At 30.3% G+C, this 57,671-nt stretch carries 55 protein-coding genes and 2 rRNA genes (1 of these 57 running past the window's edge); 33 read left to right on the top strand and 24 right to left on the bottom strand.

What is annotated here, in order from left to right; translation table 11 throughout:
- The 8 genes from EYW44_RS03545 to EYW44_RS03580 all read left to right on the top strand — a co-directional run.
- Window positions 1-218: ribosomal RNA gene (locus EYW44_RS03545) — 23S ribosomal RNA — on the top strand; the annotation flags it as partial.
- A 156-nt stretch (window positions 219-374) separates the two neighbouring features.
- A 5S ribosomal RNA gene (rrf, locus tag EYW44_RS03550) occupies window positions 375-483 on the top strand.
- Between the two features lie 140 nt (window positions 484-623).
- The gene (gene mce / locus EYW44_RS03555) at window positions 624-1,025 is read left to right on the top strand and encodes a methylmalonyl-CoA epimerase (protein WP_132722294.1); all 402 of its coding nucleotides are present in this window, start codon (window positions 624-626) and stop codon (window positions 1,023-1,025) included.
- Between the two features lie 248 nt (window positions 1,026-1,273).
- A complete protein-coding gene (locus EYW44_RS03560; RefSeq protein ID WP_132722295.1) occupies window positions 1,274-4,960 on the top strand; it encodes a T9SS type A sorting domain-containing protein in 3,687 nt (1,228 codons plus the stop codon).
- A gap of 337 nt (window positions 4,961-5,297) precedes the next feature.
- Window positions 5,298-6,365 (top strand): WD40/YVTN/BNR-like repeat-containing protein, encoded by a 1,068-nt coding sequence (locus EYW44_RS03565; protein ID WP_132722296.1) that lies wholly within the window; start codon window positions 5,298-5,300, stop codon window positions 6,363-6,365.
- A 39-nt stretch (window positions 6,366-6,404) separates the two neighbouring features.
- Window positions 6,405-8,387 (top strand): hypothetical protein, encoded by a 1,983-nt coding sequence (locus EYW44_RS03570; RefSeq protein WP_132722297.1) that lies wholly within the window; start codon window positions 6,405-6,407, stop codon window positions 8,385-8,387.
- 231 nt (window positions 8,388-8,618) lie between these two features.
- Window positions 8,619-8,855: a T9SS type A sorting domain-containing protein gene (locus tag EYW44_RS03575; RefSeq protein WP_256369368.1), complete on the top strand. Its 237-nt coding sequence runs from the start codon at window positions 8,619-8,621 to the stop codon at window positions 8,853-8,855.
- Between the two features lie 81 nt (window positions 8,856-8,936).
- On the top strand, window positions 8,937-9,371 hold the full coding sequence (locus EYW44_RS03580) for a hypothetical protein (RefSeq protein WP_132722299.1): 435 nt from the start codon (window positions 8,937-8,939) through the stop codon (window positions 9,369-9,371).
- 1 nt (window position 9,372) lies between these two features.
- Here the strand turns inward: EYW44_RS03580 and EYW44_RS03585 are convergent, their stop codons facing one another.
- Window positions 9,373-9,900, bottom strand: a complete 528-nt coding sequence (locus EYW44_RS03585) for a CvpA family protein (RefSeq protein WP_132722300.1) — start codon at window positions 9,898-9,900, stop codon at window positions 9,373-9,375.
- Between the two features lie 92 nt (window positions 9,901-9,992).
- Between EYW44_RS03585 and EYW44_RS03590 the strand changes: the two genes are divergently transcribed.
- Both EYW44_RS03590 and EYW44_RS03595 read left to right on the top strand, forming a co-directional pair.
- Window positions 9,993-10,349 carry a hypothetical protein gene (locus tag EYW44_RS03590; protein ID WP_132722301.1) on the top strand — a complete coding sequence of 119 codons (357 nt, stop codon included), beginning with the start codon at window positions 9,993-9,995 and terminating at the stop codon, window positions 10,347-10,349.
- Window positions 10,350-10,352: 3 nt separating this feature from the next.
- Entirely contained in the window at window positions 10,353-10,976 is a 624-nt protein-coding gene (locus EYW44_RS03595) for an NADase-type glycan-binding domain-containing protein (RefSeq protein ID WP_132722302.1), read from the top strand.
- Between the two features lie 13 nt (window positions 10,977-10,989).
- Here the strand turns inward: EYW44_RS03595 and EYW44_RS03600 are convergent, their stop codons facing one another.
- Window positions 10,990-11,784, bottom strand: coding sequence for an SDR family oxidoreductase (locus EYW44_RS03600; protein WP_132722303.1), 795 nt, complete (start codon window positions 11,782-11,784; stop codon window positions 10,990-10,992).
- Window positions 11,785-11,905: 121 nt separating this feature from the next.
- On the opposite strand from EYW44_RS03600, the gene EYW44_RS03605 reads away from it, so the two are divergent.
- Window positions 11,906-13,294, top strand: coding sequence for a TlpA family protein disulfide reductase (locus EYW44_RS03605; protein WP_132722304.1), 1,389 nt, complete (start codon window positions 11,906-11,908; stop codon window positions 13,292-13,294).
- Window positions 13,295-13,297: 3 nt separating this feature from the next.
- Window positions 13,298-13,798 carry a TlpA family protein disulfide reductase gene (locus EYW44_RS03610; protein WP_132722305.1) on the top strand — a complete coding sequence of 167 codons (501 nt, stop codon included), beginning with the start codon at window positions 13,298-13,300 and terminating at the stop codon, window positions 13,796-13,798.
- Window positions 13,799-13,847: 49 nt separating this feature from the next.
- On the opposite strand, the gene EYW44_RS03615 is transcribed toward EYW44_RS03610, so the two are convergent.
- The 7 genes from EYW44_RS03615 to EYW44_RS03645 all read right to left on the bottom strand — a co-directional run bounded on the left by EYW44_RS03615 (window position 13,848) and on the right by EYW44_RS03645 (window position 21,731).
- The gene (locus tag EYW44_RS03615) at window positions 13,848-15,008 is read right to left on the bottom strand and encodes an iron-containing alcohol dehydrogenase (protein WP_132722306.1); all 1,161 of its coding nucleotides are present in this window, start codon (window positions 15,006-15,008) and stop codon (window positions 13,848-13,850) included.
- A 150-nt stretch (window positions 15,009-15,158) separates the two neighbouring features.
- Window positions 15,159-15,518 (bottom strand): YraN family protein, encoded by a 360-nt coding sequence (locus EYW44_RS03620; RefSeq protein WP_132722307.1) that lies wholly within the window; start codon window positions 15,516-15,518, stop codon window positions 15,159-15,161.
- Window positions 15,519-15,602: 84 nt separating this feature from the next.
- Window positions 15,603-16,598 carry a hypothetical protein gene (locus EYW44_RS03625; RefSeq protein WP_132722308.1) on the bottom strand — a complete coding sequence of 332 codons (996 nt, stop codon included), beginning with the start codon at window positions 16,596-16,598 and terminating at the stop codon, window positions 15,603-15,605.
- The gene (locus tag EYW44_RS03630) at window positions 16,591-17,511 is read right to left on the bottom strand and encodes a S66 peptidase family protein (protein ID WP_132722309.1); all 921 of its coding nucleotides are present in this window, start codon (window positions 17,509-17,511) and stop codon (window positions 16,591-16,593) included. Before EYW44_RS03630 ends, EYW44_RS03625 begins: the two co-directional genes overlap by 8 nt.
- Before the next feature lie 32 nt (window positions 17,512-17,543).
- Window positions 17,544-19,724, bottom strand: coding sequence for a PepSY domain-containing protein (locus EYW44_RS03635; RefSeq protein WP_132722310.1), 2,181 nt, complete (start codon window positions 19,722-19,724; stop codon window positions 17,544-17,546).
- A 20-nt stretch (window positions 19,725-19,744) separates the two neighbouring features.
- On the bottom strand, window positions 19,745-20,230 hold the full coding sequence (locus EYW44_RS03640) for a DUF2271 domain-containing protein (protein ID WP_132722311.1): 486 nt from the start codon (window positions 20,228-20,230) through the stop codon (window positions 19,745-19,747).
- 7 nt (window positions 20,231-20,237) lie between these two features.
- Window positions 20,238-21,731, bottom strand: a complete 1,494-nt coding sequence (locus EYW44_RS03645) for an ankyrin repeat domain-containing protein (RefSeq protein WP_132722312.1) — start codon at window positions 21,729-21,731, stop codon at window positions 20,238-20,240.
- Window positions 21,732-21,934: 203 nt separating this feature from the next.
- Between EYW44_RS03645 and metG the strand changes: the two genes are divergently transcribed.
- Complete coding sequence (gene metG, locus EYW44_RS03650) at window positions 21,935-23,995, top strand: methionine--tRNA ligase (RefSeq protein WP_132722313.1); 2,061 nt, start codon at window positions 21,935-21,937, stop codon at window positions 23,993-23,995.
- Between the two features lie 411 nt (window positions 23,996-24,406).
- Complete coding sequence (locus EYW44_RS03655) at window positions 24,407-25,858, top strand: hypothetical protein (protein ID WP_132722314.1); 1,452 nt, start codon at window positions 24,407-24,409, stop codon at window positions 25,856-25,858.
- 95 nt (window positions 25,859-25,953) lie between these two features.
- On the opposite strand, the gene EYW44_RS03660 is transcribed toward EYW44_RS03655, so the two are convergent.
- Window positions 25,954-27,930 (bottom strand): T9SS type A sorting domain-containing protein, encoded by a 1,977-nt coding sequence (locus EYW44_RS03660; RefSeq protein WP_132722315.1) that lies wholly within the window; start codon window positions 27,928-27,930, stop codon window positions 25,954-25,956.
- A 148-nt stretch (window positions 27,931-28,078) separates the two neighbouring features.
- Here EYW44_RS03660 and EYW44_RS03665 point away from each other — a divergent pair, with 148 nt between their 5' ends.
- The 9 genes from EYW44_RS03665 (at window position 28,079) to EYW44_RS03705 (ending at window position 36,482) form a co-directional block, all read left to right on the top strand.
- Entirely contained in the window at window positions 28,079-28,981 is a 903-nt protein-coding gene (locus EYW44_RS03665; RefSeq protein WP_132722316.1) for a histone deacetylase family protein, read from the top strand.
- Window positions 28,982-29,422: 441 nt separating this feature from the next.
- Window positions 29,423-30,064: a hypothetical protein gene (locus EYW44_RS03670; RefSeq protein ID WP_132722317.1), complete on the top strand. Its 642-nt coding sequence runs from the start codon at window positions 29,423-29,425 to the stop codon at window positions 30,062-30,064.
- A gap of 203 nt (window positions 30,065-30,267) precedes the next feature.
- Window positions 30,268-30,882: a hypothetical protein gene (locus EYW44_RS03675; protein ID WP_132722318.1), complete on the top strand. Its 615-nt coding sequence runs from the start codon at window positions 30,268-30,270 to the stop codon at window positions 30,880-30,882.
- 591 nt (window positions 30,883-31,473) lie between these two features.
- Window positions 31,474-32,229 (top strand): sensor histidine kinase, encoded by a 756-nt coding sequence (locus EYW44_RS03680; protein WP_132722319.1) that lies wholly within the window; start codon window positions 31,474-31,476, stop codon window positions 32,227-32,229.
- 44 nt (window positions 32,230-32,273) lie between these two features.
- The gene (locus tag EYW44_RS03685; protein WP_132722320.1) at window positions 32,274-32,915 is read left to right on the top strand and encodes a response regulator transcription factor; all 642 of its coding nucleotides are present in this window, start codon (window positions 32,274-32,276) and stop codon (window positions 32,913-32,915) included.
- Window positions 32,916-33,155: 240 nt separating this feature from the next.
- The gene (locus EYW44_RS03690; RefSeq protein WP_132722321.1) at window positions 33,156-34,175 is read left to right on the top strand and encodes an XdhC family protein; all 1,020 of its coding nucleotides are present in this window, start codon (window positions 33,156-33,158) and stop codon (window positions 34,173-34,175) included.
- Window positions 34,176-34,178: 3 nt separating this feature from the next.
- Entirely contained in the window at window positions 34,179-34,751 is a 573-nt protein-coding gene (locus EYW44_RS03695; RefSeq protein WP_132722322.1) for a nucleotidyltransferase family protein, read from the top strand.
- A gap of 90 nt (window positions 34,752-34,841) precedes the next feature.
- A complete protein-coding gene (gene rbfA / locus EYW44_RS03700) occupies window positions 34,842-35,237 on the top strand; it encodes a 30S ribosome-binding factor RbfA (RefSeq protein WP_132722323.1) in 396 nt (131 codons plus the stop codon).
- A gap of 39 nt (window positions 35,238-35,276) precedes the next feature.
- Window positions 35,277-36,482 carry an ABC transporter permease gene (locus EYW44_RS03705; RefSeq protein WP_132722324.1) on the top strand — a complete coding sequence of 402 codons (1,206 nt, stop codon included), beginning with the start codon at window positions 35,277-35,279 and terminating at the stop codon, window positions 36,480-36,482.
- A gap of 988 nt (window positions 36,483-37,470) precedes the next feature.
- Here EYW44_RS03705 and dusB read toward each other — a convergent pair.
- The gene (dusB, locus tag EYW44_RS03710) at window positions 37,471-38,469 is read right to left on the bottom strand and encodes a tRNA dihydrouridine synthase DusB (RefSeq protein WP_132722325.1); all 999 of its coding nucleotides are present in this window, start codon (window positions 38,467-38,469) and stop codon (window positions 37,471-37,473) included.
- Window positions 38,470-38,645: 176 nt separating this feature from the next.
- Between dusB and EYW44_RS03715 the strand changes: the two genes are divergently transcribed.
- The 6 genes from EYW44_RS03715 (at window position 38,646) to EYW44_RS03740 (ending at window position 42,929) form a co-directional block, all read left to right on the top strand.
- Window positions 38,646-38,921, top strand: a complete 276-nt coding sequence (locus tag EYW44_RS03715; RefSeq protein ID WP_132722326.1) for an EF-hand domain-containing protein — start codon at window positions 38,646-38,648, stop codon at window positions 38,919-38,921.
- A complete protein-coding gene (locus EYW44_RS03720; protein ID WP_132722327.1) occupies window positions 38,922-39,665 on the top strand; it encodes a prolipoprotein diacylglyceryl transferase in 744 nt (247 codons plus the stop codon).
- Window positions 39,655-41,049 (top strand): radical SAM protein, encoded by a 1,395-nt coding sequence (locus EYW44_RS03725; RefSeq protein WP_132722328.1) that lies wholly within the window; start codon window positions 39,655-39,657, stop codon window positions 41,047-41,049. The genes EYW44_RS03720 and EYW44_RS03725 overlap by 11 nt, the downstream gene beginning before the upstream one ends.
- Complete coding sequence (locus tag EYW44_RS03730) at window positions 41,049-41,240, top strand: hypothetical protein (RefSeq protein ID WP_132722329.1); 192 nt, start codon at window positions 41,049-41,051, stop codon at window positions 41,238-41,240. The genes EYW44_RS03725 and EYW44_RS03730 overlap by 1 nt, the downstream gene beginning before the upstream one ends.
- 367 nt (window positions 41,241-41,607) lie before the next feature.
- Window positions 41,608-41,934: a hypothetical protein gene (locus EYW44_RS03735; protein WP_132722330.1), complete on the top strand. Its 327-nt coding sequence runs from the start codon at window positions 41,608-41,610 to the stop codon at window positions 41,932-41,934.
- 17 nt (window positions 41,935-41,951) lie between these two features.
- A complete protein-coding gene (locus tag EYW44_RS03740; RefSeq protein ID WP_132722331.1) occupies window positions 41,952-42,929 on the top strand; it encodes a Gfo/Idh/MocA family protein in 978 nt (325 codons plus the stop codon).
- Window positions 42,930-42,999: 70 nt separating this feature from the next.
- On the opposite strand, the gene EYW44_RS03745 is transcribed toward EYW44_RS03740, so the two are convergent.
- The 4 genes from EYW44_RS03745 to EYW44_RS03760 are packed head-to-tail and all read right to left on the bottom strand — an operon-like array spanning window position 43,000 to window position 45,163.
- Window positions 43,000-43,869, bottom strand: a complete 870-nt coding sequence (locus EYW44_RS03745) for a DUF5777 family beta-barrel protein (protein WP_132722332.1) — start codon at window positions 43,867-43,869, stop codon at window positions 43,000-43,002.
- On the bottom strand, window positions 43,848-44,240 hold the full coding sequence (locus EYW44_RS03750) for a hypothetical protein (RefSeq protein WP_132722333.1): 393 nt from the start codon (window positions 44,238-44,240) through the stop codon (window positions 43,848-43,850). Before EYW44_RS03750 ends, EYW44_RS03745 begins: the two co-directional genes overlap by 22 nt.
- On the bottom strand, window positions 44,218-44,760 hold the full coding sequence (locus EYW44_RS03755; RefSeq protein WP_132722334.1) for a YceI family protein: 543 nt from the start codon (window positions 44,758-44,760) through the stop codon (window positions 44,218-44,220). The genes EYW44_RS03750 and EYW44_RS03755 overlap by 23 nt, the downstream gene beginning before the upstream one ends.
- A 16-nt stretch (window positions 44,761-44,776) precedes the next feature.
- Window positions 44,777-45,163, bottom strand: a complete 387-nt coding sequence (locus EYW44_RS03760; RefSeq protein ID WP_132722335.1) for a hypothetical protein — start codon at window positions 45,161-45,163, stop codon at window positions 44,777-44,779.
- A gap of 435 nt (window positions 45,164-45,598) precedes the next feature.
- On the opposite strand from EYW44_RS03760, the gene lepA reads away from it, so the two are divergent.
- Together lepA and EYW44_RS03770 are read left to right on the top strand one after the other, a co-directional pair.
- Window positions 45,599-47,395, top strand: coding sequence for a translation elongation factor 4 (gene lepA, locus EYW44_RS03765; RefSeq protein ID WP_132722336.1), 1,797 nt, complete (start codon window positions 45,599-45,601; stop codon window positions 47,393-47,395).
- 67 nt (window positions 47,396-47,462) lie between these two features.
- On the top strand, window positions 47,463-48,272 hold the full coding sequence (locus EYW44_RS03770) for a metallophosphoesterase (RefSeq protein WP_132722337.1): 810 nt from the start codon (window positions 47,463-47,465) through the stop codon (window positions 48,270-48,272).
- Between the two features lie 42 nt (window positions 48,273-48,314).
- Here the strand turns inward: EYW44_RS03770 and EYW44_RS03775 are convergent, their stop codons facing one another.
- Window positions 48,315-49,076, bottom strand: a complete 762-nt coding sequence (locus EYW44_RS03775) for a CPBP family intramembrane glutamic endopeptidase (RefSeq protein ID WP_243643600.1) — start codon at window positions 49,074-49,076, stop codon at window positions 48,315-48,317.
- Window positions 49,077-49,188: 112 nt separating this feature from the next.
- Here EYW44_RS03775 and EYW44_RS03780 point away from each other — a divergent pair, with 112 nt between their 5' ends.
- Window positions 49,189-49,899 carry a Bax inhibitor-1/YccA family protein gene (locus tag EYW44_RS03780; RefSeq protein WP_132722338.1) on the top strand — a complete coding sequence of 237 codons (711 nt, stop codon included), beginning with the start codon at window positions 49,189-49,191 and terminating at the stop codon, window positions 49,897-49,899.
- 59 nt (window positions 49,900-49,958) lie between these two features.
- Here the strand turns inward: EYW44_RS03780 and EYW44_RS03785 are convergent, their stop codons facing one another.
- The 8 genes from EYW44_RS03785 to EYW44_RS03820 all read right to left on the bottom strand — a co-directional run bounded on the left by EYW44_RS03785 (window position 49,959) and on the right by EYW44_RS03820 (window position 56,979).
- Window positions 49,959-50,804, bottom strand: coding sequence for a hypothetical protein (locus tag EYW44_RS03785; RefSeq protein WP_132722339.1), 846 nt, complete (start codon window positions 50,802-50,804; stop codon window positions 49,959-49,961).
- Window positions 50,805-50,874: 70 nt separating this feature from the next.
- A complete protein-coding gene (locus EYW44_RS03790) occupies window positions 50,875-52,533 on the bottom strand; it encodes an alkaline phosphatase D family protein (RefSeq protein WP_132722340.1) in 1,659 nt (552 codons plus the stop codon).
- A gap of 83 nt (window positions 52,534-52,616) precedes the next feature.
- Window positions 52,617-53,417 (bottom strand): TPM domain-containing protein, encoded by an 801-nt coding sequence (locus EYW44_RS03795; RefSeq protein WP_132722341.1) that lies wholly within the window; start codon window positions 53,415-53,417, stop codon window positions 52,617-52,619.
- Window positions 53,418-53,855, bottom strand: a complete 438-nt coding sequence (locus tag EYW44_RS03800; protein ID WP_132722342.1) for a TPM domain-containing protein — start codon at window positions 53,853-53,855, stop codon at window positions 53,418-53,420.
- Between the two features lie 2 nt (window positions 53,856-53,857).
- Window positions 53,858-54,442 (bottom strand): LemA family protein, encoded by a 585-nt coding sequence (locus EYW44_RS03805; protein ID WP_132722343.1) that lies wholly within the window; start codon window positions 54,440-54,442, stop codon window positions 53,858-53,860.
- A gap of 16 nt (window positions 54,443-54,458) precedes the next feature.
- Entirely contained in the window at window positions 54,459-54,791 is a 333-nt protein-coding gene (locus EYW44_RS03810; RefSeq protein ID WP_132722344.1) for a MerR family transcriptional regulator, read from the bottom strand.
- A 2-nt stretch (window positions 54,792-54,793) separates the two neighbouring features.
- The gene (locus tag EYW44_RS03815; RefSeq protein WP_132722345.1) at window positions 54,794-55,873 is read right to left on the bottom strand and encodes a CapA family protein; all 1,080 of its coding nucleotides are present in this window, start codon (window positions 55,871-55,873) and stop codon (window positions 54,794-54,796) included.
- Window positions 55,874-56,010: 137 nt separating this feature from the next.
- The gene (locus EYW44_RS03820) at window positions 56,011-56,979 is read right to left on the bottom strand and encodes a M23 family metallopeptidase (RefSeq protein WP_132722346.1); all 969 of its coding nucleotides are present in this window, start codon (window positions 56,977-56,979) and stop codon (window positions 56,011-56,013) included.
- A gap of 130 nt (window positions 56,980-57,109) precedes the next feature.
- Between EYW44_RS03820 and alaS the strand changes: the two genes are divergently transcribed.
- Window positions 57,110-57,671, top strand: the 5' portion of a protein-coding gene (gene alaS / locus EYW44_RS03825; RefSeq protein WP_132722347.1) for an alanine--tRNA ligase. Its footprint extends 2,054 nt past the window's final position; 562 of the gene's 2,616 nt are visible here — the first part of the coding sequence; the start codon lies at window positions 57,110-57,112; its stop codon lies beyond the right edge, outside the window.

Consider the following 57,671-nt stretch of genomic DNA (forward strand, 5'->3'; position numbering starts at 1 on the left):
AGTTGGACTGACCTCTAGTGTATCTGTTGTCTCGCCAGGGGCATTGCAGAGTAGCTACGTCGGGAAGGGATAAGCGCTGAAAGCATATAAGCGCGAAACCCACCACAAGATGAGATTTCTTCAAAGGGTCGTTGAAGATGACAACGTTGATAGGCTATAAGTGTAAGTGCAGTAATGTATGTAGCTGAGTAGTACTAATAACCCATAGGCTTATGTACGGATCTTCCCTCCCATGTGGAGGGAGGACAACTCTTTAAACAGATGTAAGCAATCTTGAAACAATATCAAATCATTTTACCAATTATGTTAAAATATTAGCAGCTAAGCTGCGCTATAGGCAAAAGGCATACAGCTAAAAGTCAATAGCAACAACTTAAGGTGATTATAGCAATGGGGCTCACCTCTTACCATTCCGAACAGAGAAGTTAAGCCCATTAGCGCCGATGGTACTGCCACTGGTGGGAGAGTAGGTCGTCGCCTTTCTTTATAACAAGACCGTTCAATACATATTGAACGGTTTTTTGTTTTTATAATAACTTCATTTTTTATAACTCACAACTTCGCAATAATACTTTATCAATAATTAATAGATAACATTTAGCTAAAACTGCTATTTTTACTCCATGGATAAAATAGAACACATAGGTATAGCAGTTAAAGATTTAGAGAAATCAAATAAGCTATTTGCTTCATTATTTGGAGTACCACATTATAAAATCGAAGAAGTAGCCAGTGAAGGCGTTAAAACTTCTTTTTTTAAAACAGGACCTAATAAAATAGAATTACTTGAATCTACTAAACCAGATAGCCCAATAGCAAAGTTTATTGAAAAAAAAGGTGAAGGAATTCATCATATTGCTTTTGCTGTGAAAGACATTGTTAGTGAAATTGAAAGATTAAAAGGAGAAGGTTTTACTATTCTTAATGAAGTACCCAAAAAAGGAGCAGACAATAAACTAGTAGCTTTTTTACATCCAAAAACTACAAATGGTGTTTTAATTGAATTATGTCAAGAAATTGAATAATTTTTTAACTAGATTACTAATCATTAGTTAAACTTTTTAAACTTATAATTCTTGAATTTTCCTTTTTTTATCGAAAAAATAAATTAAGTATTCGTTTTTTTTATAAACATATTTTATTGTTAGTATTCTAAGTAAATGATTAACAGATTGCTATAAGGGTTAGAAAAAATATAATTTTTATAGTGTTTTGCATTGAAAAATTCAATTTTTCACATTATTTTAGGTACTGAACAAAAACTTAATTACCGATGAATCGAAAATTACCTTTAAGTAAGAAATTTTCTTACGCTCTAATGGTATCTGCTTTTTGTTTCACTGCAAATGCTCAGCAGTTGAAAACGCAAGCAGATTTAAAACAGATGAAAAAGAGCCAGGTTTACAAGAATCAAAAAATGTTTGATAGTAAAACTGGAGCAACTGATTCAAAAACACCTATAGAGCGTCAAGCAGATAACGCTGTTGAAAGAGCGAAGTATGAATTTGAAAGATTAAGAGATCCTAAAACGAATCAAATTCCTTTAGGTATCAGAAAATCTGAAATGAATTTCTCTAGTAAAATTAAAGTTGAAAGCAATAGTCCTGAAATTACAACTCAATCAAAAGGAGCTAATTTTTGGAACTATTACAACTGGAGAAATAGAGGTCCATATAATGTTGGTGGTAGAACAAGGGCTTTAGCAATAGACAGAACTAATGAGAATGTAATATTAGCAGGAGGTGTTTCTGGAGGATTATGGAGATCTAGAAACGGAGGAGAAACTTGGAGAAAAGTTACAAGAAGCTTCCAGAGTCCAGGTATTACAACTATTGTACAGGATCCTAGAAAATATAGAGGATATATTTGGTATTATGCTTCTGGTGAGCGTCCTGGTAACTCTGCTAGTGCAGGAGGAGCTTTCTATCAAGGAAGTGGAGTATATAAATCACAAGATGGTGGTAGAACTTGGGAATTATTAAGAGCTACTGCTAATGAAAATGTAGGTACTTTTGAATCTGCTTTTGATTTAATTAACTCTATCGCAGTTAATCCTGCAAATGGTGATTTATATGTTGCTACATTTAACGGGTTATACAGATCTCAAGATGGAGGTCGTTCTTTTGAAGAAGTATTAGCAGGAGGATTTGATAATACAGTAGAAGTTAGTATTACTCCATCGGGAAGAATTTATGCTACTATTGATTCAGGAGGAGATCCTAATGCAGGTTTCTTTACATCTACAGACGGTGAAAACTGGACAAATATTACTCCAGAAAGTTTAGGAACAAACTATGGTAGAACTGTTATGGGAGTAGATCCAGCTAATGAAAACTTAGTTTATTTCTTATCTCAGTCAGCTGTAGGAGCTGGAGGAGCAGCTTTTTTACACAGATATAATAATGAAACTGCTGAAGGAGAAGAAGCTTGGGCTAATTTATCTGCTAACTTACCTGTTACAATAGGTGGTAGAGTAGGAAACTTCAATCCACAGGGAGGATATAATTTAGTAGTTAAAGTACATCCAGCAGACAGTAATATTGTTTTTGTAGGAGGTACTAATTTATACAGATCAACAGATGCTTTTGCAACACCAGTAGGACAAGAAAGTTGGGTTGCAGGATATTCTCCGTTAAATAATGTGAGTTTATACACGAATCAGCATCCAGATCAGCATGCATTAGTTTTTTATCCATCAAACCCTAACAGAGCTTTATCTGGTAATGATGGAGGTGTGTATGTAACTGAAGATATTACAGCAACAAATGATGGTGTTGAGCCAGTTCAATGGGAATCTTTAAATAATGGTTATTTAACTACACAACCTTATCATGTTGCATTTGATCCAAATGGAACTGATGATAATCTTGTAGCAGGATTTCAAGATAATGGAACTTGGTTTACTAATTCATCTGATCCTAAAGCTATTTGGGAAGAAGATTTTGGAGGTGATGGTGCTTACAGTGCAATTGCAGATAATGGAAGAACTCGTTATGTATCTTCACAAAGAGGAAATGTTTTCCGTTTTAATTTTGATGAGAATGGGGAGTTTGAAGCTTTTACAAGTGTAAGACCTGCAGGTCCTACGGATTTTTCTTTTATTAATCCATTTATCTTAGATCCTAATAATGATAACATCATGTATATGCCTATTGGAGGTAGAGTATGGAGAAATAGAAATTTAGATGAAATTCCTTTATTCTCTAATGCACCAGCTACTACTAACTGGTCAAATATTTCAACTTCTCAAACTCCAGATGGTTCTAATGTAACTGCTTTAGACGTATCAACTTATCCTGTTGCAAATAGATTATACTACGGAACAAACTCAGGAGTAGTTTTAAGAATGGATAATGCAAATGTAGATGATCAACAAGCTGTTGATATTACATCTGGAAAAGGTTTACCTACTGGATTTGTAAACGATATTAACGTAGATCCATCTAATGCAGATCGTGTAATTGTTACTTTTTCTAACTACGGTATTCCTAGTTTATTCTTTACTCAAGATGGTGGTGAAACTTGGACTGATATCAGTGGTAACTTAGAAGAAAATGCTGATGGTACAGGTAATGGACCTTCAGTAAGAAGTACAGCTTTCTTAGGAGCTCAAGGAAGAACAAGATGGTCTCGTTCTCAAAGAATTTATGCAGCTACAAGTACTGGTTTATATTCTACTAGATACTTAAACGGACAAAATACAGTTTGGAGAAAAGAGAATAGAGTTTTTGGACAGGCTGTAACTGATGAAGTTGTAACAAGAAAAGATGGTTTAGTAGCAGTAGCTTCTCATGGTAATGGATTATTTAGTGCTCGTTTCCCACTTTTCCGTAAGTTACCTCAATTAACTTTAAGTACAGCTTTCTTATTAGATGATATAAAAGTAGGTATCAGTAGTGAAGATACTGTAATAGATGTTACAGGTTTATTCGTAAGTTCTGGAAATGCTGAGATTAATATTGAATTAACAAATTCTAATCCTGAGTTAGTAACAGCTACTTTAGAGAATAATATTTTAACTTTATCTTATGCTCCTGAAGCTATTGGAACAGCAGCCATTGGTTTAGTAGCTACTTCTGGAAACCAACAAGTTTCTGAAGGTTTTACTGTTAACGTAGCTGAGTTAGCTATTTATGAACAACAAAATCCTGTTGTAAGCTCTAGTCCATCTCAAAATTTCTTAGATTTTGGAGCAGTAGCTCAATCAGCAGATGATTTTACAGTACCAGCTGGTAATACTTGGAATATTAACAGAATTACAGCATTAGGATCAGGTTCTGGAGATGCTCCAATATATAATAGTGCAACAGTTGTTATTTATGAGAATAATGAAGGGAATCCAGGAGAAGAAATCTACAATAGTGGAGATTTAGTACCTATTTCTGATGCAACAGATTCTAATGTAAACTTATTATTACCTGAAGCATTAACTTTAGAAAGTGGTGATTACTGGATTTCAGTTTATGTAAATTTAGCATTTAATGGAGGTGGACAATGGTTCTGGTCTTCTGAAGATAATTCAATAGGACAAGTAACTCAATTTAGAGATCCTGTAAATCTTTTTGGAACAGGAGCAACAGATTGGACTTCTACTGAAATTACTTTTGGAAGAGATCCAATAGATCAGTCTTTCCAAATTTTTGGAGATATTGTAGGAACTAACGTACAAGAGAATACACAAGAAGCTGCTTTAGTAACTTTAGAGTCAAATAGTGTTACTCCAATAGCATGGCCAAATCCATCTGTGGGATCATTTAATTTTGATTTAAAAATTATGAATACAGAAAAGCAGGTATCAATGCAAATTTTTGATATGTCTGGTAAAGTTGTTCATGAGGAATCAAATATCAATACAAATAATAACTATGTATGGAATGCTTCTCGCATGGCAACTGGTTTTTATTTTGTAAATGTAAAAGGAGATAAAACTACTAAGCGTTTCAAAATTTTAAAGAAATAATTTAAGATAAAAGCTTAGTTTTTAGATATATTATAAATCGAGATTGTTTTTAGCAATCTCGATTTTTTTTGTTTTTATAGATTTGTTATATTTTTAATGTTTTAACTATTGTATTGAGCTTTTAATAATAGTTGTAAGGATTACGTTGCATATAATTCTAATTTTAGCGCATTAATTAAAACCTTATTAATAAATGTATCTAAAAATACCCTTCGGGAAGCAATTTACTTGCTTCATGATGCTGTCTGCATTGTGTTTAACTTCAAATGCACAAAAACTACAAAAACAAGCAGATTTAAAAAAACTCAAAAAAAGCCAGGTTTACAAAAATCAAAAGATGTTTGATAGTAAAACTGGATCTACAAATGCTAAAACACCTATACAAAGGCAAGCTGACAATGCTATTGAAAGAGCAAAGTATGAATTTGAAAGATTAAAAAATCCAAACACTAATGAAATACCATTAGGTATAAGAGAATCAGAGGTTAAGTTCTCTACAGGAATTGAAATAAACAATGAATCTCTTATCTCATCAAGATCAAGTCAAAGATCATCATCAGGATTTTATTATAATTGGAGAAACAGAGGCCCATTTAATGTTGGTGGTAGAACACGAGCATTAGCAATTGACAGAAATAATGAAAATGTAATATTAGCAGGTGGAGTTTCTGGTGGATTATGGAGAACAGAAAATGGAGGTCAAACTTGGAGAAAAGTGACGAGAAATTTTCAAGATCCAAGTATTACTACCATTATTCAAGACCCAAGACCAAATAAAAGCTTTACTTGGTACTATGCTTCTGGTGAACGATTTGGTAGTGCTGGAGCTGGTGGTGCTTTATACCAAGGTAGTGGAGTTTATAAATCTCAAGACGGAGGACGTACTTGGGAATCTTTAAGAGCAACCACAAATGCCAATGTTGGAGGCTTTGAATCAGGTTTTGATTTGATTAATTCAATAGCCATAAATCCAACAAATGGAGATTTATATGTTGCAACTTTTGATGGTTTGTATAGATCACAAGATGGGGGTAATTCATTTGGACAAGTTTTCGATGGAGGATTCGATAATTTCACTGAGGTTAGTATTACATCAACAGGAGTAATTTATATGACTGTAAGTTCTCGTTTATCTGCTGGAGAAAATCCAGGTTTCTTTACTTCAACAGATGGAGAAAACTGGACAAATATAACTCCACAAGCCTTATTAAACTTAGCAGCTTCAGGTTATGGAAGAACCGTTATGGGAATTGATCCTTCTGATGAAGATATAGTGTATTTCTTAACTCAATTTGATTTTAATGATGTAGAACTCTCTATTTTGCATAGGTTTAATGCTAATCCTGAAGGGAATGAAGAGATTTGGACAGAGTTAACGGATAATTTACCAACAGATATTGGTTGAGATGTAGGAGACTTAAACCCACAAGGAGGATATAATTTATTGGAAAAAGTACACCCAACAGATAGCAATATTGTTTTTGTAGGAGGTACAAATTTATACAGATCAACAGATGCTTTTGCAACACAAGCTGGACAAGAAAGTTGGGTTGCTGGTTATTCTCCATTAAATGATATTTCATTATATACAGATCAACACCCAGATCAACATGCACTTGTTTTTTATCCATCAAACCCTAACAGAGCTTTATCAGGAAATGATGGAGGAGTTTTTATAACTGAGGATATTACAGCTACTAATGAAGAAATCGAACCAGTGGAATGGGACTCTTTAAATAATGGATACTTAACAACTCAGCCTTATCATGTTGCTTTTAATCCAGAGGGAACTGATGATAATTTAGTAGCAGGTTTTCAAGATAATGGTACATGGTTTACAAATTCTTCAGATCCTACAGCTGCTTGGGTAGAGGATTTTGGTGGAGATGGAGCATATAGTGCCATTACTGATAATGGTAGAACTCGTTATGTTTCTTCTCAAAGAGGAAATATTTTCAGGTTTAATTTTGATGAAAATGGAGGTTTTGAATCATTTACAGTAGTTAGACCAGAAGGACCAGGTAATAGAGATTTTTCATTTGTGAATCCTTTTATTTTAGATCCAATAAATGATAATATTATGTATATGCCTATTCAGGGAAGAATTTGGAGAAACAGAAATTTAGATGAAATTCCATTATTCTTAAGAGGTCGTGCTAGTGAAAATTGGACAAATATTGCAAGTTCACAAACTCCTGATAATTCTACCATTACTTCATTAGGTATTTCAAAATATCCAGTAGCTAATAGATTATATTATGGTACAAATTCGGGTATGGTGCTTAGAATGGATAATGCAAATATTGATAATCAAGAAATAGTAGATATAACAACAGGTAAAGGATTACCTAATGGTTTTGTAAATGATATAAATGTAGACCTGTCAAATGCAGATAGAGTAATTATAACTTTACCTAACTATGGAATACCTAGTTTGTTTTTTACAAATGATGGAGGAGAAACTTGGACAGATATTAGTGGTAATTTAGAAGAGAATAGAGACGGTACAGGAAATGGTCCATCAGTAAGAAGTACTGCTTTTTTTGGTCCTGAAGGAAGAAATAGATGGTCACGTTCTCAAAAGATTTATGAAGCAACTAGTACAGGTTTGTTTGTAACAAGTTATTTAAACGGTCAAAACACGGTTTGGAGAAAAGAAAACAATAGAATTGGAACAGCTGTTACTGATGAAGTTGTAACAAGAAACGATGGTTTAGTAGCAGTAGCTGCTCATGGAAATGGTTTGTTTAGTGCACGTTTTCCTGTAACTGGAGAATTTCCAGATGCTAGTTTAAGTACTAATTTTTTATTAGATGATATTGAGTTACCAGCGAATAGTGAGGATACTGTAATTGATGTAACTGATTTATTTGTTCATTCTAATAATGAAGCTATAGCTATTGAATTAACAAATTCTAATCCAGAATTGGTTACTGCTACTTTAGTAGAAAACACGCTAAGATTATCATATGCACAAGATAGTATGGGAAGTGCTTCTATAGCATTAATAGCAACTGCGGGTAATGAACAAGTTTCTGAAGGGTTTACGGTAACTATAGCTGAATTGCCAATTTATGCGCAATCTAATGCAGCTATTTCTAACGTACCATCACAAAATTTTACGGATTTTAATGGTATTGCTCAGTCTGCTGATGATTTTGTTGTGCCAGAAGGAAATTCATGGAATATCAATAGATTAGTAGCTTTTGGTATCGGTAGTTCTGATTTTTATAACAATGCAACTGTAGTTGTTTATAATGATAACGATGGAGTACCAGGAGAAGAAATATATAATAGCGGTGAGTTGGTACCTGTTTCTGATGTAGCAGATGCAAATTTAAATATAGAATTACCAGAAGCTTTATCTTTAGAAAGTGGTAATTATTGGGTTTCTGTATATGCTAATTTAGCTTTTAATGGAGGATGACAATGGTTTTGGAGCTCAGAAGCAAATACTGTAGGAGGTGTAACTCAGTTTAGAGATCAAGAAAATCTTTTTCGTATTGGAGCAGTTGATTGGACAGCGACTAATGTAGCATTAGGTAGAGCACCTATAGATCAGTCTTTCCAACTTTTTGGAGATATTGTTAATGATAATGGCGATGCCAATACAAACGAAGCAGCTCCACTAACAACTTTAGATACTAAATTTAATTCACTGGCATGGCCAAATCCATCAAATAACTCGTTTAACTTTGATTTAAGAATTATGAATTCTGAGAAAGAAGTATCTATGAAAATTTTTGATATGGCAGGAAAGATAGTTTACAAAGTTTCGGATATAGATACAAAAAACAATCATGTATGGGATGCTTCTCGTATGTCAACAGGTTTTTATTTTGTAAGTTTAGAAGGGAATAAAACAACGAAACGATTTAAAATTATAAAAAAATAAACAGTCTTTATTTTTTTAATGTAATATATTGTCGAGGTTATTTTGAGAAAAATAATCTCGACTTTTAAATTAATTAGACTCATGAAAATAAATTCAATTGTATTAGTAATATTGCTTGCTTTTTTTGCAGCTTGTAAAACAACAGTAGTCTCTCAAGAAAAAAAAATGAAAAGGAAAAAACCAAAATATGAAGATTTAGTTGGTAGAAGTGCTGTACAAAACAATATTTCGCCCAATACAATTCAAATGGAAGGAATTATTACCAAAAATATATCAGCTCAAACTATTTGTGAGAGAAAATATGAAAAAGTAATAGAGATACAAGTAACTAAAGTATTACAGTCTGGTGCAGGTATTACTAATTTTCCGCTAAGTAATAAAAAGTACTTTTTTGTAATTAATAAAGTTGCTAATGATAAAATGATTACAAAATCTAAGAAAGTATCTCTTACAGTAAAAGAAGGACTTTGTCAAAAAGGAGGTGAATCTGTGTATGAAATATTAAAAATAAATTAAATTATTCAGTTTTTTCTTCCTGCGGCTCAGTTACAGTTTTTGGTTCTTCATCTTTAATAATAGAAGGAAAAATCATTGGAGCTATTTTTTTAACAGGCTTGTATAAAATTGATTCGTTTAAGCTTTCTTGTTTTACAAAAGGAATTGTATCATTCATTTTTCCGAAGAAAATAAAAACAACACTTAAAATTAACCCTATTTTTAAAGCTCCAAAAACACCACCTAATATTTTATTTAAAATACCTAATGAAGCAAAATCTGCTATTTTAGTTAGTATTTTACCCATTAAAGCTATGGCTAGTATAATTACAACAAAAGTACCAGCAAAAGCAACCAAGCTAATGTACTTTTCATCCCAATCTAAACTATCTTTTAGCCAATCTCCTAAAAAATAAGAAAAATGAATTGCACCATAAACACCAGCAACTAAAGCTACAAGAGATGCAACTTCAACAAATAACCCTTTCATTAGTCCACGTACAAAACCAAATAGTAATAAAGCAGCAATAATAATATCAAAAGTATTCATTCGTTTTATTTTAATAATGTTTCGTACGATTGTACAATAAGTAACAAATATAAGTATCTCGTTTGTATCTTTGCGAATCAAATAAAAAACAGATGGAAAAAGTTACCAACCTAAAGGAAAAATGGACTTTTTTAGTAAACTCTTTATCAAAGGATTTTGCTGATGGAGATGAATTGAATTTAGATGGAATTATTTATTTAATAGGTGTACAAGAATTAGGGCAAGGGCAGCGCAAGTTTAAGAAAGATGAAAAAGTTAACTTAATGCACATAGCTATTTGTAAGTTATTAGAACCTTATGGGTATTATGAGTTTGATTTTTTTGATGAAGATGGATGGCCGCATTATAAATCACTAACAGAATTACCAAGTTTGAAGCCAGGTGAACAAACTGTATTAATGAAAGAGGCTATTGTTAATTATTTTGAAGCTATTGATTTTTTTAAATAGAAAATGAATAGCAAATGTTTTGTAATAATATTGTTGTTAACCTTCTTTGGCTTTAGTCAAAAAAAAGAAATAAAAGAAGTTTGGGCTGAATTGAAAACAGAATATCCGGCTTGGAGTAATGATTATTCTGCTGGAGAATATGAAAATATTTGTCCGAGTACAATTGTAGTAAAAGCAAGTTCTACACTTAAAGCAACAAAACAATTTAATTACAATCCAGAGAATTTAAAAACCTTTAGAAATAAAGAAATTATTACAGCATGGGTAGAAGGTGTAGAAGGAAATGGTATTGGAGAACAAATTACATGTAAAATAATAGATATGGTAGGATCAGGAGAACCATGGAAATTAAATTTTGAGTTTACTTTTGTAAATGGATATGCTAAGAATTCTAGAATTTGGAAACAGAATAATAGAGTACAAGCACTTAATGTGTACAGAAATTCAAAATTGATAAGTAAGGTGTATTTAAAAGACACACCAAAAGTTCAAAAGTTTAATTTAAGAAATAATCAAAGTAATTTAGCTGTAGGAGATATTCTTGAATTTGAAATTATAGCCGTTTATCGAGGGACTAAATATAATGATACAGCAATTAGTTTGTTAACACCTACTTGTTCTCCATAAATATGAATCAATACTAGGTAACGCTCAGTTTTCTAATCATTTTTGATAATAATTTGGGGTAAAACCGTTTAGCATATACTCCGAGCTTTTCTTTAGCTCCAGCAATGTAAACTTCTTCTTTCTCTTTCTCAATAGCTTTTACCATTAATTTGGCAAACTTATCAGGATGTATTCCTTTAGCAGTCGCATTATCCATTTTATTTTGAGGTGTTCCGTCTCCAGTTAGAGCGTTTTTAGAAACATTAGTAGTTACAAAACCAGGACAAACAATAGTTACTTTTATATTTTTATCAAAAACTTCTGCGCGCAAACTATCAAAAAAACCATGCAGGGCATGTTTAGAAGCAGCATAGGTAGAGCGTAGAGGTGTACCAATTTTTCCAACAATACTAGTTGTTACTACAAAAGTTCCTTTTTTATTTTCAATAAAGTGAGGTAATAAAGCTTTGGTTAAGGCTACAGTTCCTAAATAATTTATTTTCATAATGCGCTCGTCAACCTCAATACTAGTATCAGCTGCAAGCGAACGTTGACTAATTCCACCGTTGTTAACTAACACATCTACAGAGCCAAAGAGAGAAATAGCTTTTTCGACTATTTTGTTAAAGTTTTTATAGTTTTCTAGGTCTAATGGTAAAATTTTAATGTTTTTTTCATTAAAACAATTCTTTTTTACATCATTTAATAGCGATTCATTCCTTGAAGATAATATTAATTTTGTATTTTGGCTCGAAAGTAATATTGCTAGAGATTTTCCAATGCCGGAAGAAGCTCCAGTAATCCAAATAATCTTATTTTTGAGTTTCATTTTATAAAGATAATTTTAGTGTAATGTACTCAAATTAAATAAGAAATAATTATTTTGGTACGCTTATTGAATTACAGTTGACAGAAATTTTAATATTAATAAAATAAAATCCCTGATAACAATGAAAAATTTACTTGTTTTAATACTATTTGTTACTTCGATTGCAAATGCACAGTTTACAGTTAAGGGTACTATGACTCCGCCAGAGAAGAGTGATTGGGTACTATTATATAAGATAGAAGGCGCGAAGCAAAAATTTATTGCTAATTCAACTATTAAGTTTGAAGATGTTGATTTAGGTGGAAGTGTTCAAAAAGTTGGACGTTTTGAAATAGCTATGCCTACTGGAGCAAAAACAGGATCTTATAGAGTTTCATATAGAAACACTGGAGCTGGTTTTATAGACTTCTTTTTCAATCAAGAAAATGTTGAATTCTTATTCAATCCACAATATCCAGAAGAAACAATTGTTTTTACAAAATCTAGAGAAAACAAATTATATAGAGAATATACAGATGCATTAGGTTTAACTCAACGTGCTGTTGATTCTTTACAAGTTGACTATCTTAAATCAAAATCAAAGAGTACTAAAAAGGCTTATAAGAAAGCATTTAAAGCTCAAGAAGAAATGCAAGAGATTTACGAAGGTAAATCTGAAGGATTGTTAGTAAATACTTTTATCAAAGCATCTAAAGCAACAAATTCATCTTCAATTTTTGATAATACGCAAGAGTATTTAGAGCATGTTATTGGTAGCTTTTTTGATAACACAGATTTTACTAATAAGACATTATATAACTCATCTTTTATCGTTGATAAGATTACAAACTATGTGTTTTATTTAAACATTGCTGAGAGTCAAACATTACAACAAAAATTATACAAAGAGTCTGTATCTAAAATAATGGGTATAGTTAAGGAAGATAAAATTAGAAAAGAAGTTTTAGAGTACTTAATCACTCGTTTTACAAATCAGAGAAACTCTGAGTTAGTAGATATGCTTTTTGCAAATTATTATGCAAAATTACCAGCTTCACTTCAGGATGCTAAATTTAAAGAAGATAAGTTAGGTGAGTTATTAGCTTCTGTAGGTAGAGTTGCTCCAGATTTTTCTTGGAAAGAAGGAGATAAGAGCTTTACACTTTCTACTTTAAATGATGGTGAAAACTACTTAATGATCTTTTGGAGTACTCAATGTAGCCACTGTGTTCAAGAGATTCCTTCAGTATATGAATTCATGAAGAAGCACAATACAACTTCTGTAATTGCTTTTGCTATTGAAGATAACGACTTAGATTTTAACTCTTGGGCTAAAAATAAGTTATACAACTGGCATAATGTTTTAGGAACTCACCCAGAGTTTAGATTTAAAAACGAAACTGTACAGAAGTATAGAATTGAAGCTACACCAACTTATTTTATATTAGATAAGAACAAGAAAATTATAGCAGTACCTAATACTGTAGAAGATGTAAAAGAATTCTTCGAAGGTGGTTCAGCTGAAAAATAATTGATGAAATATTATATTTTAGGAATAGTACTTTTTATAACTACTTCTGTATTTTCTCAAGAAAATTTTAAAGTAGGAGATAATGTTCCTCAATTTAAATTATGGCTCACTAACGGTGAGAGATTAACTAAAAACGACATCCTGAATAAGGTTGTCGTTTTTAAGTTTTGGTTTACTTCTTGTTTGCCATGTTTGGTTGATATTCATTTATTGAATGATTTAGTTGATCATTATAAAAATAGAAATGATGTTCTTTTTGTAGCTCCTGCATTAGATAGAAAGGATATTATAAAAGAGTTTCATAAGAATACTTTATTTAAGTTTAAAACAGCTTATTCAACTATGGATGTAAGCGAGGTTTTTAATCCTTTACAAGTATATCCTTCTTATTTTGTTGTTGATAAAAAAGGGAAGTTTTACTATATAGATAGTGGAACTAAACAATCTAATTTTAATAAACTTAAAAATGCCTTAGAAGAGGTTTTAGATAAGAAAGATAATTAAAAAAGACATTCTTAACAGAATGTCTTTTTTAATATTAGATTACTGTAAATTAGTAAGCATTTTCTAAAATTCGTTCTGTAACATCTAATGTTAAATCACCAGTTTCAGATAAAGCAGTCATTCCATGAGACTCTAATTGAGAAATAATATCTTTCAATTCTTCTTTTTTAACATCGTAGTCACTGATTTTACTTGCTACTCCAAGAGTATTAAAGAAGGCTTCTGTTTTTTGAATTCCAGCTTCAATTCTTTCGTCGTTAGTACCTTCAGTTATATTCCAAACTCTTTCGGCATATTGAAGTAATTTAGCCTCTTTTTTATCTTTTCTTTCTCTTAATAAAGAAGGTAATACCATTGCCAAAGTTCTAGCATGATCTATATCAAACTTAGCCGTAAATTCATGACCGATCATATGCGTGCTCCAATCTTGTGGTACACCAGAACCTACAACACCACTAAGTGCCATTGTAGCGCACCACATAAAGTTTGCTCTCGTATCGTAATCTTCAGGATTATTAATAGTCTTTTCTCCAATTTCTATTAATGTTTGTAAAATTCCTTCAGCAGCTCTATCTTGAAATTTAGCATCTACAGGAAACGTAATATATTGTTCTATTACATGTACAAACGTATCTACTATACCATTAGCTACTTGTTTTTTAGGTAATGTGTAAGTAAGTGTAGGATCTAATACAGAAAACTTAGGAAAAAATAGAGGAGAGTAAATACCATATTTTCCTGTAACATCACTAATTACTGAAAAAGCATTCATTTCAGAACCAGTTGCTGGTAATGTTAACACTGTTCCGAAAGGAACTGCCTCTGTAACTGGTACAGGTGAAAAACCATGTTTAATTAAAGAAGCATAATCATCACCATCATATTTTGCAGCAATAGAAATATATTTTGTAGCATCTAATACAGATCCACCTCCTACAGCTAAAATAAAATCGATATTATTTTCTTTAATAAATTCAGCGGCTTTGATACAGGTGTTTAATTGTGGATTAGGTTCAATACCACCAAATTCAAAAATTTCAAAACCTTTTAAGGCTTCAGTAATTTTATCAAATGTTCCAAATTTTTTAATACTTCCACCTCCATAAGTAATTAAAACTTTTGAGTTTTGTGGAATTAATGTAGCTAATTCTGATAATCTATCTTTACCAAAAACTACATGTGTTGGGTTATAAAAGTTAAAGTTAAGCATCGTTATTTTGTATAATGTTTTTAATGAAAATGTTAGGTCTTTTTATAGGTTGTTATCAAAGATTTTCCAAACAATTTCAAAATTATATGAAGGTAAAAGAGGAAAAATTGATCTATGGTAATAAATCAATTTGCAATACTTAAAGGTTTCTTAAAAAAATAAAAAAGCATCTTCTAAATGTTCAATTTCAAAGCTGTTTTGTTTTTTAATAATGGCAATGATATCAAATCTAACTTCTAAGTCTAAGTCTTTTTCATTTACATAATGATCCATTGCAGAAATCAATAAGTTTATTTTTTTCTGATTGATAAAATCTTGTGGATTTCCAAAAAAATCGGTGGATCTAGTTTTTACTTCTACAGCTATTAATTCTTGGTTTTTAATAGCAATAATATCTACTTCAGCTTTTAAGTAGCGATAGTTTTTTTCAAGAATTTTATATCCGTTTTTGGTAAGAAAATTAATTGCTTGTATTTCTCCTTCTTTTCCTAATTCGTTGTGCTTAGCCATTTTTAATCTTTTTCATTTTGAAGATAAAAATATAAAAAAAAGAATTAAAGAAAATGTAAAGGATATTAAATGAAATCTCAGTTACTAATCATTTAAAAACTGAATATTATCTAGGTTAATTTGATAAGACACATCATCTGTCCATTCGTATTGTATACTAATAATATTTCCTTCTAAAAAATGAATCTCTTTGCCACAATCATAATTGCAACTTTCTACTAAAACAGGGAAATATATTTTTTTTACTTTATCATAGCCTAGTAAGTTGCCTCGAAAGTAATTAACTATTTTAAAACGACTATTTTCAATAAAATCACTTCCGTAATCTCCTGTAAATTCAAATATATTTTCTTTGTAATAAGTGCTATAAACAATATCAGGTATACTAGCATGTCCAGCACCAAAATCATTATTTACATTATTGTCTTTATACCATTTTTGAATATAATTTTTATAATAAGAAATATCTTTTTCTTCTTTACTAGCTATGTAGATGTGTTTACTTTTAGAAGCATATTTATAAAGTGCATCTTTTAATGCGGGATGTTGATTTAGCTTTTTGTTTTCCTGGAAATCACCATCAATACAAGTATTACATCTTAAAGAAGATTTTCCTGTATAGGTAAGCGTGAGAAAATCTAAAGTATTTATGTTTAGTAGATAAAAGTTAATATCTCTATCAATAACAGCTCTTCCTTTAAAAGTTTCTTTTAAGGAAAATAAAAGAAATTCTCCATTATCAATTTTTTGTTGGGTAAAACTCTCATTAAATACCTCGGTAAAAGTATATTCATTATACAATAATGTATCTGTTTTTACTGTTGCTTTTTGGTTGTTTAAAGAGATTTCTTTGGAAGCAATTATAAAATCTTTATCATTAGAAGTGTAGTAATCTTTTTTAGTCCAAAGCGTAATTTTGGTTCCTTTTTCAGAAACTACTTCATAAAAAGGAGTTATAGAATCTGTTTTAAAATTAATAGCAGTTTCTTTTTTAGGTTTATCTACAGTTTGATTTTTTTTACAAGAAATTGTAATAATCAAAATGAAAATAATACTGATGAGTATGCTTTTTCTATTCATAAAAATTAATTTTTGAAAATTGATCTTTGTTGATCGATAGTTCTATATTTCTACCCATAATTAAAGCTCTATTATCAGGTTCGTGACCTGCAGGAAAGTTAAAAAGTACTGGAATTTCTTTGGGCAATGCATTTAAAAACAACTCTTCAATAGCACAGCCCCAATTAGTACTGTTTTCCTTTACTTTTGAAATATCACCAATAATTATTCCTTTTACATTTTTAAAATAATTAGCTCTATATAAACTTTGCAGCATTCTGTCAATAGCATATTCATATTCGCCAATTTCTTCAATGAATAAAATTTTATGATCAGTAGAAATTTGACTTTCTGAGCCTAACATAGCAGTTAAAATAGCTAGATTCCCTCCAACTAACTGTCCAGTTACATTTCCTTCTCTGTTATAAGACGAAGAAGCGATTGAGTATGATAACTGTTCTCCAAATAGTACTTTTTTAAATGTTTCTATGGTATGTGGAATGTCATGTATATCATCTTGCAAACTTGTACCCATCATGGCGTGTAATGTTTCTACACCTAAATTATGTATGTGGTTATGAAATACAGTAACATCAGAGTAACCAATAATCCATTTCGGATTCTTTTTAAATTCAGTAAAATTTAATAAATCAATAATTCTTACAGAACCATAACCACCACGGGCACACCAAATAGCTTTCACTTTAGGATTATTTAGAGCTTCTTGAAAATCGTTAGTTCGTTGCTCATCTGAACCAGCAAAGTGATTACCTTTTTGAAACAGGTTTTTACCTAAAACAACTTTTAAATCCCACGATTCTAAAAGGTTTTTAGCTTTTTCAATAACCTCATTTCTGTTCAATAGAATTCCTGCCGGAGCAACAATTGCCACAGTATCGCCTTTTTTTAAATAAGAAGGAGTTTTTAATTTCATTACAGATCGAAAATAGAAAAAATACAGGTTACTTAGTAACAATCTACTAAAATCTGTTTTTTGTTTTTGTAATAGCTTAATGATTTTCCAGAATTCTTTAATGCTTTTTCCAAAACATCAAACACTTCATTTTGCATTGTAATAGATCCACAAATCATAATTACAGCACCTTTTTTTAAGTCGTGAATTATAGAGTTGCTGTTTTCGTTTATGATATTTTGAACATATACTTTCTTTGCTGTTTCTCTTGAAAAAGCAAGGTAGAGGTTAGTAATATTTTCTTTTTTTAAAATATCCTTATATAAAACTAATGATTGTTTGTTTCTTAGACCAAAATATAAATCGACAGGAGTAGATTTTTTATGGTGAATCATTCCTAAAAAAGGAGCAATTCCAGTTCCTGTAGCAATCATAATTACTTTTGACGCTTTTTTAGGGAAGTGAAAAGAACTATTTTTCTTTACAAATACATTAATAGCCTCTCCTTCATTTAAATTGAATAAATAATTAGAGCAAATACCAAGTTGGTGTTTTTTTACACTTAAAACTAATGAGTTTTCAATATTAGCAATAGAGTACAAGCGCTCGTAAGTATTTTTATTAGGATAAACAGCTAGCAAATCTCCAGATGTAAACTTTTTATTGCAGTTATTAAAATGCAATAAAAAGGTGTCATCATCACCTGCTGTATTTAATGATTTATTAGACAATATTAAAGGAAAGGTTGTTTCTTGTTTGCTAACAATACTCTTATCAACAATTAAATTTAAACCTGTTTTTTCATTAAACTCTAGTAACCATTTAGAAAAAGCTTCAAAAGATTTATTATTTATTTTATGAAGAGCTGTTAGTTTGTTTGCTTTCTCATTTTGTTGTAAAGCTTCATAAACTTTAATACCAAATTCACAGTATTTAGGATAAGATAAAGAACCAAAAGCAACAACAGAGAAAGAGAAAGATTGTTGGTTTATAGATGTATCTGTAATAACTTTTAAAAAATTAGTAGCATTAGAAGGAGCATCGCCATCGCCATAAGTGGCAGATAATACAATTAAATGCTTCATGTTTTTGAAAGAAGTGTAAGAATTTAAATCTGCGATAAATGATTTTTTATTTTCCTTAGTAAAAGCATTCAAAAGCATTTTAGCATATCGATTGGTGCTTCCATTTTCAGAACCAACTAAAATGATGTATTCACAAGCATCTTTTTGGTATAGATTTTTAATTTTTCCTTTTCTTCTTTCAAAAGTCATTACAAAACCTGAGTAAATGAAAAATAAAGTAACGACAGAGGCTAATGCTAAAATAACAGCCCAAAAGATGTTTCCTTGACCAGTATGAAGTAATAAACTATAGTAAGCAGTAATTTTAGAAAAAGGGTAGTGAACTTCGCTTAAAATCTCTCCAGTTAATTGATTAACTGTAATTTCTTTATTGTGTAATTGAAGTAAAAAATAATCTTCAACATCAGGAGAAAAAGGAAACTCTATTTTTTTGAGTTCAGATAATTTTGTTTGACGAAAAATACTAAAATCTAGAATGTTTTGCTGAGGTTTAGATTTTAGTTCGTCAAAGTTTATTTGATGAGATATTTTATGTTTTGGTAATAAGTTGAATTTCTCTAAAGATAAATAGACGCCAGTTAGGGTAATAATGATTAAAGGAATTAAAAAAGCACGACCAAAAACGACATGAAAATATTGATAGAAATTTTCGCGAGTTATTTTATGAAAAAACTTTTTAAAACTACCTTGTCTTTTTAAAATTAAGGCAATACCAGTAATGGTAATTAAAAAAAGAAGAAAAGAAACTAAGCCAACAAAAAAGCGACCAATACTTTTTAAAAATAATGATCTGTGTAAACTTGTTGCAAATTTAAAAATGCGAGCTTTTTCTTCAATATCACCAACTTTTTTTCCTGTTTTAGGGTGAATGTAAAAAGTTTGACTATCTCCATCTTTTGTAATTACTGAAGCGGTTATAAAATGATCATTATTAATATCAACAGCAATAACTTCTTCATATTCCTCTTTTAAACCATTTAACATTTCACTGATTGTTATTTCAGATAAATCTGTAATAGCATAAGGTTTTAACTGATTTGTAATTGGTTCAAAAGCTAAAATAATTCCAGTTACAGAAGCTATAATAATGAATAAAAAAGAAGATACAGCCAAGGTTAAATGGCTATATCTCCAAATTGAAAAAGTCATATATTAAACGATAATTACTTTTATTTTTGAGGCATCATTCTTACGTAACGAATAAAGCCTTTACCTTCAAATTTATTTTTCACATTTTCAGAAGTAAGATCAAACTCTACATCATCAGCATAATACTCCTGGTCTTCAACAGCTGTTTCAAAACGGATTTTGTAATCAGCATTCATTTTATCATTTGGTATTTCAATTACTTTAATAGCACGTTGTCCACCACTAATTGTTTCACCAGTAATGGCATCAATATCATTTCTTTTCTTTCCGTAAAAATCCCACCAATCATAAACTTCATGGTACCATTCATCATCATCACCAAGTACTTGTAATGTTTCTTGGTATGCACCTTCAGCATTTAATAAAGAAACAATAATATAAGCGCCTTCTCCATCATAATTCTTTAGTTGAATCATACATTTATACTTACTGCTATTATTTGTTGTAAAAGCAAAAGCAACAGTACAAATAGTTACTAAAAATAATATCTTTTTTAGTCTGTTCATATCTTTCTTATTTTAAGAAGTTTAAATCAAATTTCGATAATTGTTCATTCTCTTTAGCTAAATCATAAATTGTTTCATCAAAACTCGTAGTAACTGTTTTATCAGCACCATTTTTTAATAAAAACTCTATAATTTTAGGATTCTTAGCCACCATTACAGCTTTTTGCAAAGCAGTTTGTCCTTCTTTATTTTTCGCATTTATGTCAATATTATAAGATTGTAAAAACTTTAATAAAGAAATATTTCCTTCATTGGCAGCTATATGAACCAAGGTATTTCCGTTTTTTTGAGGTTTGGTAATTTCTAATCCTTTCTTTTTTAGCAAATCAATTTTAGTTAAAAACACATCTTCTTTTTTAGGATTATATGTTTTTGCTAAGTAATAGGCTAAATTATTTCCTTTTTTATCTATTACTGTTACATCAGCTTTATTATCAAGGAAGAAAGAAATTACTTCAGGAGTATTTTTTAAGGCGTTTGTTAACGCTGAGTTACCTTTTTTATTTACAGCATTAATGTTTGATGTTTTAGAAGCTAATAGTTTAATAATATCTAATGAATTACGAGCACTTGCATTTATTAATGCAGTGTTTCCTTCTTCGTTTTGTTGATCTACATTAACACCTTTATTGATAAAGTAATTAAAAGTAGCAATATCTTTATTTCTATATGAAATATTGTGAAGAGGAGTTAAACCTTGTTTGTTTGTAATATTAGGATTAATATCTATTTTTTCTAAATATTTGAAAAAATCAAGAGAATTATAACCTTTTCTACTACCTCTAGTAGCCAATAAAAAAGCATTGCCTCCATTTTTGTTAACTTCTTTAAAAGGTAATCCTTTTTCTATTAAAAGATCAATCAGCTTTTTATTCCCTTCTTTAGCAGCGTAGTTAATTGCTCCATTTCCATTGGCATCTGTATCTTTAATACTTAAACCTTTAGCGGTAAAATAATCAACCATAGTTAAATCATTTAAAGAAGGAATCATTAATAACAAGGCATTGGCACCGTTTAAATCTTTATCTTTTTGAAGATTTGCTCCTGCACCAATTAAATAGTCAAATAATTTTGTGTTTTTTACTCCAGATACGATTGCAAAATTTAAAGCAGTATATCCATGACTGTCTATTACATCTAATTTAGCTCCTTTTTCAATTAAATACTTAACAAGATCCAATCTATTAGAGTAAGCAGCCCAAAAAATATAAGTTCTACCATCATGAGTAATTTTATTTACATCATTTCCTTTTTGTGTAAGTAAAAATTTAACAACTTCATCGTTAACAATATCTTGTTTTTCCAAAAGTGCATATGCTATAGCATCAAAACTATAAGGGTTTAATTGTGCAGGATCATTTCCTTCAGCAATCTTTTGTTTTACTAATGCTACAGATGGTTTAGATTTCCAAAAAGATCTCTCTAAAAATGTGTTTTTCTTTTTTTGTGAATGAACTATACTTATGAATAGTATAAAAATGGTAAAAAGTTTAATTCTCATAAAGGTTGAGTTTTCTAACGGCAAATATAGTTATTTAAAATAAATCTAAATAAACAAGCGTTAAGATGTTTTGTTAAAAAAATGAAAAAGTATGCGGTTTACAATTACTCAGTTAGCCGTAATTTTTGAATGTTTAAAACGTAATCCATCATTTAAATTGTATTACATTTGTAGTCCAAATATTTTAAGATTTTATATAACAGATGAGTTCTTTAAAAAGATATACTATTACAGCTGCATTACCTTATACTAATGGACCTATTCACATTGGACATTTAGCAGGAGTGTACGTGCCAGCCGATATTTATGCGCGTTTTTTACGATTAACAGGTAACGATGTTGCTTACATTTGTGGTTCTGATGAGCACGGAGCAGCAATACCAATGCGTGCAAAAAAAGAAGGTATTTCTCCGCAAGATATTATTGATAAGTATCATGCAATTATTAAAGACTCTTTTAAAGATTTCGGAATTTCTTTTGATAACTATTCACGTACTTCAGCAGAAATACACCACAAAACTGCTTCGGAGTTTTTTACAAAAATGTATAATGATGGAGAGTTTGTTGAAGAGGTTTCTGAACAATTATATGATGCGGAAGCAAACCAATTTTTAGCTGATCGTTTTGTAGTTGGTACTTGTCCGAAGTGTGGATTTGAAGAAAGTTATGGAGATCAGTGTGAGAATTGTGGGACAAGTCATAATGCTACAGATTTAATCAATCCAAAATCAGTAATTACAGGAAATGTACCTGTGCTTAAGCAAACAAAACATTGGTTTTTACCTTTAGATAAGCATGAAGCTTTTTTAAGAGAGTGGATTTTAGAAGGACATAAAAGCGATTGGAAATCTAATGTATTAGGACAAGTAAAATCATGGATTGATGATGGTTTACGTCCACGTGCAGTAACTCGTGATTTAGATTGGGGAATTCCTGTGCCAGTTGAAGGAGCAGATGGTAAAGTTTTATATGTTTGGTTTGATGCGCCTATCGGATATATTTCATCAACTAAAGAATGGGCGGCTCGTGAAGGTAAAAACTGGGAGGATTACTGGAAAGACGAAAACACAAAGTTAGTTCACTTTATAGGAAAAGATAATATTGTTTTTCACTGTATTATTTTCCCGTCAATGTTAAAAGCACACGGAAATTATATTTTACCAGAAAATGTACCGGCAAATGAGTTTTTAAATTTAGAAGGTAAAAAACTTTCTACTTCTAAAAATTGGGCGGTTTGGTTGCATGAGTATTTAGAAGATTTTCCAAATCAACAAGATGTATTACGTTATACGTTAACAGCAAATGCACCTGAAAATAAGGATAATGATTTTACTTGGAAAGATTTTCAAGCAAAGAATAATAATGAGTTAGTAGCTATCTTCGGAAACTTTATCAACCGTGTAGCTGTACTTACAAATAAATATTATGATGGAGTAGTACCTATTCCAAATGATTTTACAGAGCTAGATGAAGAGGTTTTAGAACAACTACAACAATCTCCAGATATTATTGCTAAATCTATAGAGCGTTACCGTTTTAGAGAAGCTTCTCAAGAGTTTATGAATGTAGCTCGTTTAGGAAATAAATATTTAGCAGATGAAGAGCCTTGGAAGTTAATTAAAACAGATGAAGAGCGTGTAAAAACTATTATGTATGTAGCTTTACAAATAGCAACAGCATTATCTGTATTAGCAGAGCCATTTTTACCATTTACATCTAAAAAATTAAAAGGAATTTTAAAAACTGATGAAAATTTAGGGTGGAACGATGTTGCTGAGAAAGAAGTTTTATTAGCAGAAGGACATAAAATTCAGGAAGGAAAAGCTGAATTATTGTTTACTAAAATAGAGGACAAAACAATTGAAGCTCAATTAGAAAAATTAGAGGCTACAAAGAAGGCAAACGAAGCTGCAAATAAAACAGTAGAACCTCAAAAAGATACTATTGAGTTTGATGATTTTACTAAAATGGATATTCGTATTGGTACTGTTTTAGAGGCTGAAAAAGTAGCAAAAACCAAAAAACTATTGAAACTTACAGTTGATGTAGGAATTGACGTAAGAACTATTGTGTCTGGTATTGCTGAAAGTTTTAAGCCAGAAGATATTGTTGGGCAACAAGTAACTGTACTTTGTAATTTAGCGCCAAGAAAAATTAGAGGAGTTGAAAGTCAAGGAATGATTTTAATGACAGATGCTCTTGATGGTTCTTTAGCTTTTGTAGAGCCACAACAAAAAATACAAAATGGAGGACAAGTTTGTTAATTTACTTGTAACTTCTGTAAAAAATTAAGACTGTTTTTTTGATCAAAAAAAACAGTCTTAATATAAAAGTAAGGGGCATTTAAGGGATTAAATACTACACTACGCCTTATTTTTAAAGGTTGTTAAAAACAGAACGATGTTATTTAAAACAACCGAAATTATCTCTTTTAAAACTAAATGAACTTATTTAAGTAGGTTTCACATTTACACTACAAATATATTTGTAAAGTATTGTTTAATAGGTATAAAAAAAGCTATTGAAAGTATAAAAACGGGAAACTAAACAGAAATTTAACCGTTTAAATGTTTGAAATTATGTTTTTATATAAGTTGTTGATAAACTGTTTTGTAACTAATTATAAAAATCTACATTTGCACAGCTAAAAAATAATACCCTAAAAATATAAAATCATGATAAGAAATATAAAAATTGCACTAATTGCTATTTTATTAGTCTCAGCAAATTTATTTTCTCAAGAAATCTTAGGTTCATTCACAAACGATTTAAAAAAAACGAGCTATAATATCAAGATTAAAGAAGCTATTCCTATAGTTAATGAATTAAATGGAGATGTTATAATTTCTATCACTGATGCTAAAAATATATATACCTATAAATTAAATGATCAGTTTAAAATAATAGATAAGTTAGCTTCAGAAGATAAGAGACGAAAGTATAAGGTGCTTTTAGGTCATAGTATTGCTGAAGACGGAGGTTGTAGTGTTTACTTATCCAATAAAAACAAAACTAAGTTTTTACACACAAGTTTTTCATTCAATGAAAAGAAAACAACTTCAAAAGAATTTAAATTAGAACTTTCTAATGAGAGATTGTTACAAACAATAAGTCATAAAAACAAGTTTTATATACTATCACACACTAAGTCATTTACTCAAATAGTTCCTAAACTTTTTATTTATGCATTTGATCATCAAGGTAATTATAAACGTCACCAATTAAGTTTAAATAATATAGCATTTGAGAAATCATCTTCTCAGCAAACATTCATAACTCAGTTAAAGAAGTTAACTGAGGAAACTATGAGTAAGGTAGATGATAATACACCTACATCTATAGAGATAGCAGCTAAACCTTTTAAATTATATGTTAAAGATGGTAAAGCGTTAATTAGTTTTGATAAAGAAAGAGAATATACTCAAGTGTTAAATATTAATTTGAACACATTTGAAGTAACTGGCGATTTCTTTGACAAACCAATGTCAGAAACAAGTAAGAAGAGTAATTCTTTTATAAATGGAAAGACTATTTTAATTTCTTCTGCCAGTAAAGAAAAATTAGTGCTACAGATTCTAAATTACGATACAAAAGAGCTTTTAAAAGAGTACACTATTTTAAGAGATGAACCAATTACTTTTAAAAATACACCTATTATTCAAGAAGGAGGAGCTTATACAACACTTAGAAAATTAGAAAAATCAAAAAAGTTTTTACGTAAAGTAACTAAAGATCATTTTGGAGTTTCAGTAAGAAAGTTACCTAATACATATCATTTAACTATTGGAGGTTATGCACAACAAGCATCTGCAGGAGGTATGATGATGATGGGAGGTTTCGGAGCATTTCCTATAGCAAGTTTCGGAAATGTATCGATGTTTTTTAATCCAGTACAGTTTGCTTATGGTTCTATGGCAAATACGAAATCTGTAAGAATAGAAAGTTTGTTAGATTTTGATTTTAACCATGTAGAAGGAGAAATAAAAGACGATGTTTTTGATAAGATTGATGATAGTTTAGGAGAATCAAGACCAGGAGATGTTATTTTTAAATACAAAGATTTTTATATAACAGGGTATTATTTGTACAATACCAAAAAGTATACTTTAAAAAAGTTTACAGATTAATAAGAACCTGTAATTATAGATAAAACTTAAAAGCAGAAGTTATATTTTTAAAATAACTTCTGCTTTTTTATTGATTAATAGTTTTATAAGTGTATTTATTTTCTCAGTAAAAATTTACCACTGTATACTTCGCCATCCAAAGAAACTCTGTAAACATATAAAGAGTTTGTATTAAATTTTTTCTTAGAAAGTTTTAATGTTGTTGAATTACCAGTGTCCTTTTTAGTAGTCAATTCTTTTCCTAAAATAGAATATAAATCCACAGTAATTTCTGAATAGTTTTTTATGGTTGTTATCTTAAAAGTATCTTTTGTAAAAGAAAGAGATAATTCAGTTTCTTTTTCAATATTAATTTCATCAGTACTTAAAACAGCTTCAGGTAATTCTCCTAAGCCTTCACAAGGATAACTAGCATTGTTAGGATCACTACAAGGTCTTAAATCGTTCCATAAATTTCTAGTTAAACTAGGTAATCTATTAAAATTTATTTTTGTTCCGTGTAATTCAGGCATTCTTCCATGAGTGTTAGGATCTTTTCCGTGTCCTATAAACTCTTCTAAATTGCTTTCTACGGGTCCCCAAGTTTGCATGTATTTAGTACACTCAGAAATTCCTGTAGAGTATAGTTTAAAAGGTTTACAATTGCCAGATTCGTTAAGGTCTCTAGGAGCAACAGGATCAGGTAAAGTCCATAAACCACCATCAAAACCATCAATACCATAACCTTTATAAATACGGTCAGACCAAAGTAATACTTCCTCATCACCTGCCGCATGCTTAAACCAAGGCATTAAATGCTGTAAAAAGGCATATCCTATAATAGGACCTCCGGCAACTCCCATATAATTTCTATCTCTTGTTTGAGTATCATCAGGATGAATACCTCCAGCAGGTCCATCAATATAACCATAAGGATCAGCAGCTGAACCTTGCGTATCTATATTTGGATACATTCTGGCAAAATACCAATGTATATTTTCAACTCCCAATTCATCTCCCCAAATAGCCATTCCAGATTTTCCCATTTTAACTTGTGCGTCTTCTTGAAAAAATCTTTTTTCAATAGCTTCTTTATTAGAAGCAATGCTTCTAATGTCTTCAAAAATTGTAGTATCGTCATACAATGCTCCTAAAAGAGTAATAGGAGGTTTTTTACCTAAATGCTGTCCTGCACCAGATTGAAAAGAAACGCCCATTTTATAAATTGCATAATTGTCAATTCCTTTTTGAAGTAATGAATACACAGCAGCTCTTTTTTCTTCATCAGATTCTTTTCCGAAGAGATTTCCTAAATCATCTAAAAAATCTTTAGCTTGATCTGCTGCGTATGGAGTTTGTGAAGCGTGAGGGATGGTTGCTCTATGAAATTCTCCCATACCTCCGTGGTATAGATCTATTTGAGGAACTAACCAATGTTCATAGCCATTTACTCCTCCAATTATACCGTTTGTACCATTAGAAACTTGAGACAATTTAGGAAGTCGATTTAATTTTACTTTATCAGTAGTGTAAAAAGGTTTTTCTTTTCCATGAAAAGGAGGTCTAAATAAATTAGCACCTCTGTTTTCTGGAACTTCTTTTAAAATAGTTAACACAACCGCAGTGTCAACACAGCCATCTTCTATAGCACGTGTACCACAATTGGAGGTTCTTGTTGAAATTTTAAAAACGGATGAATTTCCTTCAATATTAGCAGGAAGCTGAGTCATTAAGTTTAAATCACTGCTGTAGTGATCGTACATATTTAGGATTCCTTGTTTTTGATTGTCTAATGAAATCAATTCTCCAGAAGAATTTCTTAATAAATCAGGATTCAACATAGCTCCATTAATTTCTCCAGAAGGTGTTATACCGTTAAGGTTAACTTTTCCTATTGGAGTATTGGTAGCTATCCAATAGTCACCAGTAACAAATTTTCCATATTCACACGGACCACCGTTACAGTCGAATGAAAAAGTGAAAGTAACACCATTACGGTTTATAGTTATTTCATTAGTGGTTTGTGCATTCATTACTAAAATAGAAATGTAATGGAGTATGATTAGGCAGGGAATTATATATTTTTTTTTCATGGTTGATGTAATGTATTTGTTACAAAGCTAAACAGTTAGTTGTCGTAAAATTTCCCTGTTTTCAGTGAAAAAGATGTATGTTTTTGGTCGTTTTTAGATGGTATATAATCTTTTATATATAATTTAGTAATAAAATTTTATTGCATACATGCTTAAAATCGCTCATCACGAAATTTACAACCATCCATTACCAGATAAACATCGTTTTCCTATGGATAAATACGATTTGCTTCCTCAGCAACTATTATATGAAGGCACTTGTATAGAAGATAATTTTTTTGAACCTGAAATTCCGAATAATAAACACTTTTTTTCGGTGCACGATCCTGAGTATTTTTTTGATTTATTAAACATTACACTATCTAAAAAAGAAGAACGAAAAATAGGGTTTCCGTTAACTGAGCAATTAATAGCTAGAGAAATGGTTATTGCAGATGGTACTATGAAAGCTTCTGAGTTTGCATTAGCAAATGGAGTAGCAATGAATATTGCAGGCGGAACACATCATGCTTTTACCAATAGTGGAGAAGGATTTTGTATGTTAAATGATCAGGCTATTGGTGCACGGTATATGCAGAAGAAAGGTTTGGTTAAAAAAATATTGATTGTAGATTTAGATGTACATCAAGGAAATGGTACTGCAGAAATTTTTAGAGGAGATGATAGTGTGTTTACATTTTCTATGCACGGAAAAACCAATTATCCATTTCATAAAGAAACTTCCGATTTAGATATTCCCTTAGAAAATGAAACAAGAGATGAAGCATATTTATCTATATTAAAAGAAATATTACCAAAATTAATTCAGCAAGAAAAACCTGATTTTGTATACTACTTAAGTGGTGTAGATGTATTAGAAAGTGATAAATTAGGTAAGCTGAGTCTTTCTCTTGAAGGCTGTAAACAAAGAGATACGTTTGTGTTACAAACTTGTTACGATAATAATTTACCTGTAATGTGTAGTATGGGAGGCGGATATTCTGAAAATATAAAAGTGATTGTTGAAGCGCATGCCAATACCTTTCGTTTAGCTCAAGAAATATTTTTTTAAGCTTGTAATTTTATTTTGGTTTACAGAAAACAGATTACTTCATTCCACTGCGTTTCATTCGTAATCTTTGTTGTTTAAGCTGCTTAATAATAGTAATTATCACAGTAACTCGACCTATTGATAAAAATTTTGAAAATCAAGGTAGCAGCATTGGCTTAGAGATAAAAAGCTGTTTGAGCGGAAGCGAGTTCTTTTTATCTGTGGCTGTAGATACCGTAGCATTTTCTTAAATTTTTATCATAAGTCTTGATTTTTGCTCCTTTACATCAAGGTAAAGGAGAGATTATGCAGTCTTTACAGTAAACTTAACTATCAGTTTACATGTTTAATAGAATAAAAAGGTACTTTTATAATAAGAAAAAAAACAGCTATGAAACTTCACTAATTAAATTGTGGTGACATGGCTGTTGCATATTAATTAATAACCTTTTAAATTTTATTATGAAAACAATTAAAGTAATGGCAATGGTATTGCTAACAAGTGCAATTACATTTATCGCCTGTCAAAAAGATCAAGACACTGTACAGAACAACTTAGAAACAGAAACGGTAGCGCGTCCGTGGAATATGTTGACTTATAAAGAGATGATTGAAAGACTAGAGTATTACGACGAAACAAGAAGACCAGTTTTAGAGCAAGCTTTAGGATATGAAGATACTCGATTAAATTATTATTCAATTGAAACTATTGAAAACTATATTAAATATGTAAAACAATTATCTAAAGAAAAAGGAATTGAAGTAACAGGAATTAATTTTGTGTCTGGGGCTTATCCTAAAGATGCAAATTATGGTACGCCAGGGTATCAACACATTATGTTTATGCCAACTACTAATATTGATGGAAAACAGATTTGTTTTGACCCTGTACAATCTACAGATAAAAAAATAGTAACAGTTAAAGAAATGTTAGCCTCTTTTGGATACAATTGGGTGTATGGTAGTAAAGAGGATTATGAGAATAGAAATATAGTAGAAAAAAAAGTTTTGAATAATTTCAAGAAGAGGGAAGAAATATCAGATATAAAGAGTGGAGGTGCTAATTTAGGAACTTTTTGTCCTCCATATAATGTTATAGATTAGTTTTTATTAGAAAAAGTACTTGCAAAACTCACAACCCGAAAAAGCCTAAAAAGTGAACAGGAAAGACACTGATGACTAAAAGGTGTTTTTCCTGTTTTTTTTTCATAACGATTTGATTCTTACAGAGAGTTGCATAAAAAATAATTTTTTCAATAAAAAAAGCATGTATTTTTGGACTATAACCAAACTAAAAACAAAGTACGATGCCAACATTAAGAGAACTTATCTGTAATTTTTTATGTCCGAAACCAAAACCGACAAAACCAGAAACATTACTTACCTACAGAACTGTGGTAAATATGTTAGAAACCTATGATGAAGAACGTTTAGATTCTGTAGGTAGATCGAAATTTATTTCAAGAGGATTGAAATTTGAAGATACTAGAATCAATACTTTTGATTTTGATCAATTACAGAATTATATGCTGTATTGTCAAAAATTAGCAAAAGAAAAAGATATTAAGTTGAAAGGGATAAGTTTTGTAAAATCAGTATACTCTAAAGAGAATACAAGAAAAGAAGACTTTATTGGGTACGAAAGCTTGATATACATACCAACAGCAATAGTAAATGGACAAGAAACACATGTAGATTTAATACATTCTACAAGAGATCAAATTGTAACCTTTAAAGAAATGTTGGAGAAATATGGGTATGAATGGCGTTATGATAACAAAGAAAATTTTGTATTAATAACAACGAAGCTGAAAGATATTAAGCAAGAAAAGCTGCAAGAAGTAAAAGCTATGATGAGAAGTGGAGATGAATTGAGTATTGCAGGGAATAAATCTAATTTAGCACCACCACACGATAAATAATTCTATGATTTCTTACTTATCCCTTTTTAGTCAGATATTAGCAATGATTATATCATTTTTATACCTAAAAAAAAATCACTACAAGAATACAGTAGAAAAACTAGCTGTTTTGTTCTTTTTAACTGTTTTGGTAGAATTTATAGGGTTTTATCATGTTGAAAATGGGACTTCAAGTTTTTTGTATTATTATATATTTACATTTTTTGAGTTTTTATTAATCACTTTAATCTACAGGAATTCAAAAATGAATAAATTCTCTAAAAAAGGATTTATTATTCTTTTTTTTGTTTTTCTAATTTCTTGGTTTTTTGTGTTAAATAATAAATCATTATACAGGTATACCATAGTAGTTGAATCATTAAGTATTGCAATCTATGCATTTTCTTTTCTAAAAAGTTTATTGATTTCAGATAAAATATTAAATTACAAGAGGAATTTAATATTTTGGATATCTATTGGTTTTCTAATTTTTTATTTACCATCTATCCCGTTTTTTGTTTTGTGGAATTATATGCAAAATAGGGGTTTGTTTCCTATATTAAATATATTGATTATTTTAATGAACCTATTTATCATTTATGGACTAATTACATGCAGCAAGGAGGAGAAATACTAATTATATCTACAATAATAATAGCACTGGTTGTTATATTTTTAATAGTATTATTTACGGTATTTCAACGTAGAAAAAATCATTTACTACAAGAAAAAGAAATAGAAAAAAAACGTTTTGAGACTGAAATAGCAGAAACGCAAATAGAAATTAGAGAAGAAACATTAAGAAATATTAGCTGGGAGTTGCACGATAATATTGGGCAACTCCTCACTTTGGCTAAAATACAGTTGCAAAGTGTACCTTCAGAAAATCTAGGAGAAATATCAGAAACCATCACCAAAAGTTTAAATGAAATACGCTCGTTATCAAAATTGATAAATCCAGAGTTTATAAATAACGTAAAACTTAGAGAAGCGTTACAATTAGAGGTAGAGCGTTTCAATCGTTTACAGTTTATAGAGGCATCTTTAGAAGTTAAAGGCGTTGAAAAAGAGGTTGATAAGAAGCACAGTGTTATTTTATTTAGAATTTTACAAGAATTTTTTTCAAATACCATAAAACATGCTAGAGGTTCAAAACTTGAAGTAATGTTAGCTTTTGAAGATGATTTACTTACAATTACCGCAAAAGACAACGGTGTAGGTTTCAATTTAGAAGAAGTTGGTAAAAAAGGCATTGGTTTACAGAATATAAAAACCAGAGCAAAACTTATAAATGCTGAAGTAAATTTAGAATCTAAGCCCGATTATGGTACAATTCTAAAAATTTATTACTATTTTTATAAGGTATAATCCCCTTATACAGCAGTTTTTTAGTAATTAATATTCAGTCAACTATGAAGTATTCAGTTGTTGTGGTAGACGATCATACGTTGTTATCACAAGCTATTGAGAGCATGGTTAATACCTTTGATAAGTTCAAAGTATTATATACATGCAAGAATGGGGGAGAGGTACAAGAAAAGTTTAATGCTTCTCCGAGAAATGTTCCAGACATTGTTTTGGTAGACGTTAATATGCCGGTAATGAATGGTATTGAAACGACGGAGTGGGTAGTGGCAAATTATCCGAATGTTCATGTGTTAGCGCTTTCTGTAGAAGATGCAGATGGGACCATTTTGAAAATGTTAAAAGCAGGTGCGATTGGTTATCTTTTAAAGGATACTCAAAAAGATGTATTAGAAAAAGCATTGTTAGAAATCATCGAAAATGGATTTTATCACACTAAAAGTGTAACCAACTTATTAGTAGACTCAGTGTCAGGTAAAGACAAAAATCGAGTTAACTTTAAAGAAAACGAAATTAAATTTATGCGCTTAGCTTGTTCAGAACTAACGTATAAAGAAATTGCCGAAAAAATGTTTTTAAGTCCTAAAACTATTGATGGTTACAGAGATAGTCTTTTTACTAAGCTAGACTTAAGAAACAGAGTTGGGTTAGTAATGTATGCAATTAAGAATAAAATTTATACGCCTTAATGAATTAGAAAATTACTATCTATCCAAAACAATTAGTGTTGTAACAACAAAATTATTATTACAAGTTCTCTTCTTTTAAGTTGAGAGTGAAGTAAGTTTTGTAGAAGGAACAAATCGTCTTTTTTGTAAGTGCTTAGTTAACTTACAATAATATGTGAAAGATGATTTGTTCCTTTTTTTTATGAAATAATTAAATAAATCAAAAGGAAATATCTAATTCTAATTATTTAAATTAGTAACATGACACACGAGTTCGTAGATATTGTAAAACAATCTTTAATAAATCAGCAAAAAGGAATAAAAAATGTATTAGCTACCGTTGTGCATTTAGAAGGTTCATCTTACAGGAAACCAGGAGTTAGAATGTTGATAGCTGAAGATGGAAGTATGGTAGGAGCGGTGAGTGGAGGTTGTGTAGAAAAGGAGGTGAAATTACGAGCGCAAACTGTTTTTAGTGAACAAAAACCGAAAGTAATTACTTACGATGGTAGGTATCGATTAGGGTGCGAAGGAATCCTATATATTTTAATTGAACCTTTTACTATCTCTGAAGATCTTATTGATGACCTTCATGTTGCGTTAGAAAAAAGAAAAGAATTTACAATAAATGCTTTTTTTACTGCGGAAGATGAGGTAGTAGGTGATTTTGGAAGTGTGTTGAAATTCTCTACAGATAAAGAATACACATTTAATTCAAACATTCAAATAGATACTACTTCTAATAAACAATTTACTCAAACATTAAAACCTTTAACAAAGTTATTAATAATAGGAGGGGAGCATGATGCGGTAAAGTTAACCTCAGTTGCTAGTTTGTTGGGGTGGCAAGTAGATGTAGTAACGTCTATTAAAGATCCAAAATTGTTAGCAGATTTTCCTGGTGCAGCATCAGTAATAGCGAGTACTCCAGAAACAATAGATTTAGAAATTGACTCAGATACAGTAGTGGTGTTAATGACGCATAATTATGTGTTAGATTTAAAATATTTATTAAAAATTTTAGATTTTAATCCTATTTACATTGGTGTTTTAGGTTCAACTAAAAGAAGAGATCAGCTTCAAAATGATTTATTTCATTACAATGAAGAGATTACAGAAGAGGTTATAGAAGCAATTTACAGTCCGGCTGGATTAAATATTGGAGCGGTAACACCTGTAGAAATTGCAGTTTCAATTGTTGCAGAAATATTAGCTGTTATCAGAGAAAAAGAACCTTATTCACTTCGAAACATTAAAGGAAAAATTCATATTCAGAAATAGCTTATGAAAATAGCAGTGCTAATTCTAGCAGCAGGATCAGCTTCTCGAATGGGAAAAATAAAACAGCTATTGCCTTATAAGCATACATTTTTACTGGGAAATATTATAGAAAATGCTCTAGAAATAGTGCCCGATGATGTATATGTAGTTTTAGGAGCTAATAAAAATAATATTCAAGAAAAGTTAGAGCAGTATCCTGTAACAACAATTGTCAATAATAATTACAAGTTAGGGCTAAGTGCAAGTATTGTTTGTGGTGTGCAAGAACTTTTAAATTACGATGCTATTCTAGTATGTTTAGGAGATCAACCTAAAATAGATACAGATTACTTAAAAGAAATGATAGAACTTTTCAAGAAAAATGAAAACGGAATTGTAGCATCCAATTATGGGAAATTAAATGGAGTACCTGCTATTTTTTCTAAGTCTTTTTATTCTGAATTGTTGAATTTAAAAGGAGATAAAGGTGCAAAAATGTTATTAAATTCAAAAGATAAACCTGTTAGTGTTTATAATGCTACAGACAAACTGTTAGATATTGACACACCTGAAGATTATAAAAAATTGATACAATAAAATAGTAGCGATAGCATTTATTATTAATAACAAACAATCCTTATAATATTGATGTGTCACTAATTCAATATTTATGGGTAAATTTGCAGTATGGAAGAAACAAATAGACAGCGAAAAATAGCCGCTTTATTACAGAAAGATTTAGTTGATGTTTTACAGCGTGCAGCTCAGGAAGGAATGAAAGGAGTCATAATATCTGTTTCCAAAGTATCTGTAACTGCCGATTTAGGAGTTGCAAAAGTGTACTTAAGTGTTTTCCCATCTGAGAAAAGAGACGAAATTATTGAAGGTGTAAAGTCAAATACACCATTAATACGCCATGAAATGGCAAAAAGAACAAAAAATCAATTACGCAGAATGCCTGATTTAATGTTTTTTGGAGATGATAGTTTAGACTATATTGAAGATATTGATCGTTCTTTAAAAGGAGAAGACGTAGATCCTATAAAAAATCCAGAAATTTTACCACGTCGTCAAAAAAGATAATCAATAATAAAGCTTACATTTCCATTAATTTTGTAGCAATTGAATTTTCCGTTTTACATAGCTAAAAGATACTTACAATCTAAAAATAGTACTAATGCCATTAACATTATTACTATTATAGCCATATTTGGTGTTGTTGTAGGTACCTTAGCTTTATTTATTATTTTATCTGGTTTTTCAGGATTACGCACTTTTAGTTATTCGTTATTGAATAACTCTGATCCAGATCTAAAAATTACTTCTTCTGTAGGAAAAACTTTTGAGTATACATCGGCTATAGATGAAGAGTTGATTTCAAATACCAATATTCTTTCTTTTTCTAAAGTTGTTGAAGAACGTGTTTTTTTAAAGTATCAAGACAAAGATCATACTGCAAATATTAAAGGAGTTGATATTAATTATAATAATGTAGTTAAGATAGATTCTTCTTTGTGGGTAGGTAGTTGGATTGACCCTGAATATAAAAATACAGCTGTTGTAGGTTTGGGAGTAATGTCTAAATTGGCAAATTTATATCAGTTAGATTTTATTCATCCATTATATGTGTATGTGCCTAAGCCAGGTAAAGGTTTGCTAAATCCTAATAATGCATTTAATTCAATAGAAACTCAAGTTATTGGAGTGTACAGAGGAAAAGAAGAGTTTCAAAATAAATATGTGTTTACTGAATTAGCAGTAGCTCAAAAGTTACTAAACTATCAAAATAATAAAGTTACTGGTATAGAAATAAAGCTAAATGATAATGAAGTTGTTGATAAAGAAGTGGTTTTGTTGCAAAAGGCTTTAGGGAAAGATTATAAAATTCAAACAAGAGCTGAGTTAAATGCATTGGTTTATAAAGTAATTAATACAGAAAGTTTTGTGTCATATTTAATTTTCACACTTATTGTAGTTATTGCTTTGTTTAACGTTATTGGTGCTATTATAATGATGATTCTTGATAAAAGAAAGAATTTAAAAACCTTGTTAAGTTTAGGAGCTACTTTAAAGAATATAAAAACAATTTTTGTTTTTCAAGGTTCTTTATTAACGCTTGTAGGTATGTTCGTAGGGCTTTTCTTAGGTATTGTATTAGTTTTATTACAACAGCAATTCGGATGGTTTAAAATAACAGCAAATGTAGCCTATCCAGTAGAGTTTAGATTGGAGAATTTACTAATAGTTGCCAGTACAATAATTGTATTAGGTTTTATATCTGCAAAAATTGCGGCAAGCAGAATTTCAAAAGATTTTATTGAAAACTAAAAAATAGGTGTCTGAAATCAAACACCTATGTCAAAATAGATTATTGTTTTGTTGTTCCCCTCTATTTTGACATAGAAGAATAAACTTACATGTTTATTTTAAGTATTTGAAATATTGTCTTGCAAATAGATTACTCAAAAAATCGCCCCCGACTCTTATAATTTTATAAACCTACATAATGCAAAAATATTAGATTGGAATTGTTTTCTAGTGAAGCAAAAATGAGTACGTGTTAAAATGAGTTAAACATAGGGATTATATTTAATATTCTAACATTATAGGGTTAAATGTTTCTTTTTAGGGATCTCTTGTTTTGAAAGTAGAGATTTACTTTATGTTTCATTTAGGGATTTAATAAGTAGAACTTTATAATAACAGCTGCTACTCATTTTTACTTACATAATATAAAAACACTTTTAATTTTTAAAAAGCCTCCTCAATAATATTACACCGTAAAGATACAGATTTATTTCAGTAAAAAAGTTTACATATGTTAAAAAATAGTGTTAAAAATGAAAAAAGTTCAAAAAATAAGGGGTTCGACTCTTTTTTTGATTTTTTGAAGGGGTGTTTTTTGTGATATTAAATATTAAGTGTCGTTTTTGTTGAATTATGTGTAATTAAGATGTTAAAAGATTGAGAATGATGTTTTTTTTAATGTATTGATATATAGTGGTTTACTTTTTTTTATAGGTAAGGTTGTATGCAATTTTTAGGAGAATGAAGTAAAAATGAGTTATGATGTTAAACTAAGTTGGAATTGGGATTATTCTAATTACTATTTTAAAATGGTAAAATGTTTCTTTTTAGTGATCTCTTACATTATGAGATTTACTTTATGTTTCATTTAGATATTTTATACATCTAACAGTCTACTCATTTTTACTTACACTTATAAGACACAAGTAAATTTAAAAAGTCACAGATAAACTTTTAAAAATCAGTTTTTTATTTTTAAAAGCTTATCTGTGTATAAAATAATATGTTATTAAATATCAGAAACTCTAGCATTTCCATATTTAGATTCAATGAAATCTAAAGTAGCAAATACATCGTTCGGATCGTCAGAAGTTACTAGTTTGGTTCTGTGTTCTTTAAAATGCGGAATTCCTTTAAAGTAATTAGTGTAATGTCTTCGGGTTTCAACAACACCTAAATGTTCTCCTTTCCAATCAATAGACATTTGTAAATGACGTCTGGCAACTTGTGCACGTTCTGCAATAGTTGGTTTTTCTAGATGCTCACCAGTTTCAAAGAAGTGTTTTATTTCGTTAAAAAACCACGGATAACCAATTGAAGCACGACCTATCATACAACCATCTAAGCCATATTTATCACGCATTTCCATCGCTCTTTCAGGAGTATTCACATCTCCATTACCAAATACAGGAATATGCATTCTTGGATTGTTTTTAACTTCAGCAATAGGTTTCCAGTCTGCATTACCTTTATACATTTGCGCACGTGTACGTCCGTGTATAGAAATGGCTTTACAACCAACATCTTGTAAACGCTCAGCTACTTCAACAATTCTAATAGAATCATGATCCCAACCTAAACGAGTTTTTACAGTAACAGGTAAGTGTGTATGTTTTACCATTGCTTCTGTAAGTTTTACCATTAAATCAATATCTTTTAAAATACCTGCACCAGCTCCTTTAGAAACTACTTTTTTTACAGGACATCCAAAATTAATATCAATAATGTCTGGTTTTGTTTTTTCAACAATTTCAATAGAACGAAGCATAGAATCCATATTAGCACCAAAAATTTGAATACCTACAGGACGTTCCTTTTCGTAAATATCTAATTTAATTACACTTTTAGCAGCATCACGAATCAATCCTTCCGAAGAAATAAATTCAGTATACACTACATCAGCACCATTTTCTTTACACAAAGCCCTAAAAGGCGGATCACTTACATCTTCCATTGGAGCTAAAAGCAATGGAAAATCAGGAAGTTCTATGTTGTCTATCTTTACCATAATTCAAAATCGGTGCAAAGTTAAGTTTTTTATTTTTTTGAAAAAAGTATCATATAACCACTTACTTAAATAATTTTAATTTGAAAAAGATTATGAGACTTACAGGGAAAACTTAAAATGTTTCCTCTAATCATTAAATAAATAAATGTATTTTGTAGAAAATTAAAATTTAATGCATGAGTACTAAAGAGAAGATTTTAAACAAAATTCAAATATTAATAACTAATAGTTTTGATAATCCTGAAGAAGCGTTTCGTTTTTTTGATAAAGATGAAGATGGGAAACTAACTAAGAAAGAAATTAAAGCGTTATTAAAAAAAGCTGAAATTAGTGGTTTTATAAGAGGAATTGTAGCTAAAAAACTAATAGAAGGTTACGATAAAGATGAGGATGAATTAATAGATTGGGAGGAATTTAAAGCTGCCATAAATGAAATAGAAGAAGATAATTAATTGATTTTTGAAATTCCTTTTGAACCGGTTGTATTTGGACTAAAGATAAATGTTCATTTAATACTAGAATATTTAGCCTTTTTCTTAGGGTATAGATATTATGCTTATTTGAAAAAAAACTCGCAAGATGTTATTTCATCGTCAAATAGATTGCAAATTATTTTAGGAGCAGCCATTGGTGCATTCTTTGGATCGAGAATTGTGGGAGTTTTAGAACATCCACAAAGTATTTTTTCTCATTCAATAGTATACCTATTCAATGTAAAAACCATTATGGGAGGTTTGTTTGGTGGTTTACTAGGTGTAGAAATTGCCAAAAAAATTATTGGAGAAAAACATTCTTCTGGAGATTTATTTACGTTACCTATAATTGTAGGGCTTTTCATTGGAAGAATAGGTTGTTTTTTAACAGGAATCAACGAATTTACCTACGGAAAAGAAACGTCCTTTTTTTTAGGAATGGATTTAGGCGATGGTTTGCTTCGTCATCCGTTGGCATTATATGAATTGTTTTTCTTGATTATATTATTTGTAGTGCTGAAAAAACATCAAAAGAAATCACTTGAAAGTGGCACTATTTTTAAACTTTTTATGATTAGTTATTTCGGATTCCGATTTGCCATTGAGTTTTTAAAACCGAACCAGTTTTTTGTATTTGGTTTAAGTTCAATTCAAATATTATGCATAACTTGTTGGTTATATTATTATAAATTTTTGAAAAAAGCTGTGAAATATGCCCGTTAGAAAGTATACTTATTATGATTTTACACTCAGTTTATGTCCTGAATGTTTAAAACGTGTTGACGCTAAAATAGTATTTGAAGAAGGGAAAGTGTACATGTTAAAGCGTTGTCCAGATCATGGAAACTCTAAAGTGCTTATTGCTGATGATATAGAGTATTATAAAAATATTAGAAACTACAATAAGCCTTCAGAAACACCTTATACATTTAATACAAAAACACATTACGGATGTCCATATGATTGTGGTCTATGTCCAGATCACGAGCAACATTCGTGTTTAACAGTGTTAGAAGTAACAGATCGTTGTAACTTAACTTGTCCAACTTGTTATGCAGGATCTTCACCAACGTATGGAAGGCATAGAACTTTAGAGGAGATAAAGAAAATGTTAGATACTATTGTTAAAAATGAAAAAGAACCAGACGTAGTTCAGATTAGCGGAGGTGAGCCAACAGTTCACCCACAGTTTTTTGAAATTTTAGATTACGCTAAAATGTTACCAATTCGTCATTTAATGCTGAATACCAACGGTATTAAAATAGCAAAAGACAAAGAATTTGTAAAAAGGTTAAAAACCTATACGCCAGATTTTGAAATTTATTTACAGTTTGATTCTTTTAGAGATGAGGTACTGCAGCAAATGCGAGGCGCAAAACTTTCAGAAATAAGAAAGCAGGCTATTGCAAATTTAAATGAAGTCAATTTATCAACAACTTTGGTAGTTACACTTCAAAAAGGATTGAATGATGATGAAATAGGAGAGATTATTGAGTATGCACTACAACAAAAATGTGTAAGAGGTGTAACACTACAGCCAACTCAAATTGCAGGAAGATTAGAAAATTTTGATCCGGCTACAGATAGGTTAACTTTAACAGAAGTTAGAAGGCGAATTTTAGAACAAACTTCTATGTTTAATTCTGATGATTTAATTCTGGTACCTTGCAATCCAGATGCATTGGTAATGGGTTATGCTTTAAAGTTAGGTGGCGAAGTGTTTCCATTAACAAGGTATGTAAATCCTGCGGATTTATTAGATAATAGTAAAAACACAATTGTTTATGAGCAAGATGAGCATTTGCATGGAAAAATGATTGATTTATTTAGTACTGGGAATTCTGTAGAAGTAGCAGAGGAAAACTTAAAATCAATTATGTGTTGTTTGCCAAATATAGACGCACCTAATTTAGGGTATGATAATTTATTTAGAGTAATTATTATGCAGTTTATAGATGCTTATAATTTTGATGTTAGAGCTGTTAAAAAATCTTGTGTACATATTGTAGATAAAGATTATAAAATCATACCATTTGAAACAATGAATTTGTTTTATAGAGATGATAAAAAAGAACGATTAGAAGAACTTAAAAAAGAAATCTTATAATGTTTTTAGAAGTAGGAAACTTATCAGGGCTATTTACCATAATCATATTAATTATGTTTGGTCCGCCTTTATTATTCATAATAATAGGAGCAGTTGTAAGAAGAAAAAATAAAAAAGCCTCAATAGTTTTATTCATTTTAGGAGCCTTGTATCTTTTAATAGGATTAGGTATGTGTTTTGGAAGTTTTTAGAATCAATAATAAAGAATAATTAAAATGTACTTTTCAGGAATATTCATTTTCTTGTTAATTATTTTAGCCTCTTTTCTTTTGGCTAGCTTTATTTATAGGAAAAAAGATAAAACGAAGGCTACTATTTTATTTTTTTTAGGAATACATAGTTTTATTTTTCTGTTTTTTTATTTTGGTGTTGTAGCTGTCGGCTATTTAGGTTTTATAGCATCAATGTTTATCTCACCTTTGCTATGTGTTTTAACAGGTGTTTATTATAAAGAAAAAGATAAAAAAGTATCAAGATTTTTTTATCGTTTCGCTATTTTTATCATAGTAGCTTACATTGTAGGATTCGGACTTTGCTTAAGCTTATTAATTTAGATACATGTACTTTTTAGATTTTCATACACAGCTCATTTTGCTGTTTGCATTGCTGTTAGTGTTTGTTAGTTTTTTAATAAAGAAGAAGAATACGTCTTATGCGAAAATAATTTTCATTTTTGGAATAAGTGTACTTGTAACTGTGCCACTGAATTTAATCAATGAATCTTACATTTTTATAGCATTATTTTTAGGATTACCATTGTTGGGTGTGTTGATGGGGTATTATCAAAAAGGGAAAAATGCAATAGTTTCTAAATTCTTTTATCGATTTGCTATATTTATGGTAGTGTTATATGTTGTAGGCTTTGGTCTTTGTTTGGGATTGTAAAATAGATTTTAATAATCATGAAAAAATATAATTGGGGAATTTTAGGTTGTGGTAAAATAGCTAAAAAGTTTGCAAGTGATTTAAAACTTTTATCGAATGCTAATTTATATGCAACAGCATCAAGAAGTTTACAAAAAGCACAAGATTTTGCTACAACATTTGGTTTTGAAAAAGCGTATGGAGGTTATGAAGAGATGTTGAAAGATACCGAATTAGATGTGGTATATATTGCTACTCCACATACTTTTCATGCAGAACATAGTTTATTGAGTATTAATCATGGAAAAGCAGTATTGTGTGAAAAAGCATTTGCAATAAACGAAAAGGAAGTTATACAAATGATAACTGCATCAAACGATCATAAAATCTTTTTAATGGAAGCTTTTTGGACTCGTTTTATACCAAGCTTTCAAAAAGTTTTAGAAATAATAAAAACGAATGAGCTGGGCGATTTAAAAATAATTCAGTCTGATTTTATGTTTTTTGCACCTTTTAATACCGAAAGTAGGTTGTATAATTTAGATTTAGGCGGAGGATCGTTGTTAGATATTGGAATTTATCCTGTTTTTACAGCTTTAATGGCATTGGGAGTTCCCGATGAAATAGCAGCGAAAGCAAAGTTGAGTAAAACCGGTTCAGATGAATATTTAGAAATGGTTTTTTCATATACTAACGGAGCAAAAGCGTATTTAAAATCTGGTTTTACTTGTGATTCTTTTAATGAAACTATATTTCATTTTGAAAATGGAGTGATTAAAATATCTAGAGAATTAAATGCTCCTATTACAATAAAGAAAAATAAAGAAGTAAACGAATTAATCGTTGATGATGGTGTAGGGTTTGGTTATCAATTTGAAGCGAATCATGTTATGGATTGTCTGGATAAAGGTTTAACAGAAAGTCCAATTTTACCACATACTTTTAGTTTACAATTAATGCAAATTTTAGATAAAGTTCGTAGTAAAATTGGAGTAGTATATCCTAATCATGATTAGAAAAAACAAAGAATTAATAGTATTCTAAGTTGAAGTTTTTCAATATAAATGAATTTAAAAAGAAGTAGTGTTAAAACACTCTTACGATATTAAATCCAAAAGAAATATCGCCACCAGCGTTGCTTATAAATCCAGGTTCGTTTGAAGATTGTGCATTGGTAAATAATAACTGAAAAACATGTCCGCCAGTTTCAATATCTACACCAAATGTATATGGATCATCAAATACAGAATTAGCATCTCTACTAAAATTATAAACATATTCTGCATTTAAACTCACACGCTTGCTGATTTTATATCTACCACCAAAACCTAGAGCAAATTGATTATGATTAGCAGCGCCTGTTTGTTCTAAAATCTGTAAATTTTCTCTAATAAAAGACGGTGCAATTTCAAAAGAAAATTCTTTAGAAAATCTTCTAGAGGCTAAAAGTTGTAACGAATAACTGTATCTGTCAGCATCTTTTAAAGTAAAATTAGCAAAGCTTGTTTCGCTTAATTGAGTATCTCTATTAACTGTTGCATAACCAACTAAGTTTAAAGGGAATTTATCAGATTGTTTAGCAATACCTATTTTACTAGCTAAAGCAAAAGTTTTTCTAAAAGATTCTCTACTAATGCTAAATTGAACACCTTCCCAAAAACTATATAAAAGTTCAATTTTAGTATTGGCATTGTCTAATCCGAAAAAAGTATCAAATCCATCACTTAAAGGACCAAATCTATGTGAAACAATTAAGTATAAGTCACCTTTTTCTGCTATTTTGGTAGATTGTAAATTACCAATTTTTAAAGCTTTAAAAGCAGGTAGGCTAAAAGCATTTGGTTTAGCTTCTTTGTCTAATTCGTCTAGTAAATCATCTTGAGCTTGAAGATTAAATGTAAATAAAATAGTAGCAAAAAAACAGATGTGTAAAATTACTTGTTTGGTATAATGCATTGATTTAATTTTAGTTCATTTAAAAGATCGTCGTAGCCAATTACTATTCCTTTAACAGAAATGGTTTGATCTTTTTGTAGTTTGGTTAAAAGTGTATTGTCTTTAAATTGACAAAAAGTACTATTGTCAAGTAAAATTCCTTGTTGTTCTATAGCTGAAATAGTGCCGTTTAATTGTATAACTTTACCATTCCATTCTTCACTATTAGCGCTTATAAGTGATAGAAATTCAGAAGTATTCCCATTGAAAACAATTTCAATGTTTTCAACTTTATCTGGAGATTTGAAAATACTCTTGTAAACGAAAAATGAAACAATAAGAAAAACAAGAACTCCTAGTAGAATAAAGTTATTTCTTTTCTTTGAATTCATAATCGATGTCAATAATAATGCTTTTAGCTATTTTCTTTCTTACAATGCTAGGTATTTTAATATTAAAATCCTGAGGAGTAACATCAAAAGAAGCAATTAAACGAAAAGAGTCATCACTTAATTTTGTGATTTTTGCGGTGGTATCTATTGATTTATCTTTTCCTCTAATATTTAAAACACCTTGAAGTTTAAAATCATTAGTATCTTTTAAATTATTAAAGTCAAAATCAACAATATTTCCTTTAAAAGTAGCCTTAGGATAGGAGTCAGACTCCATATAATTTTCATTAAAATGCTCTTGCATTAAAGCAACCTTAAATTTAAAAGCATTGATAAAAACTTGAGCGGCTATTTTTCCATCGTTGGTAACAATAGAAGTAGAACTATTATTTAAAGCTTCAACAGGTTCAAAAGTAGCTGTTGAAGCTTTAAAATTGGTAATTCCAGTTCTAGTAAAATACTTTTGACTTATAACAGCTTGAACTGTTAATAGTAAAATGAGTAAAACCTTTACTTTCATGTGTATTGTTTAGAAATTAATTTTCTAAAAAACCATCATCTTTCCACTTGTCTAAAATAGCTCTTGTAGAACTTGGTAATGGTCCACTAGGTGGCATAAAATTACTTGTACTATTAACACGACCTAAAAGATTACCATTTTCTGCTTCATTTCTAACTAACGTGTAAGTTGTTAAATTTAAGTTAGCAGCAGGAGACGTACTGTCGTGACAACTAGTAGTAGCACAGCTAGAATTGATAATTCCTTTTACATCTTTTTCGTACGTTACTTTTGCTATTGGATCGGTTGTACCGCCAGTTCCATCATCTGGATTTTCATCATCGGCTGCAGGTACTTCAGAAGAAGAACAGCTACTTAAAAAAAGAACAGTAGCAAAAGCTAAAAATTTCAAACTTTTTTTCATTAGTTAGAGGATTAAATGTTAGTTTTTATTGTGTTAAAGTGTATTATGTTTTTTAGTTAAACGATGTAAGTATCGATTTAGTTTAAAAATGCATATCAATAACCTAGTCGAACTAAAATACGAATAATTACACTTTTTTTAAAAAATATTGAAAAATAAAGTAGGGATACTTGTTTTTTGTTGGTAAATATTGATTTTGTGGTTGTAAATATTGTGTTTTCTGTATTGTGGTTTTGTCGCCTTTATTAGCGGAATTGAAATGCAAAAGCTTCATAGTAAGGAAGAAAACAGAAGAAAAAACTTTGAAAAAGAGAAGAATTTTTTCAAACAGTGAATTATTATCAACCTTAAATGAATAACTCACGATTAAAACCACAAAATTATCTAACAAAAAAACTATCTTTGCAAATTGTTACAAGATAAGGAATTCGACGTATGAAGAACATTAGAAATTTTTGCATCATTGCACACATTGATCACGGTAAAAGTACCTTGGCAGATCGATTATTAGATTATACAGGAGCGGTTACTGAACGTGAAAAGCAAGATCAATTATTAGATAATATGGATTTAGAGCGTGAACGTGGTATTACCATTAAGTCTCATGCTATTCAAATGGATTATGTTCATAACGGCGAACCTTTTATCTTAAACTTAATTGATACTCCAGGGCACGTAGATTTTTCTTATGAAGTATCTCGATCTATTGCAGCTTGTGAAGGTGCGTTATTAATTGTAGATGCAGCTCAGAGTATTCAAGCACAAACAATTTCTAATTTATATTTAGCATTAGAAAATGATTTAGAAATTATTCCTGTTTTAAATAAGGTAGATTTACCATCAGCAAACCCAGAAGAAGTAACAGATGATATTGTTGATTTACTAGGGTGTGATCCAGAAGATGTAATTCCTGCAAGTGGTAAAACAGGTTTTGGAGTTGATAAGATTTTAGATGCAATTATAGAAAGAATTCCTGCACCATCAGGAAATCCCGATGCGCCATTAAAAGCCTTAATTTTTGATAGTGTTTACAATTCATATAGAGGAATTGAAACATATTTTAGAGTTATTGATGGTTCAATTAAAAAGAATCAACAAATTAAGTTTGTAGCTACTGGTAAACAGTATGGAGCAGATGAGGTAGGTACACTTAAGTTAGAGCAGGTAGTTAAAAAAGAAATAAAAACAGGAGATGTAGGTTATTTAATAACAGGTATAAAAGCAGCTAAAGAAGTAAAAGTAGGAGATACAATTACAGATTTTGCAAATCCTACAACAGATATTATTGAAGGTTTTGAGGATGTAAAACCAATGGTATTTGCGGGTATTTATCCGGTTGATACAGAAGATTACGAAGAACTACGTAACTCAATGGAAAAGTTACAGTTAAATGATGCTTCTTTAGTGTTTCAACCAGAAAGTTCAGCAGCATTAGGTTTTGGTTTTCGATGTGGTTTCTTAGGAATGTTACACATGGAGATAATTCAAGAACGTTTAGAGCGTGAGTTTAACATGACTGTAATTACTACGGTTCCTAACGTGTCTTATCATGCATTTACTAAAAAGAATGTGGAGGATATCATTATTGTAAATAATCCATCTGATTTACCAGATCCTTCAGGTTTAGATAGGGTTGAAGAACCATTTATTAAGGCTTCAATAATTACAAAATCGGATTTTGTTGGTCAGGTAATGTCACTATGTATAGAAAAAAGAGGGCAGATAATTAATCAAACATATTTAACACCAGAACGTGTAGAGTTAATTTTTGAAATGCCTCTTGCAGAAATTGTATTCGATTTTTATGATCGCTTAAAAACAGTTTCTAAAGGATATGCTTCTTTTGATTATCATCCAATCGGAATGAAAAAATCAAAGTTAGTACGTGTAGATATGCTTTTAAATGGAAATACAGTAGATGCACTTTCTGCTTTATTACATGCTGATAATGCTTACACTATTGGAAAGCGTATTTGTGAGAAATTAAAAGAATTAATTCCACGTCAACAGTTTGATATTCCAATTCAGGCAGCTATTGGAGCAAAAATTATTGCTCGTGAAACAGTAAAAGCACTTCGTAAAGATGTAACAGCTAAATGTTATGGAGGTGATATTTCTCGTAAGCGTAAGCTTTTAGAAAAGCAAAAAAAAGGTAAAAAACGTATGCGTCAGGTAGGAAATGTTGAAATTCCACAGCAAGCGTTTATGGCAGTATTAAAACTAAACGATTAAAGTAAATATTTAAAAAGCAATGGTTCATAATCATTGCTTTTTTTGTGTCATTTTTAAAACGATTGTATTGCAGAAAATAACAAGACGTAAATTAATAAAAAGAGGATTATTGGCAACTATAGGAATGTTTCTAATCGATGTATTGTGGTTTGAAAAATATGTTATTGATTGGAATTTTTTTGATATTTCAAAGAAGAAGGATAAACTGAAAATTATACAGTTGTCTGATTTGCATTTTGATGAGTTGCGATCGTTTCATAAGTCAATAGCTAAAAAAATCAATAAAATAAAGCCAGATGTCATTTTAATAACTGGTGATTCTGTTGAAAAAACAGATAAAATTCCGTTATTAAATTCTTTTCTTCAATTAATAGATGTAGCTATTCCCAAATACGCTGTTATGGGAAATTGGGAGTATAAAGGTCGTGTTGCTATTGATAAATTAAGCAGTATGTATTCGAAAAATAATTGCAAGTTGTTAATTAATGAAAATGATACTATCAATTTAAAAAATAGAGAAGTAGCAATAATAGGAGTGGGAGATTACATCAGTGGAACAGCAGATTTTGAGAAAGCGGTGAAAAATCTCAAAAAAGGAGAAACAACCATTGTTTTGTCGCATTGCCCTCAGCATAGAGATATTATTAAAAAGCAACAAGGTAGTTTAGAAATAGATTTAGTGTTGTCTGGTCATACTCATGGTGGACAAGTTACTTTTTTAGGAATTGCTCCTGTTAGACCAAGAGGTAGTGGAAGATATGTAAAAGGTTGGTATAGAGAGTCTGAACCTAAAATGTATGTTTCTAAAGGGATAGGAACTAGTATTTTGCCAATAAGATTTGGAGCAAGAGCTGAAGTTGTTGAAATAGATGTTTAAAGCTTATAAAAGCCTTCAATTCTTACTCCTTACAAAAGAATCTTATTCGTTTTTAATATGTTTTTTCATTAAAAATAGTCCGTAAAATAAACAAGGAGAAACCAAAACAACGATAACTAAGGCGCTTGTTAGAGAAGTTGGTTCTATATTTTTAAGGCTCAAACTTTTTCCTAACGCATCAATTCCGCCAGCAAAATCAATAAGAGCATGTGCTATAATTAATGGATAAATACGTTTTGTAATTACCAAAATAGCACCAAACATAATTCCAATAAAAGTAGCAAAAAGTATTTGAGAAAGTTCACCATAGATTCCTTTATCAAAACGAATTAAATGTAGTACTCCAAAAATTAAAGAAGCGATGACAATGGCTTTTTTAGGATTATTGAAAAAGTTTGATAAAGCTGATTGTAAAAATCCTCTAATGCTCATTTCTTCTGCAAAACCAACGCTTAAACAATAAACTAATAATAGTAAAATGTTTAGAAAAGTTACATTTATAACATCATCAGCAAATAAAAGATTTAGTAATATAAGATAAGCACTTCCAATAATTACAAATTTAGTTTTATTTGGTTTTATGTTGGTTAGCCCTGCAGGTTTTAGTAAGTTGCTTGTTTTTATAAAATAGAAAGATACAGCTGTCAAAACAATATTGAAAATAATTTTAACTAATAAAGTATTGGTGTAATCAATTGCATAATGTTCTATTAAGTAAGAAATAGATAATTGTTTTAAAAAAGTAATAGCTGTAAGAAATAATACGAACACGCTAATTTTTTTTAATGTAATAGTATTCTTCATAGTATTTAAAATAAAAAGTTTGTATTAAGATGACGATTAAGAAGATAAGATGTTACAGAGAAGGTTAAAGGTTATTTTTAATATATTTGCTCAATAAATTAAAAAAATAAATATGGAAAATTCATTTAATTCCTTTGACGGTAAAGTATTAGTAGCTCAAGCTTCAGAAGCAGAGAGAATTGCTTTTTACAAGAAAACATACTCGCATGTTGCAGGTGGAGTATTGTTATTTCTAGTTTTTGAGTATTTGTTGTTTCAAAGCAGTGCTATAGTAAATTTTGCACTGTCTATGACGCAAGGTTATAAGTGGCTATTATTGATAGGAGGTTTTATGTTGATTACTAATTATGCAGAAAGTACAGCGTTAAAAACTACAGATAAAAATTTACAGTATATGGCTTATGCAGGATATATTTTTGCTGAGGCTTTTATTTTTATTCCTTTGATTTACATGGCTATTATGTATACTCAGAGTTTTGAGATTTTACAGCAAGCAGGTGTGGTAACATTAGCTTTATTTGCGGGTTTATCATCGGTCGTTTTAATAACTAAAAAAGATTTTTCTTTTTTAAGAGCCGCATTAAGTATTGGCTTTTTTATAGCTATAGGTTTAATTATTGCTGGAACATTGTTCGGATTTAATTTAGGTTTATGGTTTTCTGTAGGTATGTGTGTGTTAGCAGGAGGTTCTATTTTATACCAAACATCTAACATGGTGCATAAATTTGGAACTGAAGATTATATTCCAGCTGCTTTAGGATTGTTTGCTTCTTTAATGTTATTATTTTGGTATGTAATTCAGATATTTTTAAGTAGAGACTAAAAGTAAATTTAAATAAAAAACTAAATAGGGTTGAGGTTTTAATAACTTCAATCCTATTTTTAGTTGATAGCAAAGGTATACAGATTTCCGCCTTTACCATGCGATTTTTCATCTGTTATGTATAAGGTATCATTGTTTTTAAAAACAATTCCTTCCTTCTGTGAAGAATGGTCAAATGGATATTCGGTTAGAATACCATCAAAGAATTGATCATTTTGAAAATTACTAAAAACCAAAACGCTGTGATGTGTTAACAAAGCTAATTTTTTATGATTTTTGGATATTGCAGCAGCAGTAATCCAACAACCATAAGTATCGCAATTATTAAAACTTCCAATCAATTCTGCGGTATGGTTTCCAGCACTTGCAGGTATTTTATATAACTTAGTAACTCCATATTTATTTTTTACTCTACTTTTTGTAAAAATGTAAAGAAAACCATTTAAATATATTAATGATTCTGAATCGAAAAAACGCTTTTTCTTTTTAGGCGGAAATTTATGTTGATCAGGGTAATTAAAAAATATTTTTTCAACATCTACTGATTTGTTTTCTAAATCACTTCCATTAACTTTTAAAATTACGAGATCATTTCTTGTATTATCATTATTACCTGTATCAGCAATGTAAATATTGCCAAATTCATCAGAAGTAATATCTTCCCAATCTCTATTCTTAGCATTAATAGTGATTACTTTTTTAATTTTGCCTTTGATGTTTACTCCATACAGTTCGTTTTTATTACCACTGTCATTATGCATCCATAACAAATTAGAATCTTCTACTTTTTCAATACCAGAAGCTTCTCTTAATTTTTTGGGTAAAGAAGCAGTGATGTTTAATTGTCCATAATTAGAACAATTAATAAAAGTACTTGCTAATAGAAATAAAATTATTTTTTTCATTAGAATAAAGGTAAAAAAAATCCTGTAAAAACAATTTTACAGGATTTAAAAGTGAGGGGGTAACCTATGACTAAATAGTCAAAGTGTTTTTAGTAGTTGTGGTAAATGTTTTTTCAGTAATGGTATCTACGTAATTCCAATCTGTTTTTACAGCACCAGCATTTACAGTTAATTTCATATAACCTCTGTCTGATAGATTTGAAAATTTTAAATCATCAATTAAAAGTTTTAATGCAGTTCCTAATTGAGCTGCTCCTTCAACGCCAACAAAAGATTCAAATCCAGGAGAGGAAACAGAGCTTGTAGCAACTTCGATTCCAACTTTCTCACCAGTAGCAGTTATTAAGTCAGTTTGCCAAGCGTTATGTGTATCTCCAGCTAGTACAATAACTTTTTTATCTTTAAAAGTGCTTAAAATTTCTTCTCTTTCAGCAAAATATCCGTCCCATGCATCAAGATTATAAGGTATTACATTGGTTACCCTTGCTTTTTCAGCATCAGTTAATGTTGGATCGTTTTGTAATAATCGAGCTTTAATTTGAACTAATTCACCTAAAACGGTAGCAAAAGAAGAAGAACCAAATGCAGATAATAATTCAGCAGGAATATACATTTTACCCATTAACACTTGTTGTCCAATAATTTGCCATTGTGAGCTAGCATTAGACATTTCGTTTTTCAACCAATCTTTTTGTTGTTGACCTAAAATGGTTCTTGATGGATTTAACCAATCTGCTTGAAAACTAGCAGTATCAAAACCAGCAGCAGATGTATAAGTTGCATAATCTAATTGTTTATCTCTACCAACTACACGGGTATCTAACATTATTAAATCTACTAAGCTACCTAGCTTAAGAGTTCTGTAAATAATAGAGCTATCAGATAAATTAGTAGTGTTTGGTAAGTATTCACTGTAAACTTGTAAAGCGTTTTGTTTTCTGATTTGATAGTCTCCTTCGTCTGCTTGATGATTTTCTGCACCATCTTTATAAGCATCATTTGTAACTTCATGATCATCCCAAACACAAATAAAAGGCTTCTTTTGGTGTAGTTCTTTTAATTGATCTTCTGATCTATATTGGCGATAACGAGTTCTGTAATCATCTAAAGAGATGATTTCACCAGCAGGTTCAGGATTTCTAAATGTTCCATAAGTACCTTCTCCATATTCGTAAATATAATCTCCTAAATGCACTACAGCATCTGCATCAGAATTTTTGATAGCTTCATATACATTAAAATAACCAGCAGCATAATTAGAACAAGAAGCAACAGCTAACTTTACTTCTGAAGTATTATTACCAAAAGTAAGCGTTTCTCCAATAGGAGAGCTTGTTTTGTCATCGATGTTAACAAATCTATAAAATAACTTTAAGTTTTCATCTAAGTCCTTTATTTCGATTGCTAAGGTATAGTCTCTAGTAGTGTCTGTTGTTACTTCCCCTTGACGAACAATGTCTTTAAAATCGGTATCTTTTGCTAATTGCCATACTATTTTTACTGAACTTTTATCAGTGTTATAGCGCGTCCAAATTATAACCTGTGAGTTTGTAGGGTCAAAACTAGCAACTCCTTGATTAAAGTTTTTATTTGTTAAGTCTTTGGGGATTAGAGAACTTAGTTTATCTGTGCTGTCACTACAACTAATAAAGTTAGGTGCAAGTACAATTCCTCCAGCAGCTAATAAGGAATTTCTTAAAAAGTTTCTACGTTTTATATTGTTTGACATCTTGTAATTATATGTTAGTTTTCACATAATTACTAGACTGAAATTTCTTAAAAGTTAAGAAAAGTAAACTTAAATGTAAAATGTTACCAATCTCCAGTGGCACCGCCACCGCCGAATCCACCACCGCCGAATCCGCCTCCAAATCCACCAGAAGACCCTCCGAAATCACCACCGCCAAAACCGCCTCCAAAGCCTCCGCCTCGTCCTGAGTTGCTTAAAATGATGGTGTCAAAAATATCTCTTGAATCGAAATTTCTACGTCTTCTGCCTCCACCACGATTACCTCTGTTTTTACCAGAAATAATGATAAAGAAGATAATGAGAATAACAATGAAAATAATAATTCCAGGATCAAAACTAGTATTGGATTTACGAGTTCCTTTGTATTCACCTTGCATTACTTTAATGATAGAATTTACACCATTATTAAGTCCGCCATAAAAGTTTCCTTGTTTGAAAAAAGGTAAAATATCACGTTCTATTATTTGTCTAGAAGTATAATCAGTCAATAAATGTTCGGTTCCATAGCCTGTTCTGATAGTTGTTTTTCTGTCGTCATTGGCTAACAAAATAAAAATTCCATTATCCTTCCCTTTTTGACCAACTCCCCATTTATGTGCCCAGTTAGTCGCTAAATAACTAATATCTTCACCTTTAGTAGTTTTTATAATAGCAATTACTATTTGTGTTGAAGTAGTGTCTGCGTATTTAACTAATTTATCTTCTAAAAGTGACTTTTGTCCATTAGAAAGTAGATTAACGTAATCGTAAACACTCGTTTGTGTTTTTGGTTTGCTAGGTATAGCATACTGAGCAAAAGAAAGCTGATTTCCTAGAAATAAGAATAAAAATAAAGTAAATAAATAGTGTGTTTTCTTTTTCATTTAGCCTTTTGAAACTTCATTTGGTAATTCATCAACATCATCAGAGGTCCAAGGAAAGTGAGCCTTCAATTCTTCGCCAGCAGTTAAAACACCAGCGACAATTCCCTCTTTAAATTTCCCTTGTTTAAAATGTGTTTGCATCACATTCTTAGTAGACTCCCAAAAGTTTTCAGGAACTACATTATTAATACCTTCATCACCATAAATAACAAATTTATGATCGTCAACTGCTATGTAAATAAGTACAGCATTTTGTTCTTTGGTATTAAACATTTTAAGCATTTGAAATACTTCTAGTGCTCTATTATAGTGTTCAATAGACGAAGTTCGCTCTAAATGAACTCTAATTTCACCAGAAGTATTTCGTTCTGCCTTTTGAATAGCCTGAACGATTTTCTGTTCTTCTTGTGCTGAAAGAAAATCTTCTACGTTCGACATTTTTAGAATTTAAAATTTACATCAGGTGCTTTTTCAGATCCTGGATCAGATTTGTAACGAGGCATTTGTTTAAAGCCAAAAATACTAGCTAAAAGTACACCAGGAAATCTATCCACCTTTGTATCATATATATTTACAGAATCATTGTATCTATTTCTTTCAACATTAATCCTGTTTTCAGTTCCTTCTAACTGGCTTTGTAGCTCTAAAAAGTTTCTGTTAGCTTTTAAATCAGGATATCTTTCAACCGAAACTAATAATTTAGATAAAGCTCCAGATAAACCAGATTGCGCTTGTTGAAACTGAGCCATTTTATCAGGAGTCAAATCACCAGCATTAATATTTACAGAAGTTGCTTTTGCTCTAGCATTAATAACATCGGTTAACGTACTTTTTTCAAATTCAGCAGCACCTTGTACCGTTTTCACTAAGTTACCAATTAAATCGTTTCTTCTTTGGTATGAACTTTCTACTTTTGACCAAGCAGTTTCAGCATTGTTACGTAAAGTTACTAATCCATTATAGCCAGATATTAGCCATAAAACTATTGCTCCTACTACTAAAATAGGTGTTATCCATTTTTTCATATTCTTTGATTTTTTGTTATTCTAACTGATTTTTGATTTTTATTAATTCTGCCTTAACGGCTTCTAATCTACTGATTATTTCTTGATTTCCAATAGTTTTACTAGGGTTCTGCTTTAGCTTTTGTTTAGCGCCCTCTAAAGTAAAACCACGTTCTTTCACTAAACTGTATATAAGTTTAAAGTTTTCAATGTCACTTTGGGTAAACAATCGATTACCTTTTGCGTTTTTTTTAGGTTTTATAATGTCAAATTCACCTTCCCAAAATCTAATTAAAGAAGTGTTTACATTAAAAGCTTTGGCAACTTCACCTATTTTATAATATCGCTTTTGGGGTAAATCAACGTGCATAATTACTTTAATTCAATAACTCCGTTATCGTTAAATTTAATTTTATTCTCAGGGAAATCTTGTAACGTTAATGTTTTGATTTCTTTGTAAGCTTTTTCAGAAGCATCAATAAAAGGATAACGCGTTTTAGTTTGTAATGCAGAATGGATTTTACCATCAATAAAATCTCCGTTTTCTTTTAATTTTAATTCAAAAATAGGAGAATACGCTTTAGAACCACTCATGCTAAAACGTTTGTAGGTAGCAAAATTACCCATACTGTAAGCGATAAACTTACCTTTGTAAACTTCTATTGCTCTTGGTACGTGTGGCCCGTGACCTAAAATTAAGTCAGCCCCAGCATCAATCATTTTATGAGCAAAAGAATGTACGTTTCCTCTATTTTCACCGTAAAAATATTCTGTTTTTCTAGTAATATTTTTATGTTTTGTTCCCTCTGCACCACCATGGAAAGAAACGATTACAATATCTACCTTATTATTTAAACTTTTAACAAGTTGAATTCCTTTACTTACATTATTTAGTTTTAAACAATCTTTGTTAGGAGCAAAGGCAATAAAACCATATTTAACACCATCTTTTTCGAAAGTAGTAATAGGTTTAGATAATACACCTGCGTTTTCAATACCTAAATCATCTAATGTTTTAATAGTGTTTTTTATTCCAATACTACCAAAATCACCAATATGATTGTTAGCAATACTTACGACATCAAATCCCGCTTTTTTGAAATGATTACCAAAAGCTTGTGGACTTTTAAAAGAGTAACATTTAGATGGATCTTTACAACGTTTAGCATTTTTACCAGTATCAGTTAAAGTTCCTTCTAAATTACCAAAAAGTACATCTGCTTTTTCAAAAACATTTTGAACATCTTTGAAAGGATAAACTCCTTTGGCAGGTAAATAAGAAGCATTTGGGAAAGTAGTTCCCAACATAATGTCTCCTACTGCCATAAAATTAATAACCTTTTCTTTTTTAGTTTCTGTAGATTCGGTTACACTTTCTCCTTCTTGAGCATTTATTTGAAAAAAGCTTCCTAGTGCTAAAAAAGCAATTGTAAGTTTGTTTTTTATTATCATGTATTCAAATTCTGATTTTTGTTAAAGATATTATTATCGTTTTGTGAGTACAAATATTATAATACAATTTTTATTCCATTATATATTTACACTGAATTTTTGACAAAAATCAGATATTAAACTGACAGTTTAAACAATTAATCGAAAGATTGTGCTTCTTCTTCTGAAGCTTTTTGCATGGCAATAAACTCGTCAGGAGTTAAATCTCCGTAGTAGTAATAAATAGGATTTACGGGTCTACCATTTTTATGCACTTCATAATGTAAGTGAGGTCCTACAGAACGCCCAGTGTTTCCAACATAACCAATCAAATCACCACGCTTTACCTTTTTACCTTTCTTGGTAGTAATTTTATTCATGTGCGCATATACAGTTTTATAGCCATAGCCATGATCTATATATACAACTTTTCCAAAGGTAGAACTATTGTTAGCTCTTGTTACAGTTCCGTTACCAGATGCATAAATAGGAGCACCTTTAGGAGCAGTAAAATCCATTCCATTATGCATTTTTCTAATTTTTAAAATAGGATGCATGCGCATACCATATCCAGAAGCTACTCGAGTTAAGTCTTCCCTTTTTACAGGTTGAATGGCAGGAATAGAAGCTAACATATTTTCTTTTTCTTTAGCTAAAGCAACAATTTCATCTAAAGATTCTGATTGTACTACTATTTGTTTAGATAAAATGTCTAATCGTTGTGTAACATCTTTAATCATCTCAGAATTGTCAAAGCCCTCTAAGTTTTTATATCTATTTACACCTCCAAAACCAGCTTTTCTTTGTTCGTCAGGAATAGGGTTCGCTTCAAAATAAGTTCTATAAATATAGTTGTCTCTATCTTGTAAATCAGTTAGTACATTAGACGTTTCTTGCAATTTTTTACCAAGAAGTTCATAATGCAGTTTTAAATTTTCTAGCTCTCTTTTTTGTGCTTTTTCCTTTGGTGACTCTAAGAACTGGCTTAATATGATGAAACCTAAAAACCCTGCTAAGGCAAATCCCAATAGCCCAATAACAGTGTTTTTAAATTTATCCCTTTTTCTCATCTCTATCTGCTGATAAGAAAGCGTCTCAGGATCATAATAATATTTTACTTTTGCCATACGACCAAATGTAGTATTTTTGTGTCCTTTGTAAGGACAAAACTCGATTGATTAGGTATGCAAATTTATAAAATGTTTTTTTATCAGCGGTTTTGACCTGTATTTATTAGAAATTTTTAACTAAAAAAGAATGAAATCTCAAGAAATAAGAGCAAAGTTTTTAGAATTTTTTAACTCTAAACAACATCAAATTGTTCCTTCAGCACCAATGGTGTTAAAAAATGATCCAACCTTAATGTTTACCAATTCGGGTATGGCACCGTTTAAAGAGTATTTCTTGGGAAATAGCACTCCTAAAAGTCCACGAGTTTCAGATTCACAAAAATGTTTGAGAGTATCTGGTAAGCATAATGATTTAGAAGAAGTAGGGTATGATACGTATCATCATACAATGTTTGAAATGCTTGGTAACTGGAGTTTTGGAGATTATTTTAAAAAGGAAGCAATAGCTTGGGCTTGGGAATTACTTACAGAAGTATATAAAATTCCTAAAGACATTATATATGTAACCGTTTTTGAAGGAGATAAGGAAGATGGAACAAAAATGGATCAAGAAGCATATGATTTATGGAAAAATCATATTGCAGAAGATCGCATTTTAATGGGGAACAAAAAAGATAACTTCTGGGAAATGGGAGATCAAGGACCATGTGGACCTTGTTCTGAAATTCATGTTGATATTCGTTCAGCAG

The sequence above is a fragment of the Tenacibaculum sp. M341 genome, from assembly GCF_004337695.1.
GTDB lineage: Bacteria > Bacteroidota > Bacteroidia > Flavobacteriales > Flavobacteriaceae > Polaribacter.

Coding starts and splice junctions, on each gene's coding strand:
- mce (WP_132722294.1), top strand. CDS start 624: ATGGATAAAATAGAACACATAGGTATAGCAGTTAAAGATTTAGAGAAA.
- EYW44_RS03560 (WP_132722295.1), top strand. CDS start 1,274: ATGAATCGAAAATTACCTTTAAGTAAGAAATTTTCTTACGCTCTAATG.
- EYW44_RS03565 (WP_132722296.1), top strand. CDS start 5,298: ATGTTTGATAGTAAAACTGGATCTACAAATGCTAAAACACCTATACAA.
- EYW44_RS03580 (WP_132722299.1), top strand. CDS start 8,937: ATGAAAATAAATTCAATTGTATTAGTAATATTGCTTGCTTTTTTTGCA.
- EYW44_RS03585 (WP_132722300.1), bottom strand. CDS start 9,900: ATGAATACTTTTGATATTATTATTGCTGCTTTATTACTATTTGGTTTT.
- EYW44_RS03590 (WP_132722301.1), top strand. CDS start 9,993: ATGGAAAAAGTTACCAACCTAAAGGAAAAATGGACTTTTTTAGTAAAC.
- EYW44_RS03595 (WP_132722302.1), top strand. CDS start 10,353: ATGAATAGCAAATGTTTTGTAATAATATTGTTGTTAACCTTCTTTGGC.
- EYW44_RS03600 (WP_132722303.1), bottom strand. CDS start 11,784: ATGAAACTCAAAAATAAGATTATTTGGATTACTGGAGCTTCTTCCGGC.
- EYW44_RS03605 (WP_132722304.1), top strand. CDS start 11,906: ATGAAAAATTTACTTGTTTTAATACTATTTGTTACTTCGATTGCAAAT.
- EYW44_RS03610 (WP_132722305.1), top strand. CDS start 13,298: ATGAAATATTATATTTTAGGAATAGTACTTTTTATAACTACTTCTGTA.
- EYW44_RS03615 (WP_132722306.1), bottom strand. CDS start 15,008: ATGCTTAACTTTAACTTTTATAACCCAACACATGTAGTTTTTGGTAAA.
- EYW44_RS03620 (WP_132722307.1), bottom strand. CDS start 15,518: ATGGCTAAGCACAACGAATTAGGAAAAGAAGGAGAAATACAAGCAATT.
- EYW44_RS03625 (WP_132722308.1), bottom strand. CDS start 16,598: ATGAATAGAAAAAGCATACTCATCAGTATTATTTTCATTTTGATTATT.
- EYW44_RS03630 (WP_132722309.1), bottom strand. CDS start 17,511: ATGAAATTAAAAACTCCTTCTTATTTAAAAAAAGGCGATACTGTGGCA.
- EYW44_RS03635 (WP_132722310.1), bottom strand. CDS start 19,724: ATGACTTTTTCAATTTGGAGATATAGCCATTTAACCTTGGCTGTATCT.
- EYW44_RS03640 (WP_132722311.1), bottom strand. CDS start 20,230: ATGAACAGACTAAAAAAGATATTATTTTTAGTAACTATTTGTACTGTT.
- EYW44_RS03645 (WP_132722312.1), bottom strand. CDS start 21,731: ATGAGAATTAAACTTTTTACCATTTTTATACTATTCATAAGTATAGTT.
- metG (WP_132722313.1), top strand. CDS start 21,935: ATGAGTTCTTTAAAAAGATATACTATTACAGCTGCATTACCTTATACT.
- EYW44_RS03655 (WP_132722314.1), top strand. CDS start 24,407: ATGATAAGAAATATAAAAATTGCACTAATTGCTATTTTATTAGTCTCA.
- EYW44_RS03660 (WP_132722315.1), bottom strand. CDS start 27,930: ATGAAAAAAAAATATATAATTCCCTGCCTAATCATACTCCATTACATT.
- EYW44_RS03665 (WP_132722316.1), top strand. CDS start 28,079: ATGCTTAAAATCGCTCATCACGAAATTTACAACCATCCATTACCAGAT.
- EYW44_RS03670 (WP_132722317.1), top strand. CDS start 29,423: ATGAAAACAATTAAAGTAATGGCAATGGTATTGCTAACAAGTGCAATT.
- EYW44_RS03675 (WP_132722318.1), top strand. CDS start 30,268: ATGCCAACATTAAGAGAACTTATCTGTAATTTTTTATGTCCGAAACCA.
- EYW44_RS03680 (WP_132722319.1), top strand. CDS start 31,474: ATGCAGCAAGGAGGAGAAATACTAATTATATCTACAATAATAATAGCA.
- EYW44_RS03685 (WP_132722320.1), top strand. CDS start 32,274: ATGAAGTATTCAGTTGTTGTGGTAGACGATCATACGTTGTTATCACAA.
- EYW44_RS03690 (WP_132722321.1), top strand. CDS start 33,156: ATGACACACGAGTTCGTAGATATTGTAAAACAATCTTTAATAAATCAG.
- EYW44_RS03695 (WP_132722322.1), top strand. CDS start 34,179: ATGAAAATAGCAGTGCTAATTCTAGCAGCAGGATCAGCTTCTCGAATG.
- rbfA (WP_132722323.1), top strand. CDS start 34,842: ATGGAAGAAACAAATAGACAGCGAAAAATAGCCGCTTTATTACAGAAA.
- dusB (WP_132722325.1), bottom strand. CDS start 38,469: ATGGTAAAGATAGACAACATAGAACTTCCTGATTTTCCATTGCTTTTA.
- EYW44_RS03715 (WP_132722326.1), top strand. CDS start 38,646: ATGAGTACTAAAGAGAAGATTTTAAACAAAATTCAAATATTAATAACT.
- EYW44_RS03725 (WP_132722328.1), top strand. CDS start 39,655: ATGCCCGTTAGAAAGTATACTTATTATGATTTTACACTCAGTTTATGT.
- EYW44_RS03730 (WP_132722329.1), top strand. CDS start 41,049: ATGTTTTTAGAAGTAGGAAACTTATCAGGGCTATTTACCATAATCATA.
- EYW44_RS03735 (WP_132722330.1), top strand. CDS start 41,608: ATGTACTTTTTAGATTTTCATACACAGCTCATTTTGCTGTTTGCATTG.
- EYW44_RS03740 (WP_132722331.1), top strand. CDS start 41,952: ATGAAAAAATATAATTGGGGAATTTTAGGTTGTGGTAAAATAGCTAAA.
- EYW44_RS03745 (WP_132722332.1), bottom strand. CDS start 43,869: ATGCATTATACCAAACAAGTAATTTTACACATCTGTTTTTTTGCTACT.
- EYW44_RS03750 (WP_132722333.1), bottom strand. CDS start 44,240: ATGAATTCAAAGAAAAGAAATAACTTTATTCTACTAGGAGTTCTTGTT.
- EYW44_RS03755 (WP_132722334.1), bottom strand. CDS start 44,760: ATGAAAGTAAAGGTTTTACTCATTTTACTATTAACAGTTCAAGCTGTT.
- EYW44_RS03760 (WP_132722335.1), bottom strand. CDS start 45,163: ATGAAAAAAAGTTTGAAATTTTTAGCTTTTGCTACTGTTCTTTTTTTA.
- lepA (WP_132722336.1), top strand. CDS start 45,599: ATGAAGAACATTAGAAATTTTTGCATCATTGCACACATTGATCACGGT.
- EYW44_RS03775 (WP_243643600.1), bottom strand. CDS start 49,076: ATGAAGAATACTATTACATTAAAAAAAATTAGCGTGTTCGTATTATTT.
- EYW44_RS03780 (WP_132722338.1), top strand. CDS start 49,189: ATGGAAAATTCATTTAATTCCTTTGACGGTAAAGTATTAGTAGCTCAA.
- EYW44_RS03785 (WP_132722339.1), bottom strand. CDS start 50,804: ATGAAAAAAATAATTTTATTTCTATTAGCAAGTACTTTTATTAATTGT.
- EYW44_RS03790 (WP_132722340.1), bottom strand. CDS start 52,533: ATGTCAAACAATATAAAACGTAGAAACTTTTTAAGAAATTCCTTATTA.
- EYW44_RS03795 (WP_132722341.1), bottom strand. CDS start 53,417: ATGAAAAAGAAAACACACTATTTATTTACTTTATTTTTATTCTTATTT.
- EYW44_RS03800 (WP_132722342.1), bottom strand. CDS start 53,855: ATGTCGAACGTAGAAGATTTTCTTTCAGCACAAGAAGAACAGAAAATC.
- EYW44_RS03805 (WP_132722343.1), bottom strand. CDS start 54,442: ATGAAAAAATGGATAACACCTATTTTAGTAGTAGGAGCAATAGTTTTA.
- EYW44_RS03810 (WP_132722344.1), bottom strand. CDS start 54,791: ATGCACGTTGATTTACCCCAAAAGCGATATTATAAAATAGGTGAAGTT.
- EYW44_RS03815 (WP_132722345.1), bottom strand. CDS start 55,873: ATGATAATAAAAAACAAACTTACAATTGCTTTTTTAGCACTAGGAAGC.
- EYW44_RS03820 (WP_132722346.1), bottom strand. CDS start 56,979: ATGGCAAAAGTAAAATATTATTATGATCCTGAGACGCTTTCTTATCAG.